Here is a 52,860-nt window from a genome sequence, read left to right as displayed (position 1 = left end):
GTTCGAATAAAATAGGACATTGGCCTTGCTAACCCCGAGGTGACCATATATGTCCTGTTTTCAACCTTTTCCCCAATAGCAGCCGAAACAGGAAAGCTATACAGTAATATTTTTACACATCAACACAAGGAGAAAAAATGGAATTTGAGTGGGATGAAACCAAAAATGCCATCAATATGGCAAAACATAAAATTGACTTTGCGGATGCTCTTCACGTGTTTTTGGATGAGAAGAGGATTGAACGTGAAGATATTCGCCAAGACTACCAAGAATCTCGATATCAAACTATCGGCACGACAAAGCATGGAATTCTGTTTGTAATCTATACAGAGCGAGACCCAAAGGGTACGATTCGCTTAATATCCGCACGTAAAGCCAACTCTCGTGAGAAGAAATCTTACGAGCGAGGTTTAATGAAACCCTATTCAAAAGTGGTGTAAGTTATGACTGTACGGAAAGTTTCACTTGATCAAATTAAGTTTCTGAAAGGGAAGACCAAAATGTCTGAAGTCGACGCTCTGACTGACAAAGACATCAACGAAGCTGTACTTAGTGACCCTGATTCAGTTGTCCCAACTGAAAAAGAACTAGAAGAGTTTGGTAAACCCAAGGAGAGGAAACATGACTAAGAAAGTCAAACTGGAAGACATCCAGTCACTGAGAGGAAATACAAACTGGCACTATCTCAAAACTGCCGAAAAAAGCGCCGAAGTAAGTTCAATGGCGCCGGAAATCAAGCAGCATCAGTTGAATGAGATGAAACCAGTAACCCAAAAATCCATTTATCAAGCATAGTCAGTAGAACTGCCGCCACGCGCGGCAACCCTTGCGATAAGCGTTAATCTCGATTTGCAATAATATAGCGAACGGTTATCTCATCGCTAAATGCCTAACGATAGCCTCTTCTATCATGTCCTGTTCATCGACCGTGAACCCCAACAGTTCCCGCTGCGGATATTGAACCGATATCCGCTCGTTTATTCGCCCTCTTAGTCCGTACTGATGCTCGGTCGCTACGCGGGAAATAAACCCAGTAAAGCCCACACTTGCAGCTTGGGGTGAATACTCAGGCTTTAGGTATTTTTGCCTGGAGAAAAATAGGACAGGCTGAACTCATTTGGGATTAACAGCCAACACTGCAACCTCAGAAAGCGGGAAAGCGGGAAAGCGGGGAGGGAAAGCGGGGACAGCCACATCTTTTTGAGAAAGCGGGGACAGCCACATCTTTTTGTGTTTTTTAGCTTCTTTGACTAGGCTTTAAATTATCCTGATTTTGTCTGTGTGGAGTTTGCTATGACCTCGGCCAGAAGACAGTTAATTGATGCTAACGCCACACCTTTCTATCATGTGATAAATCGCTGTGTCAGAAGGGCTTTTTTATGTGGAGAGGATAAACTCACGGGGCGAAGCTATGAACATAGACGCGGCTGGATTGTAGATAAAATCAAGGCATTATCTGCGATTTTCTGTATTGATATCTGTGCCTATGCCCTCTTTGCGAAATAGACAGGGAATAATCACTATCATCTAATACTCAAAATTAATGTCGATAAGGCCAAATCCTTAAGTCAAAAAGATATTATCAACCGCTGGTGTCAAGTCACTAAGGGCCATGCTGTCGCAACTAAGTATATGAATGGTGATGCTTTAATCGACGGTGAAGTCATGTTACTCGATGGCTTACTTGCCGAGTGGCATGAACGATTAAGTAGTATCAGCTGGTTTATGCGCTGCCTGAATGAAGACATCGCCCGCAAGGCCAATCGTGAAGATGAATGCAAAGGCGCCTTCTGGGAAGGTCGTTTTAAGTCGCAAGCGCTGTTAGATGAGCAAGCATTGCTCGCATGCATGATGTATGTCGATTTAAATCCTATTCGAGCGGGTATTGCCGACTCTTTGCAATCCTCTGATTTTACATCGATTCAGGAGCGAATTAACTCGCTAAATTCGCCCAATAGCGCATTAACAATCTCAGCGATACAAACTGACTCCTCAACCAATCAAACTCACATTCTCCACAAATTCCTAGTCCAATTCGATGGTGCAGCACACCTGAATGAACAAGCGGGCATTCCCTTCCATTTTGCCGATTATCTCGAACTCATTGATTGGACAGGCCGCGCCATTCGCCTTGATAAAAAAGGTTATATTGATAATCAGCGGCCTAAACTCCTTAATGAATTAGGCATTGCTTCCGATGCGTGGCTCACTTCAGCCAAAGAGTTTCGCCGTCAATACAGTGGCATAAGCGGTCGATGGGATAGCATGTGCGAGTTTAAAAAGCAGCACAACAGCGGCAAATGGTGTAAAGGCAAAGCTTTTAGCCAAGCTTTACACCCACAGGTTTAAAGTTGATACAATCTTGTATCATTCAGTAAATGCGACTTCGACTTTCTCTAACTCTTGCTCGGTTTTAAGCTGAAACGCTTGCTGCTTTTTAAGTTTGGCTTCTTCTTCAAGCGCGGCTGTCTTTCTTTAAAGCTGTGTTTCTCGGGTTTAGTCAGAATCACGCTAGTGTTCCACTACGCTCAGTTAAACAAATGAGTTGTGTTGCACATTCATAAAGCTGATTGCTCGGGGTGCTACCATAAGCTCGCTTTAAGCCCGTGAGGTAAAAAGATCTAGTCTAAAACGGCGCATTGAATGTTGAATTGAGATGTTTAGATGAGCTTGGAATTAGGTTAGCCTGCTAGATGAAAAACATGCATCTTTATGATATAGCCGTTATCCTCAGTCACGGTAAAACGGTTAATGCTTAACAGCCCAAAGCGATGATTTTCAATAATCACTAAAGGAGATAACTGTGAATGACTCACTATTAAACGAATTACTCGCAAAGCTAGCACTAAGGTTTGCGGCGAATACGCCGCGTCATCAGGGGATCCATTGGGCCGAGGTTGAAGCCAAAATTCGCCAAAGCGGCACGCAGAATCAAAATACGCTGCATGAGATGGAACTTACTGGCGGTGAGCCTGATGTGGTGGGGGTTGATCCACATACGGGCAAATTTATTTTTGTCGATTGTGCAGCGCAAAGCCCTTTGGGTCGTCGGAGTCTTTGCTACGACGGAGCGGCGCTCGATGCCCGTAAGAACAATAAGCCCGTTGGCAGTGCAATGGAGCTTGCGACGCAAATGGGTGCACAAATGCTGACCGAGGCGCAATATCGTGAGTTACAAACCTTAGGAGAGTTTGATACTAAGACTTCCAGTTGGCTGCAAACACCATTAGAGATCAGAACCTTGGGTGGCGCAATTTTCGGCGATAGACGTTATGGGCAGATTTTTACCTATCACAATGGTGCCGACTCTTATTATGCCGCGCGGGGTTTTCGGACTCGGTTATTAGTGTAGCGAGCGTCGGGCTGCTAGCGCTGGAGGGGGGGAGCGGGTGGGAACTGATCATGTCCAAACCGTCACGGCACTATTTTGTGTCAGCATGGGGCTTGGCTTAAACCGCACTATTTACACAATAGTGTAAGCAAGATTGGTAATACGATTCCACTCTCAGTAAACTTTCGCTCCCACTTCTTAATCTGGTGCTGTGATGACCTTTGCCGAGCCTTCTTCTTTCCCTGAGTCGTTAACCTTTGCCGAGCTTGGGTTAAATTCGGCGTTACTTAAGGCCTTGCCCACAAGGCTTAAACATCCGACTCGGGTACAGCAATTGGCAATTCCGGCCATTCTTGCGGGGCGGGATTTGTTAGCCTTAGCACAAACCGGTAGCGGTAAAACCTTGGCCTTTGGTTTGCCCTTGCTGCAAGCAATCTATCAACAAATTCAGCAACAAACACAGTTGCAGGGCGCTAAGTCTGTGTCGGCCACAAATGCGCTGGCGTTAGTGCTGGTGCCCACGCGGGAATTAGCGCTGCAGGTGACCGAGGCGCTGCAAGCGGTAGCGAGCCAGTTATCGGCTCCGTTGAACATTCAGCTTCTGTGTGGTGGCATCCCCTTGGAAGATCAATTAGCCGAACTCGTAGCCAAGCCGCAGCTGTTAGTGGCAACCCCTGGGCGTTTGCTGGATTTATGCAAGCAGTCCCATATCAGCCTCGATTCGATAAAACATCTTGTGCTGGATGAAGCTGACCGCCTGCTGGAAATGGGGTTTTGGCCCGATGTGCAAAAGCTGCTGGCGTTTATGCCTAAGCTTAAGCAAACCTCGTTGTTTTCTGCCACTTTGCCCGAGGCTTTGGCTGCATTGGCGGGTAAACTATTGGTCAATGATCCGCTACGGGTCGAAGCTCACAAGGTGAATTCAGTAGCCGCCGAAATCGAAGAGCAGCTCTATTTAGTCAACAAGGGCAGTAAAGCGCAGGCACTGATTACGCTATTAAAACAATATCAGTGGCCGCAGGTGCTGGTGTTTATCAGCGCCCGTGATGATGCCGATGCCATCGCTAAACGACTTGCTAAGACGGGGATAAAAGCTGCCGCGCTGCACGGCGAAAAAGATCAAACCGTGCGCAGTCAAACCTTGGCCGACTTTAAAGCCAATCGCATTCAAGTATTAGTGGCGACAGATTTGATGGCGCGCGGCATTCATGTCGATGCCTTGCCTGTGGTCATCAATTTGGATTTGCCTATGAGCGCGCCTGTGTATGTGCACCGCATTGGCCGCACCGCCCGCGCAGGCGAAAAAGGGCTGGCGATTTCCCTCGTGTGTCACGGTGAAATGGCCACTTTAACGGCGATCAAAAACTTAACTGCGCGGGAGTTACCGCTGGCATTATTGGCTGACTTTCCGGTAACGGATAAGCCGCGTGAAAAAATCACTGATGGCGGTGCGGATAATAAGGTTGAGCGTAAGCGGCCACCGCGGGATAAACAGGCGAACCGCCGTAGCATCAATAAGCACAGCGCCAAAGCATTTAAAGGTAAGCGCTGAGCTTGGAGTTATTTAAGCCTTTAGACTGAAGTACAGCTATCACCAAACTAATCACTGAATAAAGTCCATTGGCTGCTATTAACGCTTTCGCTCTGGGTGTAACTTAGTGACTTATTTACATTAAGGGTTTCAGTTATGGCATCGACATTGGCGTTGAGCAAAGCACTTCATAAAGTGGTGAATAACGGTTTAACGACCGAGCACTTTGTGCTTAGGCCATTCCAGCGAGCGGATCTTGAGGCTTTTACCGCCTATCGAGCCGACTCTAAGGTCGCCAAATATCAAAGCTGGACGGATTACCGCTATAGCGATGCAGTCGCGCTGTTCGAGAAGATGGATTATGCACAATTTGGTGCGACAGATACGTGGTTTCAACTGGCGATTGTCACTGCCGCGTTGGGAGCGGCGCCTGCCATGTTAGTTGGCGATCTGGCGCTGCATTTTATCGATGAGCAGCAGGTAGAAATCGGTTTTACGATTGCGCCTGAGCATCAAGGCAAGAATGTCGCTTTTGAGGCGGTCAGTGCATTGCTGGATTACCTCTTTATTGAATTACATCAGCATAGAGTCATTGCTATCACCGATGCACAAAATCTAGCATCCTGCCGCTTACTCGAAAAACTCCACTTTAGGCGCGAAGCCCATTATGTGAAAAACATCTTCTTTAAGGGCGCGTGGGGCGATGAGTATCTCTACGCCTTGTTAAAGGAGGAGTATAAAGCCAAGCAGGACGCGTAATCCCATTTGGCTTCATTTACTCTTTGATTAACTCTTTTTCGAGCGCACCTTAAAACTGGTAGCTCACGCCGACATTCATTGTCGTCCCTAAGCCTTTAGTGTTGTAGCCTTTAAAGGTAAAAGATTGCGAGCGAGCGGAGTAGTAATCTTCATTGAACAGGTTTTCCACACCAAGGGATAAAGTCCAATCATTGATTTGGTAGCTACTGCTCAAATTGACTAGGTTGTAATGTTCAACGGGGCCTTGGCTGCCAACATATGCGCCATCAATGGGCTCGAATCGGTCGCGATCGCCGACATATAAATAGGCCAAACTTATATTGCTGTTATCTGTGGGTTGCCAATCTAAGGTAGCGGTAAATTTAGGTGGAGAGATGATTTGCCCGTCTAAATACTCATCTTTTTCGGTATCTTTACCTTCGACAAAGCTATAGCTCATACCGGTGCTGAGATTGTCTAACCAAGAATAACTGACTTGTGCTTCGTAGCCCCAAATTTCTTGCGGGGCGCGAACTGGAACATAGGCACCTGATACTGGGTCGTATTTGCTGCTGGTGCCGAGTTCTGATTCGCTGAAAAAGGCGGCGAGTTCATAGGAAAAAGCATCAACATAGCCTGAAATACCTATCTCATAGTTATCAATAATGGCTGCCTGTGTTTTGATTAAGGCGATGTCATTGACTGCCGCAGTGCGTAATAACAGACCAAGATCAGAAATGTCGGCCCCTTGGGAATAACTGATAAACGGGCTAGCAAAGCTGCTACCTGTATAACGTAGCCCTAAGTTATAAGTGGTGGCGTTAAAGCCAAGCTCGCCTCCTTTAACATCAATCGATTCGGTACACTGAGTCGCACTCGCACACAGTTTTAATGTGCTGTAATCGTTAACACTTAAATCCACACTATCCTGACGAACTCCCGCCTTAATGACCCAATCATCAAATATCACCCATTTAGTCTGCAGATAGAAAGCAAGGTTGGTCATGTCCATTTCAGGTACCCAAATACGGCCATCCTCAAGAGGCTGACTGCTGATATCCTGCAAAGCATCGACCCCATAAATAAAATTGGTGACTATCTTGTCCCAATCGACCTCGGTATTAAAGTTGGCGCGTAAGCCAATTTTTTCAGACAGAATAATCGATTGCCCACCACTGTATCCTTCCGAGGGATTCGCGAGTGAGGAAGAGAAGAAAAACATGTTATCAATTTTTTGGCCGTAGGCGTCTAACACCATTTGTGTGTTATCTAATAATGCGTCGTCAACATACTTTAAGGTCAGGTTATGGTTGCCCTTAGGTCCCTGTGGTTCGCCGAGTTTTGGTTTGCCCGAGGTATCTTTAATGGCGTAGGTTTTAACGCCCGAATTAATACTGCCAGTGACATCGACTAAGTCTGCATCCTGTTGTGCTTCATAGTAGTTGTAGGTGAATTGCAGTGATCTGGCATCGGTAAACTGATATTGCAATTTGGTAAATAGGTTTTGGGTTTTCGTTTCGGATAATCCATAAACTAGGCCAGGTACATCACCTTCTGCATCACGCTGCAGACCCGTTTCTTCGGTCACGGCATTTAAGACATAACTGAACTTGTCAAGTGAGCCATCCACTCCCGCATTAAAGCGATAGCCAGCGCTGTCTTCAAATTTCACTGTGCTGAATTTGCTCGAGGCACCAAGATCCACATGTGCTTTACTGTCGCCAGGTTTCTTGGTGATGTAGTTGATAATGCCGCCTGCTGCACCATTACCGTAAATCGAGGTTGCGCCTTTAATCACTTCGATACGCTCTATGGCGTTCACATCCACTGAGCGCATATCCAGCGAGCCATTACGCAATGGTGTCGATTGCGGTACACCATCAATCAGTATGAGTGCCTTACGGCCACGTAGCGTTTGCCCTGCATTACTTGAGGTACCCGAAGATGGCGCTAAGCCTGGAACGCGCATTGCTAGAATATTCTGTAGCTCGGAGCTGACCTTGAGGTCTTGGTCGAGCGTGGCGTTATCAATTAAGGTGACAGAGGAGGGGACCTCATCAATACGTTCTACGACGCGACTTCCCGAAATAATCAGGCGCTCAATGGGTGCTGGTGGCGTAACAGCCTTCACTGCCGTGGTGGCAAAGGCCATACCTGAAAATAATGCCGAACCAATTAAGGCATAACGTATTGAAGCTGCACAGGGGGTGAGCGCGAGTCGCATAGCAAATCCTATATAAGTAAAAGCGGAGGTAAAACCTAGCATTGAGTCCAACTAAAGACGGGGATGCCGAGCATAAGACGGACGAATGATAATTATTCTCGAATGATTTTGCAGGTTATTTACATTTGTTAATTTCTGTTTCAACAAATGGTTTTGCCCGTCATAGCGAGCGTAAAGGGGGATTGAGTCACTTTAATGGTGTTGCATCGACTTACGTTTGGCTTATCGGCCCTATCCCAGTAAAATCTCTTCATTAGCTGAGCCCGTGTTGGCTCAAGGATCTTCACGCCCGTCAGGGGATTTAAGGAGTGTCAGATGAAATCAATGCGTTTAGGCTTAGTGGGGATGGCAGTCGTGCTCGGATTATCGGCCTGCGCGACCACGCAATCGCCAACGGGGCGGGGCCAGACCTTGCTCTTTTCAGCGGCGCAGATGCAGCAGATGGGCGATGCTTCCTTTGAAGAGATGAAAAAGCAGCAAAAGGTGAGTAGCGATAAAAAGCTGACGCAATACGTCAATTGTGTCGCCAATCGTATTACCGCAGTGCTGCCGGATCAAACCCAGCGCTGGGATGTGGTGTTATTTGACTCAGAACAAGTGAATGCCTTTGCACTCCCGGGTGGCCACATTGGTGTCTATAGCGGCTTACTTAAGATCGCTAAGGGCCCTGATCAGCTTGCCACTGTGCTCGGTCATGAAGTGGCGCACGTGTTGGCGCAACATGGTAATGAGCAGGTTTCCCGCGGGCAGCTAACGGGCGTTGGTATGCAAATAGCCGATGCGGCGTTGGGGGCGAGTGGTGTGTCGAATCGCGACTTATATATGTCGGCCTTGGGACTCGGTGCTCAGGTTGGGGTGATTCTGCCCTTTGGCCGCGCTCAAGAGAGCGAAGCCGATGTGATGGGCTTAGAGCTGATGGCGAGAGCCGGTTTCGATCCGGCGCAAAGTGTGACCTTATGGCAGAACATGTCGAAGGTGGGCGGCAGTCAGGGGCCGGAATTATTATCGACCCATCCATCGAACAGTAATCGCATCGCTCAGTTGCAACAACTGCAAGGGCAGATGCAGCCACTCTATGCCAACGCTAAAACCCAAGTGAAGAACCAATGTGTGGCGCCGAAATAAGCTGCACGCTGCTTAGTGAAGTGCCACTTGGTTGAGTGTTAGCGGTTGTTTTCTGGCCGATATGCGTCCTTAGCATATTTACGCTTTTGGATAAATACGCAATAAGTGTGTAAAAAAGCCGCCTGAGTTAAATAAGCAGTCAGTTTATCAGCATAGGCCGTGGAACTATGGTAAACTGGCGCGCAAAATTCCACTGATAAATTGAGAGTCGTTAATTATGTCTGATAAATTCAGTACTGTTGAACAGCAAGCAAGCTACGGTGTAGGCCGTCAAATGGGTGAGCAACTGGCCGCTAATTCTTTTGATGGTGTGGATATTCCAGCCGTCCAAGCGGGTTTAGCCGATGCGTTTGCCGGTTTAGAAAGTGCTGTGTCTATGCAAGATCTGCAAGTTGCGTTCACTGAAATTAGCGGTCGTATTCAAGCTGCTCAAGAGCAAGCTGCTGCCGCTGCGTCTGCTGAAGGCGATGCGTTTTTAGCAGAAAATGCTAAGCGTGATGGCGTGACTGTGACTGACTCTGGTCTGCAGTTCGAAGTATTAGTCCAAGGTGACGGTGCTAAACCAACTTACGAAGATACAGTGCGTACTCACTACCATGGTTCTTTCATCAATGGTGATGTGTTCGATAGCTCTGTAGTTCGTGGTCAACCCGCTGAGTTCCCAGTATCTGGCGTTATCGCTGGCTGGACCGAAGCACTGCAACTGATGCCAGTAGGCACTAAGTTGAAATTATTTGTGCCACATCATTTAGCTTACGGTGAGCGTGGCGCGGGGGCTTCTATTCCTCCATACTCAACTTTGGTATTTGAAGTTGAGTTGTTAGACATAGTCTAATGTGATTGAAACGCCTAAGCCTGTCTTAGGCGTTTTCTTATGGAAGACAAAGAAAGACTGAGGAGATTGAAATGAGTGGACAAGTGAGAGTGGCAATCGTCGGTGCTGGTGGTCGTATGGGACGCACTCTTATTGAAGCGGCTTACAATCACGACCATATATTGCTGGGCGCCGCTATCGAGCGCGCTGGCTCTAGTTTAGTGGGCGTGGATGCGGGTGAGCTAGCTGGTGTGGGTAAATTAAAGGTCATGATCATGGATTCGCTGGATTACGCGACCGATGATTTTGATGTCTTGATTGATTTCACTGCGCCAGACGCCAGTATTGTCCATTTAGATTGGTGTGTGCGCCATAAGAAAGCCATGGTGATCGGCACAACCGGTTTCAATCATGCTCAAAAAGAACAGATCAATGCCTTTGCCGAGCAAACCCCTGTGGTGATGGCACCGAATATGTCTGTGGGTGTCAACTTGATGTGGAAATTGCTCGAACTGGCTGCCGAAGTCATGGGTGATTACACCGATATCGAAATTATCGAAGGTCACCACAGACACAAAAAAGATGCGCCGTCGGGCACTGCCCTGAAAATGGGTGAAGTGATCGCTAAGACCTTAGGTCGCGATCTTGAGAAATGTGCCGTGTATGGCCGCGAAGGGATCACGGGTGAACGTGACCGTGAAACTATAGGTTTTGCGACCATTCGTGCCGGTGATTTAGTCGGTGAGCATACGGCTATGTTTGCCGATATCGGTGAACGTTTAGAGATCACCCATAAAGCCTCGAGTCGTATGACCTTTGCTAACGGCGCCATGCGCGCCGCGAGCTGGTTAGTGGAGCAAGAGCCGGGTCTGTATGATATGCAGCAGGTCTTAGGTTTGCATTAATATTAAAAACGCCAGGTTGGCGTTTTTTTTTGCACCCAGATACCAATGGGTGGACGATTTCACGTTTTTCCTGTAAACTCGCTGGAATTTGTCAAAATTTCGTAAATTAGCGGAAATTGGTATCTTAACATAACATAAAAACATTATATTTCAGTGGCTTGGCTCTTTATGGAGGTCGCGTTGACAAAGTCTGCCTTACTCGTACTCGAAGATGGAACCGTATTCACTGGCACAGCAATTGGTGCCGATGGACTCTCTGTTGGTGAAGTTGTTTTTAACACTTCTATGACAGGTTACCAAGAAATTTTAACTGATCCATCCTACTCTCGCCAGATTGTAACTTTAACCTACCCACACATAGGCAACACTGGCACTAATAATGAAGATATTGAATCCAATGGGGTTCACGCCTGTGGTCTTATCATTCGCGATCTTCCACTCATAGCGAGTAGCTTCCGTAATCAACAAAGCTTAAGCGATTATCTCAAAGCAAACAATGTCGTTGGCATAGCAGATATCGATACCCGTAAGTTAACACGTATTCTCCGTGAAAAAGGTGCCCAAGCCGGTTGTATTATGGCGGGTACTGACTTAGATGCAGCCAAAGCGCTCGCCGCCGCCAAAGCCTTCCCCGGTTTGAAAGGCATGGATTTAGCAAAGGAAGTCACCACAGATAAAGCTTATCAATGGCGTCAAGGTAGCTGGCGTTTAGTCGGCGGTTTGCCCGCGGATACGCCAGCAGAAGCGCTTAAATACAAAGTGGTTGCCTACGACTACGGCGTTAAGCAAAACATCCTGCGTATGCTAGTGGACCGTGGTTGTGATGTCACAGTTGTGCCAGCTAAAACCCCTGCATCAGAAGTGTTATCGATGAATCCCGATGGCGTGTTCCTGTCGAACGGCCCAGGCGACCCAGAGCCATGCGATTATGCGATTGAAGCGATTCAACAAATTCTGAAAACCGACACACCGATTTTCGGTATCTGTTTAGGTCACCAGTTACTGGCGCTGGCCTCGGGTGCAAAAACCTTAAAGATGAAATTTGGTCACCACGGTGCCAACCACCCAGTGAGCAATATCGAGCAAGGTAATGTGATGATCACCAGTCAAAACCACGGTTTTGCTGCCGATGAAGCGACCTTACCCGCCAATATTAAGGTGACCCATAAGTCGCTGTTCGATGGTTCACTGCAAGGTATCCATCGTACGGATAAGCCTGCGTTTAGCTTCCAGGGACACCCCGAAGCGAGCCCTGGACCGACCGATGCAGCCCCGCTGTTCGATCACTTTATCGAGCTTATCGAAAACTATCGTCTTGTAACGAAAAGTCAGAACGCCAAGTAATACGCTAGCTAGGAGAAGAGAAGAGCAATGCCAAAACGTACAGATATAAAGAGTATTCTTATCCTAGGCGCCGGTCCGATTGTTATTGGTCAGGCATGTGAGTTTGATTATTCAGGCGCACAGGCGTGTAAAGCGCTGCGTGAAGAAGGCTACCGCGTCATTCTAGTGAACTCTAACCCTGCCACTATTATGACCGACCCTGAAATGGCCGATGCGACTTATATCGAGCCGATTCACTGGGAAGTGGTGCGTAACATTATCGCTAAGGAACGCCCAGACGCGATTCTGCCAACCATGGGCGGCCAAACCGCACTGAACTGTGCCCTAGAGCTTGAAGCTAAGGGCGTGCTGGCGGAATTTAACGTTGAAATGATCGGTGCGACCGCTGACGCGATTGATAAAGCAGAAGACCGTAGCCGTTTCGACAAAGCCATGAAGAGCATTGGCTTAGAGTGTCCACGCGCGGGCATCGCCCACAGCATGGAAGAAGCCTATGGCGTACTCGACCAAGTCGGTTTCCCTTGTATTATCCGTCCATCATTCACTATGGGTGGAACGGGTGGCGGTATCGCCTATAACAAGGAAGAGTTTGAAGAAATCTGTTCCCAAGGTCTCGATTTATCGCCAACCAAAGAACTGCTAATCGATGAGAGCTTAATCGGTTGGAAAGAGTACGAGATGGAAGTGGTCCGTGACCGCAACGACAACTGCATCATAGTCTGTTCTATCGAAAACTTCGATCCCATGGGCGTGCACACCGGCGACTCTATTACCGTTGCGCCAGCACAAACCCTGACCGACAAAGAATACCAATTGATGCGCAACGCCTCTATGGCGGTACTGCGTGAGATTGGCGTTGAAACGGGCGGTTCAAACGTACAGTTTGGTATTAATCCGCAAGATGGCCGTATGGTGATCATCGAGATGAACCCAAGGGTATCGCGCTCATCGGCATTGGCATCGAAGGCAACGGGGTTCCCGATTGCGAAAATCGCCGCTAAGTTAGCGGTCGGTTTTACCCTCGATGAGTTGATGAACGACATCACTGGCGGCCGCACGCCAGCGTCATTCGAGCCTGCTATCGATTACGTTGTGACTAAAGTACCGCGTTTTAACTTTGAAAAGTTCGCCGGTTCTAACGATCGTTTAACCACACAGATGAAATCCGTGGGCGAAGTGATGGCGATTGGACGTACTTTCCAAGAGTCACTGCAAAAAGCCTTGCGTGGTTTAGAAGTAAGCCGCCATGGTTTAGACCCTATCACTGACATGACTAAGCCTGAGGCTATGTCACGTATTCGCCTCGAGCTGAAAGAGCCAGGCTGTGACCGCATTTGGTACATTGCCGATGCGATGCGTGCTGGACTAAGCCTAGATGAGATCTTCCGTCTGACCAATATTGACCCTTGGTTCCTGGTACAAATTGAAGAACTTATCCAGCTCGAAGGCCAAGTGGCCGAAGTGGGTTTGGCGGGCTTAAACGAAGATTTACTGCGTAAGCTCAAGCGTAAAGGCTTTGCCGATGCGCGTCTGGCCGATGTATTAGGCGTGAGCGAAGCCGAAGTGCGTAAGCTGCGTGATAAGTTTGACCTGCACCCTGTCTACAAACGTGTGGATACCTGCGCGGCCGAGTTTGCGACTGATACGGCTTATATGTACTCAACCTATGAGGAAGAGTGCGAAGCCAACCCTTCAAACCGTGACAAAATCATGGTGTTAGGTGGTGGTCCAAACCGTATCGGTCAAGGTATTGAGTTCGATTATTGCTGCGTGCACGCGGCGTTAGCGCTACGTGAAGACGGCTATGAAACCATCATGGTGAACTGTAACCCTGAAACCGTTTCAACCGACTACGACACTTCAGACCGTCTGTACTTCGAGCCAGTCACACTGGAAGATGTACTAGAAATTGTCCGTATCGAAAAGCCAAAGGGTGTTATCGTGCAGTACGGTGGTCAAACTCCGCTGAAACTGGCCCGTGCCCTTGAGGCGGCGGGTGTGCCAATTATTGGTACTAGTCCGGATGCGATTGACCGCGCCGAAGACCGTGAACGTTTCCAACAGGCGATTCAACGCTTAGAGATGAAACAGCCCGAAAACGATACAGTTACGACCGTAGAAGGTGCAGTAATTGCCGCCGAGCGTATCGGTTATCCGTTAGTGGTGCGTCCATCCTACGTATTGGGTGGCCGCGCGATGGAAATCGTGTACGACCAACAGGACTTACTGCGTTACTTTAACGAAGCCGTGAGTGTATCGAACGCTTCGCCAGTACTGCTCGATCGCTTCTTAGATGATGCTATCGAAGTGGATATAGACGCAGTCTGTGATGGTGAAACTGTGGTTATCGGTGCCATTATGGAGCATATCGAGCAGGCGGGTGTGCACTCGGGTGACTCAGGTTGCTCACTGCCACCGTACACCTTAAGCCAAGAAATCCAAGATCGCATGCGCGTTCAAGTCGGCAAATTGGCGATGGAACTGGGTGTTATCGGTCTGATGAACGTACAATTTGCCGTGAAAGATAACGAAATCTACATGATTGAAGTTAACCCACGCGCCGCCCGTACCGTGCCATTCGTGTCGAAAGCGACCGGTGTGCCTTTAGCTAAGATTGCCGCGCGTGTGATGGCGGGTCAAAGCTTGAAGTCGCAAAACTTCACCAAAGAAGTGATCCCACCTTTCTACTCAGTGAAAGAAGTGGTATTGCCCTTTAACAAGTTCCCCGGTGTTGACCCACTGTTGGGCCCAGAAATGCGCTCTACCGGTGAAGTCATGGGCGTGGGCGATACCTTCGCCGAAGCCTATGCCAAGGCGCAGTTAGGTGCCACTTCTGAGGTGCCTAAATCGGGTCGTGCGTTATTGTCTGTGCGTAACAGCGATAAGAAACGCGTTGCCGATTTAGCCGCTAAGCTCATCGAGCTGGGTTACCAAATCGATGCGACCCACGGCACTGCGGTTATCCTCGGTGAAGCGGGTATCAACCCACGTTTAGTGAACAAGGTGCACGAAGGTCGTCCACACATTCTCGATCGCATCAAGAATGGTGAATACACTTATATCGTCAACACCACCGAAGGTCGCCAAGCGATTGAAGATTCTCGTCAATTGCGCCGCGGTGCACTGCGTTACAAGGTTAACTACACCACGACCATGAACGCCGCATTCGCCACCTGTATGGCCCATGCCGCCGATGACCGTACTAACGTGACGTCGGTACAAGAGCTACATCAGCGCGTGCTGGCTAAATAAGTTTTACTGTTAATGCATGTCAATAAAGCCGTATAACCTAGGTTATACGGCTTTATTATTTAGGCTGGTGTTTGTTTTATTGAGTTTTTCAGCTTGTTTTGAGTATGACTTAGCTCATTTTATTTCCCATTTAGGTTGCTTGAAAAACTATGTCTGCTCTAACCGATAGCCTTGCCAAAGTTGATACTTTTATTGCGCCGCCTTGCTTGGGGCAGATACGCGTGCTTTATCAAGATAGCGACATTCTGCTGATTGATAAGCCGAGCGGATTATTGAGTTTGTCGGGGAAGAATCCGCTGAATCTCGACTCAGTGCATTATCGGTTAGTGCAGGATTTCCCGACGGCCACTTTGCTGCATAGGCTCGATTTGGGCACTTCGGGTATCATGCTGGTGGCGCTGAATAAAAGCGTGAATGGCTTGCTGACCAAGCAGTTTCAGGCACGCACGGTCGAGAAGCGTTATACCGCCTTGCTCCACGGGCATGTCGCCGCTGACAGCGGGGTGATTAATTTGTCGATCGCTAAGGATATCGACCATTTTCCATTGCAGAAGATTTGCCATACAACAGGTAAACCTGCGATCAGCGAATATCGAGTGTTGGAGCGGTTAACTGAACCTTTTGCCACGCGGGTCGAGTTTACTCCGGTTTCTGGCCGCACCCATCAACTGCGGATCCACAGCCAGCAATTGGGCCACTCGATTCTGGGATGCGATCTCTATGGTGGCGTGGGTGAGAGCACGGCTGATAAAGCTGATGCAGCTGATCCAGACATGACTAAGAGAGTGAGTAACCGCAGATTAATGCTACATGCGACCCGTCTAGCCTTCGAGCATCCGATCACGGGTGAGCGTATCGATTGGATTTGCGACTGTCCTTTCTAAGTGCGGTCAGTCTTTACCCTTAGTTGGTTCGACCGATACGTTCGGTCTGCATTGGCGGCGCATCGTTGGGGAGCCAAGTATGGTAAATCGCTTTGAAAGTACCATCCGCTTTTATCGCTTCTAGGGCACTTTTCCACTGCTCGATCACTTCATTGGGCGTGCCTTGCGAGAAGGCAATGTACAGATGATTAGCGCTGATCGTGAACAGGGACTCGACCTCATCAATACTGGCGCCCGCACCCGACAAAATACTCGGCGCGGTGAGATTGGCATTACACCAGAGGTCTATGCGGTGTTTCATCAGCTGTTTTGCACTCAATAGCGGAGTCGATGAGGCGGCAATATTGCTAAAGCCATGTTCAATGAGTAATTGTTCCTCCACTGAGGCACGATAGACGCCAATGGCCTTCGCCCTTTTAGCATCATCTAGGGTAGTGATTTTGATGCCGCTATTTTTTAAGGCATAGAAATTAGTCGTGCCGACGGCAACGGGTCCTATCATAGTAAACATCTGCTCCCTTTCTGCCGTGCGCGTCATAGTAAACAACACAGTACTAGGTTGCTCGGTCAGCATTTTCCAGCCCCTAGCCCAAGGTACGACCCTGATAGGATCTTGATTTTTGATGCGCTGTTGAATTTCTTCTACGACCTGCACAGCTAAACCAGCGGGTTTACCATCGATGGAAAAACTGATCGGTGACCATTCTTCGGTATAGATGTTTAGCGGCTGTGCGCCTAGGGGAAATGCGCTGCAGAGAAAAATAGCGAGCAAAGTATCTGTGACAAATTTCATTAATAACCCTAAAAATTAGAATGTTACAATTGAGTCTCACAGCTTGCTCTCATGCTATTAAAGATGAGATGCCTTCGGCTATCAAGTAGAACTTCGGTTTATTTTTGTAAATTGAAATTATGGATTGGGTTTGTCCCCAGCAAAGAGCACGGGTATTGTGTTCTTCGGTGGGGAACCGTGGTTTAGATACAGCAGTGGTTTAGAATTTGAACACTGTGGACTTTATACCCGATACACATCACGCATAAGATTATCTAGGCAATGGACAACGCGCATACTGGCGTCTTCCATGAGGTGCAGTTGTTTCACCATCTCAGGCAGATGACCTTTTTGCCTTGCATTGAGCGCCGCTTTACCCGCTTCGTGTACCGCCTTATGTGGTGTATCTAAGGCCTTGAAGTTACTCAAATGCTGATAATGCTCAGCCCCAAATCCGTTGAAATACCAATGCCCTAAGCGGCACTCTGTATGTGAGTTTACATCGTGGTTATGTTTCGGTTTTTCAATCAGTTGATATACGTTGCTCTTCCAAACCGCATGGTCGAGTTTAGTGGTATTTAAGAAAGAGGCGGTGGCAGCGTTATGGATAACCTGCTGCATTTGCTTTGAGCGCTGTAATACATCTTCAACCACTTGGCCGATTTGGGTGGATGATGAGGCGACATCCATGGCACTGCTCTGATTATTATGAACAATCTCTTTAATACTGGTTGCTTGAGCGACGATTTGCTTTACCAATTTTTCAATTTGACTGCTGGCTTCATGGGCTTTACTCGCCAGTTGGCGCACTTCATCGGCGACCACGGCAAAGCCCCGTCCCGCTTCGCCCGCACGGGCGGCTTCGATGGCGGCATTCAGTGCTAGAAGGTTCGTTTGCTCTGAAATGCCTTGAATTGCCGCGACAAACTGGTTGATCGATGAGGTTGTCGTATCTAGTTCGGTCACGGCCTTCATGCTGCTCATGGCCTGTTCATTAATATAGGTCGCCCTATTGCCTAAGCTCACGATGGCGACACGGGTCTGATCGAAAATTTTATCGAGTTCGGACAGTGAATCTTGTTCGGCGGTGAGCAATTCGGCACTGTTAGCTAGACCATCGCGCACCGCATGTAACATCTCTCCACCTTGGTTTTGGCAGGCAATCACTTCATTAAAAAGATCGGTATTTTGGCGCGATTGCTGCTGCATGGTTTCGTTTTCACGCACCATAGCTTTAAGTTCATCAATTTCGATTTGATATCTACGCTGCTGCTCGGCGAGTTGCTGCTTGAGTATGTTATTTTCCGTTTTGAGCTTGGAATTAAACCACATAAAAACCTCTAAACCTTTGTTAGTATCGTTATGGCTACTGCTTGTTGAATGGCTGTGGATTTACGAATGTTAAGGATAGGTAAAAATTAATCTTGCTACTGAAATATTACCCTATCCCTGGGGTTTATTCTTATATATTTTGTGGTTATTAGCCGATTGAGTGGGAAGCACAGCTAAGGCATTAGGCCGTGCTCCCCATTTTGATATCTAAGGCATAGGTAAATCGAGCACCAGTGTTGCAATGCTAAAGTAAACCAGCACACCTATGATATCGGCGATGGAGGTGATGAGTGGTGCACTCGCCGCCGCAGGATCCATCTTTAACTTGCTCAGCAGGAAGGGCAGAGACATACCAATCAAGCTGCCAATGATCACCACGATTTGCATAGTGAGCGCGACAACCAGTGCGATTTCAGGGCCGCCACGCCAAAATCCTAGCAAGGACACTGCCGCCGCCATGCTGGCACCTAATAATCCGGCGACAAATAACTCTCGCCCTAGCATAGATAACCAGTCCTTGAGTACCACTTCTCCGGTGGCCAAACCGCGTACCATTAAGGTCGCCGATTGTGAGCCCGCATTACCGCCGCTATCAATAAGTAGCGGTAGGAAGAAGACCAAGGACACATAACTGGCGATGGTATCTTCGAAAAACGCGATACCCGCTCCAGAGAAGATATTGCCAAAGACTAAAATCACCAGCCAGACCACGCGCTTACGGTAGAGTAAGCCTATGCTGGCGGTCTTAAGGTTATGGTCGATATTGCCTATGGCCGCGGTTTTTGTGAACTCAAGATCCGCCTGTGAGCTGGCGATATCCATAGCATCATCATAGGTGACGATACCGACAAGCTGGCCTTTGCCATTGACTACGGGCAGCGCCATCAAGTCGTAATGGGCGATCATCTGCACCGCCTCTTCGCGAAAGGCATTGGCATCGAGGGCGACGGGATCGGGTTTCATAAAATCGACCACTCGCTCGTGGGGCTGCGCCAGTAATAGCTGCCTTAAAGACACAGTTCCTATTAAGCGGCCTAACATGTCCACCACATAGGTTTGATAAATGGTTTCCTTATCGGCGGCCTCTGTGCGTAGGGTATCGATGGCTTCTGCCGCAGTATGGCGGCTATTGAGCAAGGTGTAATCCGAGGTCATGACAGCGCCAACCTTCGCCTTATCATAGGCGGCGAGGGTGCGCATATCTTCCCGTTTGGCCAAGGCGAGCGCAGGTAAAATGGCCGCTTGCTGGGTTTCATCGAGCAGATTATAAAGGTCGGCACGTTCATCGGCCGCCATATGCACCAGTAGCGCTGAAAGCGTGGTTTTATCTAGCTGCTGAACTAAGCTCGCCTGCAATTCGTCGGTCAGGTAGCGGAACAGATTGGCGCAAACCTTAGGCGAGGCCAGTTGCAACAATAGGACTTGCTGAGCTTGGTTAAAGACGTTAAATACGGCTGCAATATCGGCAGGATGGCGCTTTTCGGCTAATTCAGCCATGGCGCTGGCACTGCGTTGCTCGATAATCATTCGCAGGTTATGGATGATTTTTTTGGTGTTGTTTGTGCTGTTATTCATGTTCATAGCTCATTCTCTCAACGATCTAGTGACCAAAGTAAAAGGTGATGTCTGCGCCAAGTTGCAGCGCGTTGCCACGAAGGGCATTGCCTAGGTTCAATTCGAGCTGTAGCTGTCGTTGCGGCGTGTGTTGATAGGCGAACTGATAGGCAGTCTCGCTCAACTCTTTTTGATAAAGCTCGGCTATCAGGCGATGCTGACTACTGAGTTCATAGGCCGCCGCGATACCCGCAAGTAATTGGGTCGATTGAGTAAACCCATGGGTGAAACCTAGGTTGGCATACAGGCTGACATCGGAATCGCCTAAGGTTTTGCCCACAATGCCGAAGGCTTCGGTGGCAAACCCGTTGCTTATCTCGAGGTTTTTCTGCACATTGATCACCACTGCGCTGTGCCAATCATCCTGCTGCTCTGAATCCGAACCTGAACCCGAGTGGGAGTTTAAGTTGAGCGGTAGCTTGATACCGACTTCAGCCTGCTCTTCACGAATATCGTTATTGGCATTAGACACTAATCCTAAATGCCATTCCCATTGATTGCGGCTGCAAGTGGTGGCCGCGTTTAATTGTGGGCGAGCATGATCCGATCTAGGTTGTTGCCAGCCCATTTCTAATTCACAGCGATCCGCGAGGGCGGGATCATCCACTTCGAGATGGGATGCCGCCGCACTCATGCTGTAGTACAAGCTGATACTTGCACAGGATAGAGACCGCAAAATTGCTGTGTTGTTTATGTAAGCCATATTTAGGCTCCTCAGATGTAAACCCTTAGGTGTTAATCCATAGGGAAAACGAAGTCCACTGAGGCAAAAAACGTGCTTTGAGATGCAAAAAATACCCATAACTGAACCCCAGCGAATATGCTGGAATGGCGAAAGCGCAGCCATAGGCTCAGGCTTTATGGTTTGTATTTGATATTTGGGGGAGGCGGAGTGAAGAATGGTTCACGCTACTACCCTGCTTAGCAGGTAGCAGCAAAAAATTGCGGGCTAGTGCTAGGCGTTAAATCCTGTCTTTTGGACAGGGCGTCTACTGTCGCTTATGTGTGTGCCCACAGTGGGTCTCCGCAATGATTAAAAGTCGCCATCATTTTAATGGGCAAAAAGTGAAAGTCAACCGCACAAGTCGTTACCTATGTTTTTGTTTGGATTTATATTTTAAATAAAAGTTAGCTCTTGAGTTATGTTGGAGTTAGTGTGAATTTATTACGACTGTTGATGAGTTTTTGTGCACGCAAAGGTTGTCGGTATGTTTTTTAAACTGAGCTTTGCTGATAAGCCATAGGGAGCATAAACATCCACCGCCGCATTCAGATTTGGAGGTATTAAGCTGTGACATATGATATCAATGCCCTAGGGCCAATGACGACAACTGTTCCCCATACTAGGGTGGGCAATATTAAGATCGCCAGTATCAATCTATTTAACTTTATTGAGCCGCCTTTGGCCTACTACGATTTTGAAAACATCTATAGCCATGGTCAGTGGCAGAAAAAGTGCCAATGGCTGAGTGAGTTTCTCGGCCATCGTCAGCCCGATATTGTCGGATTTCAAGAAGTGTTTAGTCCTGAGCCGCTGAAACGTATCGTCAGCGAGCAAGGGTTAGTACATTTTGCTATCGTCGATGCGCCTACCCTTATCAGTGATTACATTTATCGTAGCCCTGTGGTCGCACTGGCTTCCCGTTATCCCATAGTAGAAATCAGCAGTGTCGAACCTGATGCGCGCTTAGTGGCGGCGATGGGATTATCGAGTGAATTTGCCTTTAGCCGTAAGGTGCTGCGCGCAACCATTGAGGTGCCGCAAATAGGTTTGTGCGATCACTATGTGGTGCACTTTAAATCAAAACGCGCGGGATTAGCCATCGAGCCTAAGCTATCTGAACCTAAACTATTTGAACATCAGCCATTTGAAAATCAGCCCCTTGCTTTAGATAACTCGGCGCCCGCAGCGAGCATAAAACTGCATTCAGAAACCCAATTACTCACAGAGCAAGCTTTGGGGCGCTGGGCATCCACCATGCAGCGCGGCGCAGAAGCAGCGTTATTATTCAATGGCATATTGGTGCGCAGGCAAGCATCTAAACATCCCGTTATTGTGATGGGTGACTTTAATGACAGCCTGACGATGGGCGCCTTAGATGCGCTAACGATTCAGGGTGAGAGCCTTCACAGTAATGACATTAAAGCCGCGGGCCTTGGGCATTTATCGGATGTGGCGTTAGCTGCGGTGTTTGCTCAGTATCAGCTTAAGGATGCCTATGAGTTATTTATGGAAGCGAACTTGAGGGACAGTTTGACGGGCAATACCGCTTACCATAGGGAGCACAGAGCGGCGACCCATTACTATGGCCCTAAAGGTTCTGTGCTGGATTATATTTTGCTTTCGAGTGAGTTCGATGCGAGCCATGGCCGCAGCTTAGCCCAAGTGGTGGATTATCAAACCTGCGACAGGCACTTGGTCAGACCCGAATATGAGCGCGATGCCTACAGCACTGACCATGCGCCTGTGATTGTTGAGCTAGCGCTACGTAGCTAAGTTTTATGCTTCAGTTAAGCGAGCTAAATCAAGCAACATAAACTCACTCAAGCGGACTCGATCGTACTTTAAATCACATTAGCGTTCACTCACATAAACCCCGTTGAGATTAAGCGATATCGCGGATAAGCCCCATTTGAAACCAAGCTTGCAGTGCCTGCAGCACTTGCATCGGCGCCTGCGCGTCGCTAAAAAATGCCAACATCATTTCGCATTGCTCGGCAAAGGTGGCACCGCCGATAAATCCTAGCAGCAAGGCGAGTTGATATTCTGACAGGGAAATAAACTCAGTTAATCGGCTTTCGCCGCGCCAAAGTAACCAAGCTCGTTTACCTTGATAATCGGGACTGGGCGGTGATGCTTGCTGTTTTAATGCTTGCCAAGTTTCCACTGCATTACTGTTGCATTGAAATAGCTGTACGCTGGGATGAAAGCGCAGTTGACAACCCGGCCATTGCTCGGCAGGCAGTGCTTGCAGGCGCGCAAAAGTGGCGCGTTCGGTATCAAAAGCATCGAAGGCATTTAATAAACTCCGCTCGAAGCGGGCAATATCGGCAATGATCGGATACTGACTAAAAAATGCATCTTGGGTTAAATAGTCGGGCAGGGCATCGGCAAAACTGCGCAGTGAGGTAAACGCCGATGGCTGACTGGCAATATAACCTTTGGCCATGCGTTCAAAGAGTTCATCACCCAGATAGATGCCCAGCATTTCGTGGTCGGTTTCGAGGGTTTCGGTTAAACGAATGCGATAGGCATTGGCATAAATCTGCATCCGGATATCGGCATTGATGCCGCCTTGCTCGGCAATCTTATCTTTGAAGGTTTGCGTGGTTTGCGCAAGTGTGGGCGGCGTATCGACCGCCGCACTCGCCAGCAGATAATCCATAAATGCGTGTTGCAGTTGCTGAAGTTGGCTCATACGATAACCTTTCCTTCCTGCATGTTCTTTCTACCTTTGGCGGCGTTGAGTGGATGTGTCTCACCTAAGGTATCGCGGGCGATATTTCTGGCAATGGCAAGTTCGGCTTCGAGGGCGGAAAACGCGGGGATATTGGCGTCGCGTTCTATCATAGTGCTGATGCCGCCAAAACGTTTCAGTGCAGCGCGGTAGAGATCCCACACGCTGCTCGGTACATCATGGTCGTGGGTGTCTATCACATAGTCGCCATAGTCGCTGTGTCCGGCGAGGTGGAATTGCTGCACCCGTTTGGGATTGATTTTATTCAAGTAGTCCAACGGATTGAAATTATGATTGCGGGCACTGACGTAAATATTATTGATATCTAACAAGATTAAACAGTCAGCGGTCTCGGCAACGGCATTAACGAACTCCCATTCGTCCATGCTGGAATCTTGGTATGACAAATAGCTAGACACGTTTTCCATCAAAATGCGGCGACCTAAAAAGTCTTGGACGGTTTTAATCCGTTGCGCTACATGTTTAACGGTTTCTTCGGTATAGGGTAGAGGCAGGAGATCGTGGCTGTTCACCCCGTGAATTGAGGTCCAGCAGATATGGTCAGAAATCCATTGGGGCTGCACATCGTTGGCGAGCTGTTTTAAGGCTTTAAGGTAATCCATATTGAGCGGATCGGTACTGCCAATCGACAGGGAAACGCCGTGCATGACTAAGGGATAACGCTCGCCAATTTCCTTGAGGTAATAGCGGGGTTTACCGCCGGCGACCATGTAATTTTCCGAGAGCACTTCAAACCAATCGATATCGGGCTCGGTATTGAGCACGGCATCGAAATGCTGCGTCCTAAGACCTAAGCCAAAACCTAATGGTGCTTGGGTGATGACATCTTGCGCCACAATGACTCCTTATCCTTAAGTTTTCTATTGTCTGGGGGAAAAGGGTGATAAACGTGACCAGCATTAAACTGGTCACGATTTTTAATCGGCATATTGGGGTTTAAGCGCCTGTTTTGCCGCCGATATCACCGCAGGATTTTGCCGGTGCTGCGACAAAACCACTGCCTTTACAGCTGGCGTGGCCCGCACAAGCGTTGTCGGCGGTTTTACAATCGTTATGGCCTTTGCAGGTGTTAACGCCATAGCAGTGAACTAGCTCGGCGTTAGCAATTTTGCCCACCCAATCATCGGCGACTTTACCGCCGACATCACCACAGCTTTTTGATGGCATAGCCACAAAACCACTGCCTTTGCAGCTGGCGTGTCCGGCGCAGGCGTTATCGGCGGTTTTGCAATCGTTATGGCCTTTACAGGTATTCACACCATAACAATGCACGAGATCGGTACTGTCGGCACCAGCCATAGGTTCGGCGGCATTGGCATAACCCGCCATGCTTGCCATCGCCATCGCGAGTGCGGCGCCAGTCAGTGCAGTTTGTGTTTTCTTATTCATGATCTATTCCTTTTGAGTGTGACTGCTAATGAGTAATCTTGATTTGGTTGCTTTGATAACGACTGCTATAAATCGACGACTTATAAAGCATTGACTAATAAACACAGGAATAAGCCTAGTTGTTATCGAGCAATTCGCTTGAATATCTTGTGCGCTGGCTAAACGAGCCCTTCGAATGCGCTGTGCTTTTTCCTGTTGCGTTAATGAGACCCGCACTCAGGCCAATATCTTTCAACTTAAGTTAAAATGATGTTGTAAAAATCGAGGCCAGCGCGATGTAGCGAGCCGGGGAATTGCCTAATTGATGGAAAAATGGCGTCTCTTGCGCAGGTTTAGTGGCGTAAATAAGGTATGATCGGTAACCCGTGGATGATGACGAATAAGTGCTGCGGTGCGTTCGGTACTCGCACTCGAGTGACATTGGGTATATCATCCGTTTCCCATTTTTAGACTGCCGCCTTTTAACGGCGGCACTATTTTACAGGCAGACTATTTTACAGGCAGACTATGGCTATCAGAATCAAACTTAAACCCGGCCGCGAGAAGTCGCTCGAGCGTCGCCATCCTTGGGTATTTTCCAATGCGATTCATAACATTAAGGGAAAACCTGAAGCGGGTGAGACAGTCGATGTGGTTGCCCATGATGGTCATTGGTTAGGTCGTGGTGCTTGGTCGCCAGAATCGCAAATCCAAGTGCGGATTTGGACCTTCGATCGCGAAGAAGAAATCGATCGCGCGTTTTTTGCCAGACGTTTACAACGGGCGCAAATCGGCCGTAACGATCTGATCCGCGAGCAAGGTTTAACGGGTTATCGTTTAGTGGCCGCCGAGTCCGATGGTTTACCTGGGATCACAATCGATAAATACGCCAATGTGTTGGTGTGTCAGTTACTGAGCACTGGTGCGGATTTATGGCGCAATACCTTAGTCGAGCTATTGGCCGAGCAATATCCTGATTGCGCTATCTATGAGCGCTCCGATGTGGATTCCCGCAAGAAAGAAGGCCTTTTGCCTGTGACGGGTTTACTGCACGGCACTCTGCCTGAAATGCCGGTGATTATCGAAGAAAACGGCATCAAGATCGCCGTCGATGTGATTAAGGGCCATAAGACAGGTTTCTATCTCGATCAACGGGATAACCGCGCCATCGCCGCCCGATTTGTGAAGGATAAGTCGGTACTGAACTGTTTCTGCTACACAGGCACCTTTGGTCTGTACGCCGCGAAAGCTGGCGCGGCCAGTATCGAAAACGTCGATGTGTCTTCTTTAGCCTTAGCGACGGCGCGCCAAAACATGCAAGTGAACGGTTTGAGTGATGACAATGTGCATTACAACGAAGCCGATGTGTTCAAGTTGCTGCGCCAATACCGTGATGAAGGCAAGACCTTCGACGTGATTGTGCTCGATCCGCCTAAGTTTGCCGATAACAAGGCGCAGTTAAATGGCGCCTGCCGTGGTTATAAAGACATCAATATGATTGCATTGCAGTTATTGAATCCGGGCGGGGTGTTATTGACCTTCTCTTGCTCGGGATTAATGCCTGCGGATCTGTTCCAAAAAATCGTGGCCGATGCGGCGCTGGATGCGAAACGCGAAATTCAGTTTATCGAACGCTTAAGCCAAGCGAGCGATCACCCAATCGGTAGCGCCTTCCCTGAAGGATTCTACTTAAAAGGTTTAGTCGCAAGAGCTTGGTAAGCCAAGCGAGTTGTTTTTATTCGCTTGGTTCTGCTTTAGTCCGCTTTAGTCTCAAAAGAATTGCACCATAAAAAATGCCAGCCCTTGAATAAAGTGGCTGGCATTTTTATCGCGTATTTTTACCGTGTTTTTACATCTGCAGCCTTGTGACTGCGATGGGAGTGTTAACGCTTAACTTATTCGGCTTTAAAGGTTTTCACGCCATCAGGGGTGCCAACGAGTAACACATCTGCGCCGCGTTTAGCGAACAGACCGTTAGTGACAACGCCGACTATCTCATTGATCTGACTTTCTAATTCTTTTGGATTAAGGATCTTAAGATTGTACACATCGAGGATCACGTTGCCGTTATCTGTCACTACGCCTTCACGGTACACGGGATCGCCACCCAGCTTAACGAGTTGACGCGCCACATAGGAGCGCGCCATAGGAATGACTTCAACGGGCAGTGGAAATTCCCCTAGGATGTCGACTTGCTTAGTGTTGTCGACGATGCAAACAAACTTTTCAGCCACAGCCGCGACAATTTTCTCACGGGTTAGTGCTGCGCCGCCGCCTTTGATCATGTCCATATGGCCGTTGATTTCATCGGCACCGTCCACATAGACAGATAAACGATCGACGCTGTTTAAGTCATAAACGGGAATACCCAGCGCCTTCATTTTCTGAGTTGATGCCTCAGAGCTAGAGACGGCGCCTTCGATATCGGCTTTCATGGTCGCCAGTGCATCAATAAAGTGATTCACAGTCGAACCTGTACCGACACCGACAATACTGTCTCTTTCAACGTACTTAAGTGCGGCCCAGCCGGCGGCTTTTTTCATTTCATCTTGAGTCATGTTGATATCCTGTTAAGGCAAATGAGTAAAAAATTCTGGGCTTAGTATACTCTTTTCCGATAAATAATGTGGCGCAATTCCGTCTTAGCTGTGATCTAGATTGCAGGCTGGTCAATATCAGTCAGCGGCTCCAATAACCTAAGCAACTGAAGTAGTTAAGTTGGAAAGCATTTCACTGTACGCATTCAATCTAACTAAGTTACTATGGCAAAAGCAGAATGGTTTATAGATGATTTGTAGAGGGATTTAGCATGGCTGGCGCAAGTTTATTGACTTTACTCGATGATATTGCATCCATTTTGGATGATGTTGCGGTAATGAGTAAGGTGGCGGCGAAGAAGACTGCTGGGGTGTTAGGTGACGATTTAGCCCTCAATGCTCAGCAAGTGACGGGGGTGAATGCTGACCGTGAATTACCCGTCATTTGGGCCGTGGCCTTAGGTTCATTCCGTAATAAATGCATTTTAGTGCCAGCGGCGATGTTGATCAGTGCGTTTATTCCCTGGGCCGTGACGCCACTATTAATGTTTGGTGGTCTGTTTTTATGTTACGAAGGGTTTGAAAAACTGCACCACAGCTATCGCCATAGAAAAGATCAACCACATGAGAGTCACCAAATTCAGCAGCCAGAAATCACCGACTGGGTTGCCTTTGAGGCCGAAAAAATCAAGGGGGCGATCCGCACCGATTTTGTATTATCGGCGGAAATTATTGCGATTACCTTAGGGATAGTGGCGGACAAATCCCTGTCGACACAGTTTCTCACCTTAGCCGCTATCGGCATAGTGATGACCATAGGCGTGTATGGTTTAGTCGCCGCCATTGTGAAGATGGACGATGCTGGGTTGTATTTAAGCCAGCGCCAAGGTCAATCAGCCCTAACGCAATTTAACCGTAAACTCGGATTTGGCCTATTAAGCGCCGCGCCCCTATTGATGAGAAGCTTAACCATTATCGGCACCGCGGCCATGTTTATGGTGGGCGGCGGGATTTTAACCCATGGCCTGCATATAGTTAGCGAGCAAATTCACCATGCGGAACAAGCCGTTGAGGCGATGAGTTTTGTTGGACCTGTGCTTGCCGTGCTGACACCCAGTGTGCTCAATGGCCTATTTGGCATTATTGCTGGCGCCGTTGCCCTTGCCGTGATGACAGGAATACAGAAACTGCGCAGTTAGCCGGACATATCGACAATCGAGGATTGACTGAACAAGGAAGGGCGATATGAAGTTAATGAAGTACTGTATCTCCCCGAGTAAGTTGGCTTGGTTACGCAAAGAGTTGGGAACAGATGCCAACTGACTGATCGCGGCAATGGATGCTGCGGGTACGGCTTATCTCGATAACCTCAATGCCGTGACCGAGCTACAAGTGGAAGATGTGGTCGTAGCCGATGTTGAAAGCACTTGCAAGACTAAGACTCTGCAGCCAGCGCAGCGTCAGTTGGCGTATTTGTGGTTACAACAGCGGATTGCCTTAGCGACCCGTACCGATGAGACTGAACTGGCGGCATTGACAGCCTTTGAATTGCAACCGCTTCACATCGAGGTGGTTCAACCATCTGAATTATATTCTGTTTTGGCGCGATTACAGACTGAGCGAGTCTTAGGTTTTGATACTGAAACCCGTGCTAGCTTTGAGCGCGGTGTGCATCATCCCTTGAGCCTTATCCAAATCGCTACGGCGGACGCTTGCTATCTATTTCAACATGCCATTCTAGGTGAGCAATTTGCGCAGGTAAAAACCTTGTTAGAAGATGAAAGCATACTCAAAGTCGGAGTCGGCTTACGCGGTGATATGCGGGCGCTTAAGCGGCAATGGGATATTCATGTGGCCTCAACATTAGATTTAAACTGGGCACTGGCACAACTTGGGGCCGATAAGGAGATGGGGACGCGCCAGTTAGTTGCGGCGCTTTTGGGTGTTCGTATCGACAAATCTCAGAAACTCACCCTATCGAATTGGCAGCAGGTGCCTTTATCTGATGCTCAAATCCATTATGCCGCCGCCGATGCCTTGGCGGCACTCAAGTGTTTCAATGCGTTAATCAGCAAGCTGACCCCCTTTTATCATGCATCGAGTGCCACAAAAGCCGCGCCGTTAATCCCTTTGAGTCTCATGGTGCCATTGGCTGAATATTTTAAGGATGTCGAATGAAGTGCAGAACCCAAGATGACGTAGCAGCTAAAATCGCGCCCTTATACTTAGATGCGAGTGTCAGATGCGAACGTGCAGGGCACTAGCACTTTAGGCTTGATTTACCCTGTGCTTGGCATCTTGCTTCTGTTAAGTGTTGTCACTCTTGGGGTTAATGCTTGGGCATAGACAGCGGTATTGCCAGTAGTCGAAAATAAAGGAGAACACTATGTTAGATGCTATTTGTGAACTCGACACCGAGGATCATTTAACTGCGAGAACGACTTATAGTGTTTTTAAGTTTCAACAGTTGCCAGATGAAGATATCGAGCGTTTGCGGCAATGGTTAATTTGCCCCGCGTGCGGCGGTAAAGCGTATTTCCGTAAAGCTTCAAAGGATGGCAAAGCCGCTTGTTTCGGCTCCAGATATCACCAAGCCGATTGCATTGAATTTAAACCTTCGGCGCAGAAATCCCGTGAAGAACAAGATGCCATCGAAGTGCAGCAACAGCTGGTGGATGCCGATGCGTTAATGATTGATTTTAGCCGCAAACCCCGCCGCCATTCTCCCGCAAACAAAGCGTCAAGCGCGCCATCTGCAAATAAAACAGCGCCAACGCTTAAGTCATCTGCTATATCTCAGTCGTCACCAGTACCTGTTGCACCGTCAATGGATGGTCAAGTGCAAGAGTCGAAAACAGACTATCAAGTTAGCACTGCTACGCACACAACCGATAAACGGGTGCCAAGCCAGGGGCTCGAAAAGTTACTGCACAGTTTATTGCGTGGAACCGATCTGGCGAAATCAGATCTCTGGGTATACACAGACAGTGAGCGCAAATACCGTTGGCGGGCGAAGAATTTGTTCGTCAACTTCGCCGATGCCGACCCGCTCGATAACAAACCCCATATGTATTGGGGCACTATCTCCCACACAGACTCGACGATGAGCTGGCTTAATCCCGCCGACAGTAAAGATATCGGCATTCCTATCGATGGGATAAAACAGCCATTATTGGCGCAATTTGAAATAGAAGATAAACGGGATCTTGAAGGTGCGGGATTGATTTTATTTGGTAAATGTTTTTGGAATAAAGAAAGGACCCGCAAAATTATTCAGCTATGGAATAACGATTTACAGCGGATTTTTATCTCAAAGCTAGAGGATTAGCTTTGGGGAAAGAAACTAAAATGGGGGAGAAAAGGGGCGATTCCCGACGCACAAAAGCGTCTCAGCAAAAGTCCCTATCTATTTTATTACTTATAACGCTGATTAACGCGCTTACTTGCCGCAGCACTTCTTGAATTTTTGACCGCTACCACAGGCACAAGGCTCGTTACGATTTGGTTTTTTCTCGAACGTTGTAGTTTTAGGTTTATTCAATAAACCTTCTAATTCAAGGATATCTTCAGCAACGTCGGCATTGACTTCGATATTAGCGAACAGTTGATGCTCGGCAACAATCGCCTCTACTTCGAGTTTACGCGCTTCGCTATTCACTACGAGTTCCAGCGGTGAGGCTTCGGTGCCCGGCTTAGTCACGCGCTTAGTGTTGTAACCATAACTTTCATGTTTTGGCTTAGGCGTGCGGCGGCCTTTAAAGAAAAATTTGTCTGACATTTTGGTTCCGTCGAGCAGTGTATGAAATTGACGATGCTTATACTATAAAACGCCGATTTTATAAATCGAACTCAGATATTTTTTCGATAACTGCGTTTATAGAGCGGTTCTTTTGGGCTAGGTAATTGGCGATAACACTCTTGAAGGCTTGAAGGCTTGAAGGCTTGAAGGTAGTGGAAAAGCTTTATTCCCCGAAGGCTCTACAACTTGATGGGTTCTTGATGGATTTTAGTGGCGCGTTTTTCAGCATTATGCTTTCAAAATCAACATGCATAGTAAAACTTGTTTGAAAAATCCTCAGTTAATAGAGTTTGTCATAAAAAGTCCTTTACCTTTGGGAGTGCTTTTAGCATAATGCCCCACGTCAACAGGGGTGTAGTTCCAATTGGTAGAACAGCGGTCTCCAAAACCGATGGTTGCGGGTTCGAGTCCTGCCACCCCTGCCAAATAAAACAACGGCTTGCATAGAAATATGCGAGCCGTTTTATTTTCTGCCATTTAGCCTCAATATATTCTGCACGCTCTTAATATCCATTCGCGGTTATCATTTTCTCTTACAAACTGTCGTATACCCCTTGTAACATTTAAGCTCTGCGGCTTAGGTAAAGCCAAAAATAGCGGTGTTGAACTCGATGTAGCCGCCGAGTTGACGGAAGCTTTACAAGCAAAATTATCCTATGCCTATCTGAATACCCGTACCGCCAACGACAGCTTAAACCCCGACTGGGGCATGCTTATCCCTGCGGGAAGTCCACTGGTGAATGTGCCCAAACATACCGCGAGTATGATTTTGAAGCGGGATTTGAATGCATTTTCTATCGATGGACATTTAGGACTGAGCTGGCGGTATGTGGATTCGCGCCTCGGTGATTCTGCCGATCCGAGTTTCCAATTACCGTCGTATCAGTTGCTTGGGCTGTTTATGAATACTCACTTGAGCGACAACTTCATCCTTGGGATAAATTTGGATAACTTATTGGATGAGCACTATATCGCCAGCAGTTATTCGGCGCTTTGGGCTGTGCCCGGTGAGCCTAGAAGCATTAAAGTGGGCCTAAGTTATGAGTTCTAGCCCTATGAATTACCAAGGGAAAACCCTAGCACCGAGTATTCGCAGTGCGCGCATTCAAAGTATCGATATGATGCGCGGTCTGGTGATGCTCATTATGCTGCTCGACCATGTGCGGGAACGCTTTTTCCTGCATATGCAGGTGAGCGATCCTATGGATTTAAGTTCGACCTCTTGGGCGCTGTTTTTAAGCCGTTTTGCCGCGCATTTTTGTGCGCCAGTATTTGTGTTTTTAACGGGCATTTCTGCATGGCTTTATGCTCACCCTCGTCAGGGGAAACCCCGTTCTGCCCGCGCATTTTTGCTTAAATGTGGTGTGTTTTTAATCGCGCTGGAAATCTTAGTGATTAACGTCTCTTGGATGGGGAGTTATCACACCCTCTGGCTGCAGGTGATTTGGGTGATTGGACTTTGCATGTTAACCCTAGTGATGTCGCTTTAAAGAAAAAGTCGCCAAGCGGTTATGCTTGGCGACTTTTTGTTTGGCTTGTGCAGCAATACGGTTAGTGAATTATTCCGTTAATAAGCTACGCAACATCCAGGCATTTTTCTCATGGATTTGAATGCGTTGGGTGAGCAGATCCGCTGTTGCTTCATCATTAGCTTGACCCACCAGTGGATACAGGGCTCTGGCATTACGGATCACTAACTCTTGATCGTTTAACAATTCACGGATCATGGTTTCGGCTTTGGTGACGCCCTGATCTTCTTTAATCTCGGTCAGTGCGGCATAGGCCGAATATGACCCTAGCGCTCTGGCGCCTAATGCACGTACTCGCTCTGCGATAAGGTCTACCGCAAGGGCAAGTTCGGTATACTGTTGTTCAAATAGCAAATGTAGGCTAGTAAACATGGGGCCGGTAACGTTCCAGTGAAAGCTGTGGGTCTTAAGATACAGACTGTAGCTGTCGGCCAAGAGTTGGTTGAGGCCTGCGGCGATTTCTTCTCTGTTGGCTTGATTGATACCTATGTTTATCATGGCGTTCTCCTGCTATTGTCTCATTGAATGTGTTCAGTCTAATCTTCTGATATTAAATGTAAAATGAGTAAATTAGATTTTATACATCTATAAATTCGATTGAACTTTCCTGCGTTAAACGTCGTAATGGCGCTGCTATTAATCGGCTTCTTCTCAACTGCATTAGCCGCGTTGCAGTAACAATGCCTAGGTAGAACTGCTATCCTAGCGACATATTGTGAGTCGATACTTGAATTGAATAAAACTGACCCTAATGAATAAATTAGCCTATTTAACCGCCATGAATGTGACAACTTGGCGAGTGCGCGACACTAAGGTGAAACCTTATTTAGTGATTTGGGATGAAAACGGTGAGTTACCCGAGGCTGAGCCACTTATTGACGCTGTGCTAACGCTTATCGACGTAAAACGTGAAGAATGCGATTTCGATTGTGAACCCCATAAGGGTAAGCAAATTGTTTGGGATTTACGCCGCCATAAAGTCAGGCCACGCACCGCTTGGTTAGTGTCGGAGCCGCTTGCCGCTTTACTCGCGGACAGTGGGGCAAAACGCGCCCTGTGGGCGCAGATTTGGCAGTGGCGTGAGCAGCAGCCCCAAGCATCAAACGACCTTTAAAAACTGGATCTGGAAACCCCGTGTGAATACTCAATACCCTAAAAATATGACAGAGCAATTACAGTTAGTTTGTCTCGAGCCCAGTGATCTTAGCCAAATGGTCAGCATTGAAGGCAAGGCACACTCCCACCCTATGAGCGAGGGCAATCTTGCCGATTGTTTCGGTCGCTTATATCGGGTACTCGGATTAAAGACTGAGGCTAATACTCTGCTGGGATTTGCGATCATTCAGCAGATTGTCGATGAGGTGACCCTGATTGATATCTGTATCGATCCTGCGCAGCAGGGCCATGGCTATGGGCGGTTATTGTTAAAAGAGGTGATTGATGTTGCAAAATCTTCGGGCGCTGTGGTGGTCATGCTCGAAGTGCGGGAATCAAATGCCACGGCGCGTCATCTATACCAACAGGCTGGGTTTACGGAATCCGGTCGCCGTAGGGGATACTATTCTTTGGGTGAGGGTAAGGGTAAGGAAGATGCACTCTTAATGGATTTACCCCTCGTTTGATGGGTGTAAACCTAGCAGCTTGATGGTTTATCTATTTCAGCCATAAAAAAACAGCGCTAATGCGCTGTTTTTATTTTAAAAGCCAATAATGACTTATTTAACTTCTTTACCTTGGGCTTGCAGATCCGCATGGTAGCTTGAGCGCACTAATGGGCCACAGGCTGCATGGGTAAAACCTAACTCATCGGCTAAGGCTTTAAGTTCGGCAAACTCGGCGGGTGGCACATAACGTTCAACCGGCAAGTGGAACTTAGACGGTTGTAGGTATTGGCCTAAGGTCAGCATTTCAACCTTGTGCTCACGTAGATCCCGCAGCACTTGGGCGATTTCTTCGTTGGTTTCACCTAAGCCCATCATCAGGCCAGATTTAGTGGGCACATTGGGATGACGTTCTTTAAAGCGTTTGAGCAGATCGAGCGACCATTGGTAATTCGCACCTGGACGCGCCTTACGATAATGCATTGGCGCCGTTTCTAAGTTGTGGTTGAACACATCGGGCGGCTCAGTCGATAAAATATCTAAGGCAGCATCGATACGACCACGGAAATCAGGCACTAAGGTTTCGATCTTGATATCTGGATTAAGTTTACGAATTTCGCGGATACAATCGGCAAAATGCTGGGCGCCACCATCACGTAAATCGTCACGATCTACCGAAGTAATGACCACGTATTTCAGCTTCATATCGCGGATCGTTTGCGCCAATTTAACCGGCTCTTCGGCGTCGGGCTTAAGCGGACGACCATGGGCGACATCACAGAATGGGCAACGACGGGTACAAATTGCACCCAAAATCATAAAGGTTGCCGTACCGTGGTTAAAGCATTCGGCGAGGTTAGGGCAGGAGGCTTCTTCGCATACAGAATGCAGACCATTAGAGCGCAGCGCCTGTTTAATCTCTAAAATGCGTTGATTCGATGCGGGCAACTTTACCCGTAACCAATCGGGTTTGCGCAGCATAGTATCGCGCTCGGAGGGCACTATCTTGACCGGAATACGCGACACCTTATCGGCATCTCTTAATTTTACTCCGGGTTGTAAACGTTCAGGCCTATTCATGACGCTGCTAATCCTTGATGATGAACTAGATGTTGGTAGCCCAATAGTTGGCTAAAGGTAATAGTGAGTTGCTCGCCAGCTTCCATCACGGTTTGTGGGCCGCTAAGCTCCTTACATTGCACCATTTCAAGGCCAGCATAACCGCAGGGGTTAATGCGGCGGAAAGGGGCGAGATCCATATCGACATTAAGCGCTAAGCCGTGGAATGAACAGCCTTTTCGAATACGTAATCCTAGTGAGGCGATTTTGCGTTCATTGACATATACGCCCGGTGCATCGGCCTTAGCGTATGCTTGGATATCATATTTAGCGAGCATATCGATAATGCTTTGCTCTATATGCGTCACAAGCTGGCGTACACCGAGTTTACTACGTTTGATATCGAGAAGAGGATAAACCACCAGTTGTCCTGGACCGTGGTAGGTGACTTGTCCACCACGATCCACTTGGATAACGGGAATGTCACCGGCATTCAAGATATGTTCGCTCTTGCCTGCTTGGCCTTGGGTAAACACGGGAGGGTGTTCTACGATCCACAGCTCATCTGGGCTGTCGCCGTTACGGGTGTCAGTGTATTGTTGCATCGCATGCCAAACTGACTCGTAATCTTGCTGACCTAGATGCCGAATATGCAAAGTCGTTTCTTGCAAGGGCAACCTCTCCCCTTAAAATTGAGTGGCGGCATTATAACCATAAATGTAAGACAGATCACATTTGATGATCTCGAAGAATACTTATAGTACGCGACGTACTCCTTCGACGGCGGCAAGTTCTGTGTACAGGATTTCGATATGGTCTTTACTGGTCACAGTGACGCGAATCGTGATCGAGTAGTAGCTCCCTTTGCTAGAGGTCTTTGTGGTGGGGGAATAGTCACCCGGTGCGTGCTTTTGAACGACGGCAACCACTCTATCGGTTAGGGCTTCATGGGCATCTCCGACGACTTTAAAGGGGAATGCACAGGGGAAATCCATCAGTTCATCAAATTTAGTGTTCAACATAATCAGTGCTCGTAACTATCTTAATGGGATCTATATGGTGGCAATTATACCCGATATCAAGGGATATACCCAAACCGCCTAAAGAGGCAACACTCGCATCTTTAGCTGTGCCCTCAAAACATTAAGGCCACCTGTCGGTGGCCTTAATGTTTTTGTTTAATATCGTTAGCTAAACCAACCCGCAAACAGTTGTTTAAAGTAGTCCACTAATTTGCTAAACCAACTTCCTTCGTTAACTTCTTGTAGGGTCACTAGGGGATATTGGGCAATATCTTTACCGTCGAGTTGGAAGAATAAACGCCCGACAGTTTCACCTTTCTTCAAAGGCGCATCTAATGGCTTAGTCAGTTCAAAGTTAGCTTTTAGGTCCTTAGCACGGCCGCGGCTGATGGTAATAGGTGTGTCGGTTGCCACGCCTAAATCGACTGTGCTCTTGTCACCGTACCAAATTTGCTGGGTGACGAAGCTATCACCCGCCTTGTAGGGCGTAACCGTTTCAAAGAAACGGAAACCATAGGTCAGCAGTTTTTTACTTTCGGCCTTACGGGCGGATTCACTTTGAGTGCCCATCACCACTGAAATTAAACGCATGCCATCTTTGGTGGCCGATGCGACTAAGTTGTAACCTGCACCTGAGGTGTGACCGGTTTTAATACCGTCGACATTCATGCTGTTATCCCACAATAAACCGTTGCGGTTATATTGTTTGATGCCATTGAAGGTATAGAATTTTTCGCTGTAGACTCGGTATTCTTCTGGGACGTCGCGAATTAACGCGGCGCCTAATAATGCCATATCATAGGCGGTAGATTTGTGGTTTTCAGAATCTAGACCGTGGGAGTTTTCGAAGTAGCTGTCACGCATGCCCAATTGCTTAGACCATGAGTTCATCATGTCAACGAAGGCATCTTCAGTACCAGCAATATGTTCGGCCATAGCCACACAGGCATCGTTGCCCGATTGAATGATAATGCCGCGGTTTAGGTCGGACACCTTAACGGTTTTGCCCACTTCGATAAACATCTTAGAAGAGTCAGAGAAGTTCTTAGACCAAGCGTTTTTACTGATGGTGACATCATCATCGGGGGAAACATTGCCAGCTTTAATTTCTTGACCGATAACATAACTGGTCATCATTTTAGTCAAGCTCGCGGGATTTAGGCTTTCATAGGCATTGCTTTCGGCAATAATTTGGCCTGAATTATAATCCATCAAGACGTAAGCCTTGGCGGCAACTGTCGGTGCATCGGGGGTAACAATCGGCTGCGCAGCATAAACAGGGAGAGAGGCACTAGAGATTAGCAGCAATGTTTTAATGGGACTTTTGACAAAATTCATCATTAACTTGGCACGTCTTTTTGGTTGTATTGAATGGAAAGGGCTAAATAGCTTCGAAAGTATACCACCCTTCGACAGGGGATTTCAGTGAAGGTTCCTTCATCCGCGGTATTTTTCAGCTAAATCGATATATTAGGGTTGTGAGTGCTCACTACTCTAACACCATATAGCCCTCAGGATAGCCGTCTTGCTTGACTTTGTTAAGCAATCTATCGGCAAGTTCAGGTTGACCTATGGGGCCGAGTTGCAGCCTATACATATTGTTTGCCGCTTGTACACGGCTCTGAACTTGGTATTTCTGCTCAAGTTCCTTTGCCATTTTCTTCAGCTTTAGCTGATCTTTTGATGCCACTAACTGAATATAATGGTTGCCAGAATCTTGGGCACTAGCCACGGCGCTATTGGTGGCGGCAAGGCTGCCGACATAGATCACATCGAGCTTTATGCGTGCCGTCCCCGTGCCTAACATACCCAGTTTATAGGCGGCGGCGTAGGAGACATCGAGAATGCGGTCCGAGTGGAATGGGCCACGATCATTGATGCGAATGATCACCTGCTTGTTATTATCTAAGTTGGTGATTTTGGCATAGCTAGGTAAGGGCAAAGTTTTGTGTGCCCCTGACATCGAATACATATCATAGGGCTCACCGTTGGAGGTCTCATAGCCGTGAAACTTTTCGCCATACCATGAGGCGCGGCCCGTTTCGGTAAAACCTTGATCGGTATTCATCACACTGTAAGACTCTCCATAAACCGTATAGGGTTTATTGCCGCGACGACTGTAGGGCTCATATTTAGGGGTCGCGTTTGGCACATGTTCCACATTGGGTGGATTGAGTGGCATCTTATCGTTTCTAAGCGAATACCGACCCTTGTTTGGATCCATATTCTTTTTGCTGGCGGCAGTGTTATTGCTACTCGAACAGGCTGCTAGTGTGAAACTGAGCGCAATAATAGCCAGTAGTAAAATATTATTTTTTAGTGGCATGCTGTTCTTTTAGTTGTTGGCTAAATTGATAAACGGCCATTGAATACAAAGGGCTACGATTATAACGGGTGATCACATAAAAGTTATTTAAGCCAAGCCAGTAATCACTGTGATCCGCTTGTTCAAGCTCAATGAGCATCGCCTTTTGCGATACATCTAAATCCCCCGCATCGGCCAGAGATAGGCTCGGCGATAAAATATCGGCCACTCGATAGTTGAGTTTTTCACCCGCCCACACTTTGGCTTTGGGGGTGGTTTGGCTGTTATTGGCTAAAGGCAGGGCGACCGGCGTATTGGCTTGCCAACCGTGTTTGTGGAAATAGTTGGCGACACTGCCAATGGCATCTTCTGGGCTTTGTAATAGATCGCGATTGCCGCTGTTATCGAAATCGACGGCGTAGTGGCGGTAACTTGAGGGGATAAACTGCCCATAGCCCATAGCGCCAGCATAGGAACCCTTGAGGCTATCAATGTCTAAGTGTTCTTCTTTGACTAATGTCATCAACTCGCCAAATTCCTTGCGGAAAAAGGTGGCTCTCGGTTCGTAATAAAACCCTAAGGTATAGAGCGCATCAATCACAGGATAATTGCCTGTGTATTGGCCGTAGAAGGTTTCAATCCCAATAATGGCGACAATAATCTGTGGGTCGACTTGGTATTTAGCCGCCGCCTTGGCGATGGTGGCCTCGTGTTTGTTCCAGAAGGCGAGCCCGGCTGCGAGGCGTTTCTCGGTTAAGAAAATCGGGTAATACACATGCCAAGGTTTGGCTTCCCAAGGGCGGGTGATGGCATCTATTACCGCTTGATTGTATTTCGCTTTTGCGAGGAAGGTATCGATTTCAGATCTGGTAAAGCCTTGTGCTAACTGAGTTTTAATAAACTCAGCCTTCAAGGCTTCGGGTAATACGGGCGTTGGAGTCTCTGCTACCACAGCCGCACTGGTGGGTGGTGTAGCCTTTACGGGCTCGTTTGCCGTAGAGCAGGCAACCAGGTATGAACTGAGGCAAAGCACTGCCAATGGAGCCAAATAAGCTCGAAGAATAGGCATTAAAAAGTCCCTAAAAATTATCTATCTACAAAACGTCTATGGGTATGAATGCTCATTAGAATGCCAAACCCTGTCATCAATGTCAGCATGGAAGTGCCGCCATAGCTCACTAGGGGCAAAGGTACGCCCACTACGGGCAGAATACCTGAAACCATGCCTATATTCACAAAAACATACACGAAGAAAGTCAATGTGATGCTACCGGCTAATAACCGAGCAAAGCTGGTTTGTGCCCGCGAGGCAATGACTAAGCCACGGCCAATAATATAGAGGTACATGATGAGTAGCAAAATACTACCGATCAAGCCAAATTCTTCCCCGATCACCGCAAAGATAAAATCTGTGTGACGCTCGGGGATAAATTCAAGCTGTGACTGAGTACCATCGAGCCAGCCTTTGCCCCAAAGCCCACCCGAGCCGATGGCAATTTTTGACTGAATAATATGATAACCCGCACCTAGGGGATCTTGCTCAGGATCGAGTAAGGTTAATACGCGCGTTCTTTGGTAATCGTGCATCAAGAAGTACCAAAGGATAGGCAAAAACGCCAATACCGCGGCAACAAATCCGCCAACAATGGCCCAGCTCATCCCCGATAAAAACAGCACGAATATTCCCGATGCGGCGACCAGAATCGATGTGCCAAGATCGGGTTGTTTGGCGATAAGAAGAGTCGGCACCAGCAAGATCACCGCAGCACCCGCTAAATAGCGTTTCTTAGGCGGCAGAGGGAACTTACTGATATACCAGGCCATAGTGATCGGGAAGGCGAGTTTAATCAGCTCCGAAGGTTGAAACTCCATAAAGCCTAAATTCAACCAACGCTGCGCGCCTTTATTGATTTCACCGAAAAAGTGTACCCCAAGCAGCAAGACAATCCCAGCAAGGTAAATCGGTAGGGCCCAGCGTTTTAGCGCTTCGGGATTGATTTGCGCCATGGTAAACATGATGCCCAGTGACAACAGCATACGAAACAGCTGGCGCTCCATCATGCCAAGATCTTCACCACTGGCGGAATAGATCACAAAGAGTCCAAAACCCATTACGGCGAAGAGGCCGAGTAAGAGCGGCAGATCTATGTGCAGGCGCTGCCAGATATTTTGACGTTGATGGGCACTCATGGCATAGGTTTCCAAGTGTCTCTAAGCATATATTCATCGAGCATAGCGCGGGCGACAGGGCCAGCGTTAGCGCCACCCCAGCCGGCGTTTTCCATGACGACGGCGAGGACAATCTTAGGTTCTTCGAAGGGGGCGTAGGCCACCACTAGGGCGTTGTCACGGAAATGTTCGGCAATTTTATTGGCATCGTACTTAGTATTTTCTGCTACGCCAATGACCTGCGCCGTACCGGTTTTCATCGCGGCGGTGTAACTGGCGTCGGTGAAGCGGGATTTATGCGCAGTCTGGCGCATGGCTTCGTTGATAATATTCCAATTGCGCGAATTTTTAAGCTCAATAGGGGGTAACTCGTTAATTGGCGAGTCAATCTTAGCCGTATTGTCCTTGATTGACTTAAGCAGATGCGGCGGAAAGCGGTGTCCCTTATTCGCTAAAATCGCGGTGGCATTAGCCAATTGCAGTGGGGTCGCCGTCCAGTAACCCTGACCGATACCCACAGAAATCGTATCGCCAATATACCAAGCCTGATTGTACTTTAAGCGTTTCCAGTCTTTAGAGGGCATGTTGCCCGCCGATTCCTCAAAGATATCTATGCCGGTATTTTGCCCAAAACCAAACTGCTCCATAAAACGGGCTATAGGGTCAACACCTATCTTATAAGCTAATTCATAGAAATAGGTATCACAGGACTCGACAATCGCACTGTAGACGTTGACCCAGCCGTGTCCCCAACGCCTCCAGTCACGGTACTTTCGCTCCACTCCTGGGATCTGCCAAAAACCGGGGTCCCAAACGCGAGTATGTTCGGTCACGGCTTTTTCATCCAGACCAAGCAGGGCCATAATGGGTTTGACCGTCGATGCGGGGGCGTATTGGCCTTGGGTGGCCCTGTTGATCAACGGGCGTGATTTATCATTAAGTAAATTGCTGTAATCTTTACTATTAATTCCTTGAACGAATTGGTTTGGATCATAACTTGGGCTAGACACTAAAGCTAAAATGCCGCCATCCCTTGGATCTATGGCGACGATTGAACCTTTATGACCTTGGAGCAACTCCACGGCCTTTTGTTGTAATTGGAGATCGAGCGTTAAGTAAATATCCTGTCCGGGTTCGGGCGGAACAATGCGTAAGGTGCGGATTGTACGGCCGCGGTTGTTCACTTCCTCTTCGAGGTGACCCGGCGTGCCATGTAGTAAAGATTCATAAAACTTTTCAATGCCTTGCTTACCGATATCTTTAGTCGCGGCATAGTTTTTCCACTGATCGCTGCGCTCTAGTTGGGCGCGATCTCGAGTATTAATTTTTCCGACATAGCCTAGTACATGGGTGAGCTGGCTCTCGTAGGGATAATTACGCTTAAGACCCGCCTCGACGCTAATCCCCGGAAAACGATGTTGGTTCACGCTGAAAATGGCGACCTGCTCTTCGGTCAGTTGATTCTTCAGGGTGAGCGGCTTAAAGCGGCGATGAAATTTGAGCGCTTCGGTGAAGGTTTCACGTTCATCAACACTTATCTCAATTAACTGACCGAGTTCGTCCAAGGTCTCGGACATGTTGGTTATTTTTTCAGGGATCAGCTCGAGGGAATAAAAAGGTTGATTTTCAGCTAAGAGTACACCGTTTCTGTCGTAAATGAGACCACGACTAGGGGCGATAGGAACGACGCGAATGCGGTTTTCATTAGAGCGAGTTGCATAATCTTTATAGGATTCAACCTGTAGGTGATAAAGGTTGGTCACCAACACGCTCAGGAGGGCGACAACACAAAAAAAAGTGAACAGCGCACGGCGCTTAAACAGTGACGCCTCGGCGGCGTGATCATGCATTGTTATCCGCTTTTTTGGCGACACTTAGGCTATCTCCAGCTGATCCCATCCGGGTGGTTGACACTCGTTAACATCAAGATCCCGCTATTCTCTGTGATAAGGGTGATTGGTGTTCACACTCCACGCGCGGTATAAGCTTTCGGCAACTACGATCCGCACCAGAGGATGGGGCAGGGTCAATGCCGATAGGCACCAACTTTGGCGTGCCGCTTCTTTACAGGCGGGTGCTAAACCCTCTGGGCCACCAACCAATAGACTCACATCTCGGCCATCGAGTTGCCACTTGCTTAGGGCTGTTGCTAACTCTGGGGTTGTCCAGTTTTTACCGGGAAGATCTAAGCTAACAATATGATTGCCTTTGGGAATGGCCGCCAACATTTGCTCGCCTTCCTTTTGCAGGATCCGGACTATGTCGGCATTTTTCCCCCGCTTTCCTGCGGGTATTTCGATAAGCTCCAGCGCCATATCACGGGGAAAGCGGCGCTGGTATTCTTCGAAACCACGGGTAACCCAATCGGGCATCCGTGTTCCTACTGCGATGAGTTGCAACTTCATCAGGCTTGTTTTTCTGACCAGAGCTTTTCAAGCTGGTAGAAGTCGCGGGTTTGATCTTGCATAACGTGCAGGATCACGTTGCCCATATCTACCAGCACCCACTCGCTGCTATCACGGCCTTCTACCCCTATAGGTGGGATGCCCGCGGCTTTAGCTTCAACGACTAGGTTTTCGGCGATAGCTTTAACATGAGTCTTTGATGTGCCTGAACAAATCACCATATAGTCAGTAATGTTAGACTGCTTGCTAACATCGATAACTACCACATCTCTGGCTTTTAAGTCGTCGATCTTGTCGACTACGAACTGCTTTAATTCGGCGCTCTGCACGCTGATGTACCTCAATAATTTTAAATAGCGCGGTAGTATATCAGTGTTGGGCCATGGAATACATTGGATCGACGATCGAGTTTACTATATCTGGGCTAATATTGAATCAAGATAAGTAAAGTTGTTGTTTTTTAATGTAATTTAATGTTATCGGCATAAGAGCGTCCTGGGGGATTTCCCCCTGAGTTAACTGTGAACGTATCTGGGTTGAAGAGATATCCTGCGCGGTGATATCGACGGTAAAAATACGCCCAAGGATAGGTGTTTGCGGTAGTGCTGTCTTTTTAAAGGTATCGATGGCTTCGTGGCGTTCGCTAAGCACCTGCTGCATTGGATGTCCGCTGGCTAATTGCCAACCGGGGCGCTGACAGACTACAAGGTTTGAGTATTCAAATAGTTGCTGCCATTTATGCCAGCTTTGCAGATGCATAAAAGAGTCCATGCCCATAATAAAAAACAGTTCATCATGGGGATAGTGTTTACGCAGTTGTTTTAGGGTCACGACGGTATAGGAAGGCGTATTTCGCTTCGCTTCGATATCACAAAGCTCAAAGCCATCGAGTTTAGTACAGACATCCGCCACCATATTTAGACGTTGCGCCGTGGTGGAGTGTGGTTGCTGTTTATGGGGCGGAATATGGTTAGGCATCAGCAGGATTTTATCTAAACCCAGCGTCTGTTTCACTTCCATTGCAGGACGAATATGACCGTAATGTATGGGGTCGAAGGTACCGCCTAAAATACCAATGCGCATAGCTACTCTTCGATTACTCTAAGGTTATATGGGCCAACTGCCGATGGGCTTTGGGATCGAATAACAGGCATAGATGGCTTAGTCCTGTCCAATCTTCCCTGCCGTGCTGTTTTAAATTCAGTTCAAGCTTGGAGGCAAAGGCTAACATATGCTCAATCTGTTCGAGTGTCAGTCGCTGCAGTGCCGCTTGGTAGAGGGGTTTACGCTTATCCCAAATACGGTGTTTACTCCAAAGAGCATTTAACGCCGCGCCTTGTGCCTGTTCACTCTTTAACATGAGCAGGAGGTGCAGCTCCTTAAAGAGCGCCCAAAGCAGGATGGGCAGTGCAGTGCCTTCGCCATTAAGTTGCCCCAGCATATGTTGGGCACTTTGTTGGTGATTGGTCAGTAGGGCATCGGTGAGTTGATATACGGTAAAGCGGGACTGATCTTCAAAGTAATGGCTTAACTCATCGGCACTGACGGGGCGAGTTGGGCTGAGGAGTTGCAATAGCTGCATGGCTTGATCGGCGGCCAATAAATTCCCTTCATAGAGGGAATACAGCATAGCGCGGGCATCACTTTGCAGATTGAGCTTAAAATGCTTGATACGTGAGTCGAGCCAGCGCATAAACTGATCGCCCTCGGGGGTGGTGCAGGGCAGATACATGCCATGGGCATCTAAGGTCTTAAACCATTTGCTGTTGGTTTGCTCGCTAGCAAGCTTTGGGCCCTCGATAATCAACAGCATATCGGGATTGGGTGTTTGCAATAGTGCTTGCAGCGTAGTTGAACCGTCCGCACCGGGTTTAGCGTTAGGTAGGTTTAGCTCTATGATACGCTTGCTGGAAAACAGGCTCATGGCCTGCCATTCCTGGGTTAAGTCGCTCCAGTTAAAGCCCGTTTCTTGGATAAGCTGGATGCGTTCATCGAAGCCATGGTGTTTAGCAAATTGGCGGATCTGATCCTTAGTCGTTTCGATTAACCAAGGATCATCACCAAAAATCAGATAACAGGGCAATAGCTGGTTAAGGTGGCGGGAGAGTTGATCGGGATAGACTCTCATTGAATGATGTCCGGCATTAATCGTTGCCCCACATTAATTCACCTCAGTGCTGGCCATCGCCTGCAGAATACGATCGGCAGCCTGGATACGCATTTCCTTAGTGAGCAATTCCATTTCACGACTCTTTGCCAGCGCGGTACGGGGATCGTCTAAGTAGTCGCGGCGGATTTCAACCTTGAAAGGCTGCGCCTCTTTGCCCGGTAGTGCCACGGCGAATTCGACTAAATAAATCAGTTCATACTCGGCGACGTTACCCGTGGGATACAAAGACAAGGTCGAACGCTCTAGTGAGTCGGTGATTAGCCTTAGCACAGGTACGTCATTGGCCGCATCGACAATCTTGACATTGTTCAAACGTAACCGCTCACGCACTAGGCGAGTGAGTTCGCTATATTCATCCGAACTGCTCAAGCTTAACTGGTTAAGCGCAGCGGGGATTTGATAGCTACGTTGGAGCTTAAAACCGCAACCGGCGCTGGTCATAATGACCAGCGCCATGATTGCGAAAGCTAAGCGTTTAATTAGCATAAGTTTTCGCGGTTTCCTATTCATCTAATGACCAGCATTAGTTGGCAACTATGCTGAGCAGTTTACCTGGGACATAGATAACTTTACGCACTGTCACGCCATCTAAGTACTTGATGACTTGCTCATCCGCCATACCCAGCGCTTCGACGGAGGCTTGATCCGCATTGGCTGCCACTGTGATTTTGGCACGGACTTTACCGTTCACTTGTACCACAATCAGTTTGCTGTCTTCCACTAGGGCTGAGTCATCGACAACGGGCCATTGGCTATCTTCGATGCTGCTCGCATTACCTAACTCATTCCACAGACTAAAGCTCACATGTGGAATGATTGGGTACAGTAAACGCACCACCGCAGATAAGGCTTCGCCGATAATGGCTCTGTCTTGGCCTGTGGTTTGTGGCGCTTTTTGCAGATGGTTCATCAGTTCCATCACGGCGGCAACGGCTGTGTTGAACATCTGACGACGGCCGATATCATCGGTCACCTTAGCAATAGTCTTGTGGACTTCACGGCGCAGCGCTTTTTGATCGCCAGTTAACTTGCTGACATCTAAGGCTTCGCTATTGTCTTGGGCGATATACTCGCTTGCAAGCTTCCACAGACGTTTGATAAAGCGGTGCGCGCCTTCAACGCCAGACTCCTGCCATTCCAGGGTTAATTCTGGTGGGGATGCGAACATCATAAATAGGCGAACTGTGTCGGCGCCGTATTTCTCAACCATGACTTGAGGGTCGATACCGTTGTTTTTCGACTTAGACATCTTGCTCATGCCGGTATAAACCAGCTCGTTGCCGTCTTTGTCGATAGCCTTAGTTATGCGGCCCTTGTCGTCTTTTTCTGTGGTTGCTACATCTAACGGCGACACCCATACGCGGGCACCTTTATCGTTGGTGTAGTAGAAGGCATCGGCTAAAACCATGCCCTGAGTCAGTAACTGTTTTGCTGGCTCATTGGTGTTGACTAGACCCGCATCACGCAGCAATTTGTGGAAGAAGCGGAAATATAACAAATGCATACAGGCGTGTTCGATACCGCCAATATACTGATCCACGGGTAGCCAGTAGTTGGCTTTAGCGGGATCTAACATTTCATCGGCCTGCGGGCTGCAGTAACGGGCGTAATACCAAGAGGATTCCATAAAGGTATCGAAGGTATCGGTTTCACGCAGTGCATCTTGACCGTTGACTTGGGTTTTCGCCCATTCTTTATCGGCCTTGATGGGGCTTTGAATCCCGTCCATCACTACATCTTCTGGCAGTAATACGGGCAGTTGGTCTTCAGGCGTTGGGATCACAGAGCCGTCGGCTAAGGTCACCATAGGAATTGGCGCGCCCCAGTAACGCTGACGTGAAACACCCCAATCGCGCAGACGGTAGTTGACTTGGCGCTTGCCTTTACCTTCGGCGACTAACTTGTTAGCGATGGCATTGAAGGCGGCGTCAAAGTCTAAACCGTCGAACTCACCGGAGTTAAATAGTATGCCTTTCTCGGTATAAGCGGCTTCACTGATGTCGACTTCGCCATCAACTGGCTTGATCACAGCTTCAATCGCTAGACCGTATTTCTTGGCAAATTCGAAGTCACGTTGATCGTGGCCAGGAACCGACATCACAGCGCCGGTGCCATAGTTCATCAGTACAAAGTTAGCGGCCCAAATAGGCACTTGCTTGCCAGTGATAGGATGAATAGCGAAAAGCCCAGTGGCCACGCCGCGTTTTTCCATGGTCGCAAGTTCGGCTTCCGAGGTGGTGCTGTTTTTGCACTCATCGATAAAGGCGGCAAGCTCAGGATTAGATTGCGCGGCGATTTCAGCCAAGGGATGACCCGCGGCAATCGCCACATAGGTCACGCCCATTAAGGTATCTGGACGGGTGGTATAGATATCGAAGGTTTTATCGCTACCTGCGACGCCGAAGGTCATTTCTACACCTTCGCTGCGACCAATCCAGTTGCGCTGCATGGTCTTAACCTGCTCAGGCCAGCCATCTAAGGTATCGATATCGTTTAATAATTCTTCTGCATAGGCGGTGATTTTAATAAACCACTGTGGGATTTCTTTTTGTTCCACAGGGGTATCACAGCGCCAGCAGCAACCGTCTTGAACTTGCTCGTTCGCCAGTACGGTTTCATCGTTTGGACACCAGTTGACCGAGGCCGTCTTCTTGTAGACTAGGCCTTTCTCGTACAACTTAGTGAAGAACCATTGTTCCCAGCGATAATATTCTGGGGTGCAAGTGGCGATTTCACGGCTCCAATCGTAACCAAAACCCAGCAATTTCAGCTGGTTCTTCATGTACTCTATGTTTTCATAGGTCCATGGTGCAGGCGCGGTTTTGTTGTTAATCGCGGCATTTTCAGCGGGTAGACCAAATGAGTCCCAACCTATGGGTTGCAGCACGTTTTTGCCCTGAAGACGCTGGAAGCGTGCAACTACATCACCTATGGTATAGTTGCGGACGTGTCCCATATGGAGTCGGCCCGAAGGGTACGGAAACATTGAAAGGCAATAAAACTTTTCTTTGTTTGCATCTTCAGTGACTTCAAAGGTTTTGTTGTCATGCCAGTGCTTTTGCACTAAGGCTTCAATTTCTGAGGGATTATATTGCTCTTGCATCACGCTATTTCCGGCAGTGCCGCCTATTATTTGATCTAACGCCATATCGGCGCGAATAAGATCTGCATAGAATAAACTAGAAGCGATGCATTAAAAAGGTTCCTATGAAGGAGTATTGGTTATGAATGAGAGAAGTAACGCGCTACTAGGACTGTATCAAGCCTTAATTACCGAGGTGAAATCCCAATTTGCAGAAGATAACACTATGACTGCAAAGAATTTATTTAAGTCAGTCACTCAAGGTAAGGAGTATTTGCGTCTTAAAGAACAGGCCAAAGAAGATGAACTCGCGTTAGTGGAACAATTTTTAAAGCGTGATATAGCGAGTTTTTTGCGTGAGCAAAATGCCGATAGTTTAAGTCATAGCCCTAGTGTTATTGCCATGGAAAATACCCTGTGGCACTGGCTGAGTGAAATAACCGACCGTAGCCAAGTGGAGTGGCATGAGTTGACTCAAGACTTTAAACATCATGGCTATTACCAGAGTGGTGATATTGTCAGCCAGGGCATTATGGTTTGCACCAATTGTGGCCATGAAATGAGTATTGAGTTTCCTGGGATTGTTCCCGATTGTCCTGAGTGCGATCACGAAGAGTTTACCCGTGAACCGCTGACGCCCTAAGCGTGAACTTTGAACCCCCAAACGACGCCTAGGCGTCGTTTGTTTTAGGGGCGAAAATAGAGGGAAGGGCGTTGGTCATTATGGGCTAGTTGCGACAATAATTCAGAATTTGACCATGAAAAGGCGCGGCTAAAAATGCCGTATTGATGGGTTTATGTTGGGAATGGTCAAAACCAAGCGAGACCATTTTTTTACTAAATTTGGCGTGATTTCCGCGGCCAGGATCGACCAGCACAACATCGCAACTTGGATTGGCATGTTGCTCAATGAATTGAGAAAGCAAGTCGGCATGTTCTTGTTCATAGAGCAGATCGCTACCGATAATCAAATCGAACATACCTAATTCCGATGCCGCATCCGCCCAACCCGTTCGTACAAAGGGGATGGCACGGCCTTTATTGAGCGCCACATTTTGCGCAAGAAAGCCACCGGTTTCAGGGTGATAGTCAGTTGCCGTAATATCAGCACATCTGTGATTAAGCACTAGGCTGGCAAGACCAATTCCACAGCCAACCTCTAAAATACGTTTATTGTTAATATCGTAGTCAAGCATATGGTGGGAGAGCACCTGCCCGGATGGCCAGACTATGCCAAATAATGGCCAAGTGGCAGAGGAAATACCGAGCTTTTCCGCCTCGCCGTTAATATCTTGAAATTCTTGATTATCTCTAAGGGTGCGAACATGGATGTCAATCGCCCCAAACTCGTGGGTTTGATAGCGGATACGCAGGGGAGCCATAGGTTTGCCTTGGTATGAAATACGAGGCAGTCAAGCAAGGCCACGTCTAATGGAGCACTTTACCGTGAAATGAGTACAGGGCCTAATCTATTTTGTCGGTATTCATTTTGTAGGCATTGGCCGCGTCAACAGCCTTGGAGAGTGAGATCATACTGTGGTGGTGTGTTGGCATCCGTTGCCTGGGTATAACGGAAATAACATTGATCGTCATTGACTAAGGTGTTGCTATTAAGATCATATCCAATGTAAGTGATATCAATACCTTGATATTGGATCACTAATTTTTCGTCCGATGTGATCCACTTTTCCACATCGGTATTATCGAGGTATCCCCATTTTAGGCGGGTGTCGACTGTGCCATCGCCGTCAAGATCGATGTCGATAATATCATCACGCCCAGCGACCACTTGGCTTTGCAGGCTGGGCATTTGGGTTTTTGAGTAGGTGAGCGTATTAGCGGTTTTCACACTGGCTTGTAATTGCTGTAGGGTTTTCTCCCGAGCTTCTTTGCTTAAGCCGATAAATTTAGGCGCGGCAATCACAGCCAAGATCCCAAGCACAATCATCACCACGACCAGTTCAATCAAGGTAAAGCCAGCCATATCTTGTTTATTGAATGGGTAATGCATAGTCTAAATCCTATTGCGCTTTAACACGTCTGCCAAAGCCGAGTAATACCAGTAAACCACAGAGCAGTAGCAGGGGTGTTTGGCCTAATTTTGCGAACCATGTTTGGCCTGTCACCAGCGGAATGGTTGCGCTTAGGACGCCCGTTTCAAACTGCGGTAATGATGCGGTGATATTGCCCTTTTCATCTACTACGGCGGTAACACCGTTGTTGGTCGCGCGCACTAAAGGACGGCCCAATTCAATGGAGCGCATTTGGGCCATTTCCATATGTTGCAATGGCCCATTTGAGGTGCCAAACCAGGCATCGTTTGACACTGTGAGCAGCATATCGGTATCTAGGTCGACACTGTCCCTGAGTTGCTCTGGGAACGCTATTTCATAGCAAATTGCCGGCGCGATTTTATGTCCAAGCGCGCTCAAATTCGGCTGTTGGTATTCGCCTCTGGCAAAGGATGACATGGGCAGATTGAAGAACGGCGCAATCGGGCGCAGTAGCGCCTCGAAGGGCACAAACTCACCAATCGGCAACAGGTGATGTTTCTTAAACTGGTTGCTGCCATCGCCCTCATAGTCAGGCGCTTCCTGCTGTTTCTGGTTGTGATTACCCAACACAATCAATGAATTATAAAAATCATTGTTTTGATGGCTAATAATGCCAGTAATGATTGAGGTATGGTTTAGATTGGCGACTTTATTGGCATTATCTAAAAAGTCCTGCACCATAGACTCGGGTGCTGGGACGGCGGCCTCTGGCCAAATAATGATGTCGGCATCTAAGTGTTCGCGGGATAAGTCCATGTATTTTAAGAGTGTTGGCCACAGAGCTTCGGGCTCCCACTTCATGCTTTGGGGAATATTGCCCTGCACCAGTGCCACTTTGACGCTTTCACCCGTTGGATGAATATCGGAAAATTTAGGTACAACCCAGGCACTCAGCACCGTGATTGGCAGCAAAATCAGCAAGCTTTTATAGCGTTTAGCAAAACAGAGCGCTAAGGCACCCGCGATCATCGCGATTAAGAAACTTAATCCTAAGGCACCTATGATACTGGCAAGGGATTTTAGCGGTCCTTGGGTTTGCGAATAACCGGCCCATAACCAGGGGAAGCCCGTCATCACCCAACCACGAGCCCATTCGGTTAAGGTCCACAGGGCGGGGAATAGGGCGAGATTACGCCAAAGACCGACCTTAGTTTCACCATCACAGCGGCGGGTGTTCGTTAGCCAAGCCAGCACTAAACCAGCCAGTGCGGGATATAAGGCTAAATACAGGGCTAATAAGGCCATCAAGCCAATCGAGGCGGCAAGGGGCAGGCCACCAAAGGTGTCCATACTCACGTGTACCCAACTGATCCCGACGGCAAAACAACCAAAACCAAAGCTTAACCAATAGTAAAAGCTCGCCTTAGTCGAGAGGGGATGGCTCTGCCAAAGGGCCAGCGCCATAGCGATAGGATAGATAATCCAGATGGAATAAGGGGCGAATGAAAGTGCTGTACTGGCGCCAAGAGCCAGTGCCAGTACGAGCCTCAAAGCGCGAGAGCGGGACTTTTGTTGGGCAAAAGCCCGAATGTTATTTAGCACGAGTGATTATTCTATGTCTTCGCCAATATTAGGATCGGGGAGTTTAACCCTGAGTTGGATCAAACGCCTTGTATCGGCGCTAATCACTTTGAACTCTATGCCTTCAATCAGAATACTTTCATTGCGTTCCGGCAGATGGCCGAAGGCGTGGGAGACTAACCCACCGACGGTATCAAACTCTTCATCGCTGAAATCAGTATTGAACTCTTCGTTAAAGTCTTCAATTGGCGTTAAAGCCTTAACCATATAAACCGTGTTGCCGACTTTGCGAATTTCGGTTTCTTCGGCGCTATCGTGGTCGAATTCGTCTTCAATTTCACCAACGATTTCTTCCAAAATATCTTCGATGGTTACAAGACCAGACACACCGCCGTACTCATCGACAACAATCGCCATATGGTAGCGTTGTGAACGGAATTCTTTGAGCAATACATCGACACGCTTGCTTTCTGGCACAACGACGGCGGGACGGATCACGCGACCGAGGGAAAAGGGCTCATCACTGTTGGAGAAACCGTAGGGGATCAAATCCTTAGCGAGCAATATGCCTTCGATATGATCTTTGTCTTCATTCACGACGGGGAAGCGGGAATGGCCCGAGCCAATCACAGTGGCAAGGAGTTCTTCAACGGTATTGTCGATTTGAATCGCAACAATTTGAGCTCTTGGGATCATAATGTCCCGAACACGCATATCAGATACTTCTAATACACCCTTGATCATTTCGCGGGTGTCTTCAGTGATCAGATCGCGCTGCTCTGCACCATCAATCACATCGACTAAATCTTCGCGATTTTGAGGCTCGCCCTGAAATAACTGACTTACTCTATCTAACCAGCTTTTCTTATGGGCGTTCGTACTCGGGGGGATATC

At 48.0% G+C, this 52,860-nt stretch carries 48 protein-coding genes, 1 tRNA gene and 6 pseudogenes (1 of these 55 cut by a window edge); 24 read left to right on the top strand and 31 right to left on the bottom strand.

What is annotated here, in order from left to right; all coding sequences use genetic code 11:
• Nucleotides 1–137 precede the first annotated feature (137 nt).
• Genes COW15_RS19595 through COW15_RS19585 form a run of 3 tightly spaced genes read left to right on the top strand, consistent with a single transcriptional unit; the run spans nucleotide 138 to nucleotide 795 of the window.
• Entirely contained in the window at nucleotides 138–440 is a 303-nt protein-coding gene (locus COW15_RS19595; protein WP_293635241.1) for a BrnT family toxin, read from the top strand.
• 60 nt (nucleotides 441–500) lie between these two features.
• Nucleotides 501–629 carry a hypothetical protein gene (locus tag COW15_RS19590; protein ID WP_293635239.1) on the top strand — a complete coding sequence of 43 codons (129 nt, stop codon included), beginning with the start codon at nucleotides 501–503 and terminating at the stop codon, nucleotides 627–629.
• Nucleotides 622–795, top strand: coding sequence for a hypothetical protein (locus tag COW15_RS19585; protein WP_293635237.1), 174 nt, complete (start codon nucleotides 622–624; stop codon nucleotides 793–795). Before COW15_RS19590 ends, COW15_RS19585 begins: the two co-directional genes overlap by 8 nt.
• 75 nt (nucleotides 796–870) lie before the next feature.
• Here the strand turns inward: COW15_RS19585 and COW15_RS19580 are convergent.
• A pseudogene (locus tag COW15_RS19580) lies at nucleotides 871–1,074 on the bottom strand (phage virion morphogenesis protein); the annotation flags it as partial.
• Nucleotides 1,075–1,293: 219 nt separating this feature from the next.
• Between COW15_RS19580 and COW15_RS19575 the strand changes: the two are divergent.
• Nucleotides 1,294–2,349, top strand: a pseudogene (locus tag COW15_RS19575) (alpha-amylase family glycosyl hydrolase).
• Between the two features lie 18 nt (nucleotides 2,350–2,367).
• Here the strand turns inward: COW15_RS19575 and COW15_RS20785 are convergent.
• A pseudogene (locus tag COW15_RS20785) lies at nucleotides 2,368–2,504 on the bottom strand (DNA polymerase III subunit epsilon); the annotation flags it as partial.
• A 299-nt stretch (nucleotides 2,505–2,803) separates the two neighbouring features.
• Between COW15_RS20785 and COW15_RS19570 the strand changes: the two are divergent.
• From COW15_RS19570 to COW15_RS19560, 3 genes are all read left to right on the top strand, one after another.
• Entirely contained in the window at nucleotides 2,804–3,352 is a 549-nt protein-coding gene (locus COW15_RS19570; protein ID WP_293635235.1) for a DUF4256 domain-containing protein, read from the top strand.
• Between the two features lie 193 nt (nucleotides 3,353–3,545).
• Nucleotides 3,546–4,883, top strand: a complete 1,338-nt coding sequence (locus COW15_RS19565; RefSeq protein ID WP_293635233.1) for a DEAD/DEAH box helicase — start codon at nucleotides 3,546–3,548, stop codon at nucleotides 4,881–4,883.
• 135 nt (nucleotides 4,884–5,018) lie between these two features.
• Entirely contained in the window at nucleotides 5,019–5,621 is a 603-nt protein-coding gene (locus COW15_RS19560; RefSeq protein WP_293635231.1) for a GNAT family protein, read from the top strand.
• 49 nt (nucleotides 5,622–5,670) lie between these two features.
• Here the strand turns inward: COW15_RS19560 and COW15_RS19555 are convergent, their stop codons facing one another.
• Entirely contained in the window at nucleotides 5,671–7,824 is a 2,154-nt protein-coding gene (locus COW15_RS19555) for a TonB-dependent receptor (RefSeq protein WP_293635229.1), read from the bottom strand.
• Between the two features lie 315 nt (nucleotides 7,825–8,139).
• Between COW15_RS19555 and COW15_RS19550 the strand changes: the two genes are divergently transcribed.
• The 6 genes from COW15_RS19550 (at nucleotide 8,140) to COW15_RS19525 (ending at nucleotide 16,148) form a co-directional block, all read left to right on the top strand.
• On the top strand, nucleotides 8,140–8,949 hold the full coding sequence (locus COW15_RS19550; protein ID WP_293635227.1) for a M48 family metallopeptidase: 810 nt from the start codon (nucleotides 8,140–8,142) through the stop codon (nucleotides 8,947–8,949).
• Nucleotides 8,950–9,166: 217 nt separating this feature from the next.
• Nucleotides 9,167–9,784, top strand: coding sequence for an FKBP-type peptidyl-prolyl cis-trans isomerase (locus COW15_RS19545; protein WP_293635225.1), 618 nt, complete (start codon nucleotides 9,167–9,169; stop codon nucleotides 9,782–9,784).
• A gap of 71 nt (nucleotides 9,785–9,855) precedes the next feature.
• Complete coding sequence (gene dapB, locus COW15_RS19540) at nucleotides 9,856–10,668, top strand: 4-hydroxy-tetrahydrodipicolinate reductase (RefSeq protein ID WP_293635223.1); 813 nt, start codon at nucleotides 9,856–9,858, stop codon at nucleotides 10,666–10,668.
• A gap of 168 nt (nucleotides 10,669–10,836) precedes the next feature.
• Complete coding sequence (carA, locus tag COW15_RS19535) at nucleotides 10,837–12,012, top strand: glutamine-hydrolyzing carbamoyl-phosphate synthase small subunit (protein WP_293635221.1); 1,176 nt, start codon at nucleotides 10,837–10,839, stop codon at nucleotides 12,010–12,012.
• Between the two features lie 27 nt (nucleotides 12,013–12,039).
• The gene (carB, locus tag COW15_RS19530; RefSeq protein ID WP_293635219.1) at nucleotides 12,040–15,264 is read left to right on the top strand and encodes a carbamoyl-phosphate synthase large subunit; all 3,225 of its coding nucleotides are present in this window, start codon (nucleotides 12,040–12,042) and stop codon (nucleotides 15,262–15,264) included.
• 149 nt (nucleotides 15,265–15,413) lie between these two features.
• Nucleotides 15,414–16,148 carry an RluA family pseudouridine synthase gene (locus COW15_RS19525; protein WP_293635217.1) on the top strand — a complete coding sequence of 245 codons (735 nt, stop codon included), beginning with the start codon at nucleotides 15,414–15,416 and terminating at the stop codon, nucleotides 16,146–16,148.
• 19 nt (nucleotides 16,149–16,167) lie between these two features.
• Here COW15_RS19525 and COW15_RS19520 read toward each other — a convergent pair whose 3' ends face one another.
• The 4 genes from COW15_RS19520 to COW15_RS19505 all read right to left on the bottom strand — a co-directional run bounded on the left by COW15_RS19520 (nucleotide 16,168) and on the right by COW15_RS19505 (nucleotide 20,569).
• A complete protein-coding gene (locus COW15_RS19520; protein ID WP_293635215.1) occupies nucleotides 16,168–16,941 on the bottom strand; it encodes an ABC transporter substrate-binding protein in 774 nt (257 codons plus the stop codon).
• A gap of 222 nt (nucleotides 16,942–17,163) precedes the next feature.
• Nucleotides 17,164–18,252 carry a methyl-accepting chemotaxis protein gene (locus COW15_RS19515; protein ID WP_293635213.1) on the bottom strand — a complete coding sequence of 363 codons (1,089 nt, stop codon included), beginning with the start codon at nucleotides 18,250–18,252 and terminating at the stop codon, nucleotides 17,164–17,166.
• 207 nt (nucleotides 18,253–18,459) lie between these two features.
• Nucleotides 18,460–19,833: a magnesium transporter gene (gene mgtE, locus COW15_RS19510; protein WP_293635211.1), complete on the bottom strand. Its 1,374-nt coding sequence runs from the start codon at nucleotides 19,831–19,833 to the stop codon at nucleotides 18,460–18,462.
• A 19-nt stretch (nucleotides 19,834–19,852) separates the two neighbouring features.
• The gene (locus tag COW15_RS19505; RefSeq protein ID WP_293635209.1) at nucleotides 19,853–20,569 is read right to left on the bottom strand and encodes a hypothetical protein; all 717 of its coding nucleotides are present in this window, start codon (nucleotides 20,567–20,569) and stop codon (nucleotides 19,853–19,855) included.
• 618 nt (nucleotides 20,570–21,187) lie between these two features.
• Here COW15_RS19505 and COW15_RS19500 point away from each other — a divergent pair.
• Nucleotides 21,188–22,363: an endonuclease/exonuclease/phosphatase family protein gene (locus COW15_RS19500; RefSeq protein WP_293635249.1), complete on the top strand. Its 1,176-nt coding sequence runs from the start codon at nucleotides 21,188–21,190 to the stop codon at nucleotides 22,361–22,363.
• A 109-nt stretch (nucleotides 22,364–22,472) separates the two neighbouring features.
• Here COW15_RS19500 and COW15_RS19495 read toward each other — a convergent pair whose 3' ends face one another.
• The 3 genes from COW15_RS19495 to COW15_RS19485 all read right to left on the bottom strand — a co-directional run bounded on the left by COW15_RS19495 (nucleotide 22,473) and on the right by COW15_RS19485 (nucleotide 24,734).
• Complete coding sequence (locus tag COW15_RS19495; RefSeq protein ID WP_293635207.1) at nucleotides 22,473–23,285, bottom strand: DNA-binding domain-containing protein; 813 nt, start codon at nucleotides 23,283–23,285, stop codon at nucleotides 22,473–22,475.
• Nucleotides 23,282–24,181, bottom strand: a complete 900-nt coding sequence (locus COW15_RS19490; protein WP_293635205.1) for a DUF692 domain-containing protein — start codon at nucleotides 24,179–24,181, stop codon at nucleotides 23,282–23,284. Before COW15_RS19490 ends, COW15_RS19495 begins: the two co-directional genes overlap by 4 nt.
• A 100-nt stretch (nucleotides 24,182–24,281) precedes the next feature.
• The gene (locus COW15_RS19485; protein WP_293635203.1) at nucleotides 24,282–24,734 is read right to left on the bottom strand and encodes a hypothetical protein; all 453 of its coding nucleotides are present in this window, start codon (nucleotides 24,732–24,734) and stop codon (nucleotides 24,282–24,284) included.
• A gap of 507 nt (nucleotides 24,735–25,241) precedes the next feature.
• Here COW15_RS19485 and COW15_RS19480 point away from each other — a divergent pair.
• On the top strand, nucleotides 25,242–26,432 hold the full coding sequence (locus COW15_RS19480; RefSeq protein ID WP_293635201.1) for a class I SAM-dependent methyltransferase: 1,191 nt from the start codon (nucleotides 25,242–25,244) through the stop codon (nucleotides 26,430–26,432).
• Between the two features lie 176 nt (nucleotides 26,433–26,608).
• On the opposite strand, the gene rpiA is transcribed toward COW15_RS19480, so the two are convergent.
• The gene (gene rpiA, locus COW15_RS19475; RefSeq protein ID WP_293635199.1) at nucleotides 26,609–27,271 is read right to left on the bottom strand and encodes a ribose-5-phosphate isomerase RpiA; all 663 of its coding nucleotides are present in this window, start codon (nucleotides 27,269–27,271) and stop codon (nucleotides 26,609–26,611) included.
• Between the two features lie 251 nt (nucleotides 27,272–27,522).
• Between rpiA and COW15_RS19470 the strand changes: the two genes are divergently transcribed.
• From COW15_RS19470 to COW15_RS19460, 3 genes and pseudogenes are all read left to right on the top strand, one after another.
• Nucleotides 27,523–28,449, top strand: a complete 927-nt coding sequence (locus COW15_RS19470) for a DUF808 domain-containing protein (RefSeq protein WP_293635197.1) — start codon at nucleotides 27,523–27,525, stop codon at nucleotides 28,447–28,449.
• A gap of 46 nt (nucleotides 28,450–28,495) precedes the next feature.
• A pseudogene (locus COW15_RS19465) lies at nucleotides 28,496–29,428 on the top strand (3'-5' exonuclease).
• 208 nt (nucleotides 29,429–29,636) lie between these two features.
• Nucleotides 29,637–30,578, top strand: a complete 942-nt coding sequence (locus COW15_RS19460) for a hypothetical protein (RefSeq protein WP_293635195.1) — start codon at nucleotides 29,637–29,639, stop codon at nucleotides 30,576–30,578.
• A gap of 111 nt (nucleotides 30,579–30,689) precedes the next feature.
• Here the strand turns inward: COW15_RS19460 and COW15_RS19455 are convergent, their stop codons facing one another.
• Nucleotides 30,690–31,028 (bottom strand): PBPRA1643 family SWIM/SEC-C metal-binding motif protein, encoded by a 339-nt coding sequence (locus COW15_RS19455; RefSeq protein WP_293635193.1) that lies wholly within the window; start codon nucleotides 31,026–31,028, stop codon nucleotides 30,690–30,692.
• A gap of 369 nt (nucleotides 31,029–31,397) precedes the next feature.
• Here COW15_RS19455 and COW15_RS19450 point away from each other — a divergent pair.
• The 3 genes and pseudogenes from COW15_RS19450 to COW15_RS19440 all read left to right on the top strand — a co-directional run.
• Nucleotides 31,398–31,474 (top strand) — tRNA-Trp (locus tag COW15_RS19450).
• Nucleotides 31,475–31,626: 152 nt separating this feature from the next.
• Nucleotides 31,627–32,100: pseudogene (locus COW15_RS19445) on the top strand (TonB-dependent receptor); the annotation flags it as partial.
• Nucleotides 32,090–32,524 (top strand): annotated as a pseudogene (locus COW15_RS19440) (heparan-alpha-glucosaminide N-acetyltransferase domain-containing protein); the annotation flags it as partial. The pseudogenes COW15_RS19445 and COW15_RS19440, both read left to right, overlap by 11 nt.
• A gap of 84 nt (nucleotides 32,525–32,608) precedes the next feature.
• On the opposite strand, the gene dpsA reads toward COW15_RS19440, so the two are convergent.
• The gene (gene dpsA / locus COW15_RS19435; RefSeq protein WP_293635191.1) at nucleotides 32,609–33,076 is read right to left on the bottom strand and encodes a DNA starvation/stationary phase protection protein DpsA; all 468 of its coding nucleotides are present in this window, start codon (nucleotides 33,074–33,076) and stop codon (nucleotides 32,609–32,611) included.
• Between the two features lie 253 nt (nucleotides 33,077–33,329).
• On the opposite strand from dpsA, the gene COW15_RS19430 reads away from it, so the two are divergent.
• Entirely contained in the window at nucleotides 33,330–33,692 is a 363-nt protein-coding gene (locus tag COW15_RS19430; RefSeq protein WP_293635189.1) for a hypothetical protein, read from the top strand.
• Between the two features lie 46 nt (nucleotides 33,693–33,738).
• On the top strand, nucleotides 33,739–34,200 hold the full coding sequence (gene rimI, locus COW15_RS19425; protein ID WP_293635247.1) for a ribosomal protein S18-alanine N-acetyltransferase: 462 nt from the start codon (nucleotides 33,739–33,741) through the stop codon (nucleotides 34,198–34,200).
• A 93-nt stretch (nucleotides 34,201–34,293) separates the two neighbouring features.
• On the opposite strand, the gene lipA is transcribed toward rimI, so the two are convergent.
• The 14 genes from lipA to leuS form a co-directional block, all read right to left on the bottom strand.
• A complete protein-coding gene (gene lipA / locus COW15_RS19420; protein WP_293635187.1) occupies nucleotides 34,294–35,259 on the bottom strand; it encodes a lipoyl synthase in 966 nt (321 codons plus the stop codon).
• Entirely contained in the window at nucleotides 35,256–35,909 is a 654-nt protein-coding gene (gene lipB / locus COW15_RS19415; RefSeq protein WP_293635185.1) for a lipoyl(octanoyl) transferase LipB, read from the bottom strand. Before lipB ends, lipA begins: the two co-directional genes overlap by 4 nt.
• An 84-nt stretch (nucleotides 35,910–35,993) precedes the next feature.
• Complete coding sequence (gene ybeD / locus COW15_RS19410; RefSeq protein ID WP_007645956.1) at nucleotides 35,994–36,260, bottom strand: DUF493 family protein YbeD; 267 nt, start codon at nucleotides 36,258–36,260, stop codon at nucleotides 35,994–35,996.
• Nucleotides 36,261–36,425: 165 nt separating this feature from the next.
• Complete coding sequence (locus COW15_RS19405) at nucleotides 36,426–37,601, bottom strand: serine hydrolase (RefSeq protein WP_293635179.1); 1,176 nt, start codon at nucleotides 37,599–37,601, stop codon at nucleotides 36,426–36,428.
• 148 nt (nucleotides 37,602–37,749) lie between these two features.
• Nucleotides 37,750–38,586, bottom strand: a complete 837-nt coding sequence (locus tag COW15_RS19400) for a septal ring lytic transglycosylase RlpA family protein (RefSeq protein ID WP_293635177.1) — start codon at nucleotides 38,584–38,586, stop codon at nucleotides 37,750–37,752.
• Nucleotides 38,570–39,634, bottom strand: a complete 1,065-nt coding sequence (mltB, locus tag COW15_RS19395) for a lytic murein transglycosylase B (RefSeq protein ID WP_293635175.1) — start codon at nucleotides 39,632–39,634, stop codon at nucleotides 38,570–38,572. Before mltB ends, COW15_RS19400 begins: the two co-directional genes overlap by 17 nt.
• A gap of 17 nt (nucleotides 39,635–39,651) precedes the next feature.
• Nucleotides 39,652–40,755 carry a rod shape-determining protein RodA gene (gene rodA / locus COW15_RS19390; RefSeq protein WP_293635173.1) on the bottom strand — a complete coding sequence of 368 codons (1,104 nt, stop codon included), beginning with the start codon at nucleotides 40,753–40,755 and terminating at the stop codon, nucleotides 39,652–39,654.
• Complete coding sequence (mrdA, locus tag COW15_RS19385) at nucleotides 40,752–42,608, bottom strand: penicillin-binding protein 2 (RefSeq protein WP_293635171.1); 1,857 nt, start codon at nucleotides 42,606–42,608, stop codon at nucleotides 40,752–40,754. The genes rodA and mrdA overlap by 4 nt, the downstream gene beginning before the upstream one ends.
• 60 nt (nucleotides 42,609–42,668) lie before the next feature.
• A complete protein-coding gene (gene rlmH, locus COW15_RS19380; RefSeq protein ID WP_293635169.1) occupies nucleotides 42,669–43,139 on the bottom strand; it encodes a 23S rRNA (pseudouridine(1915)-N(3))-methyltransferase RlmH in 471 nt (156 codons plus the stop codon).
• The gene (gene rsfS, locus COW15_RS19375; RefSeq protein ID WP_007645966.1) at nucleotides 43,139–43,468 is read right to left on the bottom strand and encodes a ribosome silencing factor; all 330 of its coding nucleotides are present in this window, start codon (nucleotides 43,466–43,468) and stop codon (nucleotides 43,139–43,141) included. Before rsfS ends, rlmH begins: the two co-directional genes overlap by 1 nt.
• A gap of 106 nt (nucleotides 43,469–43,574) precedes the next feature.
• A complete protein-coding gene (gene nadD, locus COW15_RS19370) occupies nucleotides 43,575–44,222 on the bottom strand; it encodes a nicotinate-nucleotide adenylyltransferase (RefSeq protein ID WP_293635167.1) in 648 nt (215 codons plus the stop codon).
• Between the two features lie 13 nt (nucleotides 44,223–44,235).
• Nucleotides 44,236–45,267: a DNA polymerase III subunit delta gene (gene holA, locus COW15_RS19365; protein WP_293635165.1), complete on the bottom strand. Its 1,032-nt coding sequence runs from the start codon at nucleotides 45,265–45,267 to the stop codon at nucleotides 44,236–44,238.
• A gap of 33 nt (nucleotides 45,268–45,300) precedes the next feature.
• Nucleotides 45,301–45,795, bottom strand: a complete 495-nt coding sequence (gene lptE / locus COW15_RS19360) for an LPS assembly lipoprotein LptE (RefSeq protein ID WP_293635163.1) — start codon at nucleotides 45,793–45,795, stop codon at nucleotides 45,301–45,303.
• Between the two features lie 37 nt (nucleotides 45,796–45,832).
• Nucleotides 45,833–48,412: a leucine--tRNA ligase gene (gene leuS / locus COW15_RS19355; RefSeq protein ID WP_293635245.1), complete on the bottom strand. Its 2,580-nt coding sequence runs from the start codon at nucleotides 48,410–48,412 to the stop codon at nucleotides 45,833–45,835.
• A gap of 121 nt (nucleotides 48,413–48,533) precedes the next feature.
• On the opposite strand from leuS, the gene COW15_RS19350 reads away from it, so the two are divergent.
• Nucleotides 48,534–49,034, top strand: coding sequence for a zinc ribbon-containing protein (locus COW15_RS19350; RefSeq protein ID WP_293635161.1), 501 nt, complete (start codon nucleotides 48,534–48,536; stop codon nucleotides 49,032–49,034).
• Between the two features lie 85 nt (nucleotides 49,035–49,119).
• Here the strand turns inward: COW15_RS19350 and COW15_RS19345 are convergent, their stop codons facing one another.
• The 4 genes from COW15_RS19345 to corC all read right to left on the bottom strand — a co-directional run.
• Nucleotides 49,120–49,773 (bottom strand): methyltransferase domain-containing protein, encoded by a 654-nt coding sequence (locus COW15_RS19345; RefSeq protein WP_293635159.1) that lies wholly within the window; start codon nucleotides 49,771–49,773, stop codon nucleotides 49,120–49,122.
• 125 nt (nucleotides 49,774–49,898) lie between these two features.
• Complete coding sequence (locus COW15_RS19340) at nucleotides 49,899–50,402, bottom strand: type II secretion system protein (protein ID WP_293635157.1); 504 nt, start codon at nucleotides 50,400–50,402, stop codon at nucleotides 49,899–49,901.
• Between the two features lie 10 nt (nucleotides 50,403–50,412).
• The gene (gene lnt, locus COW15_RS19335; protein WP_293635155.1) at nucleotides 50,413–51,987 is read right to left on the bottom strand and encodes an apolipoprotein N-acyltransferase; all 1,575 of its coding nucleotides are present in this window, start codon (nucleotides 51,985–51,987) and stop codon (nucleotides 50,413–50,415) included.
• 6 nt (nucleotides 51,988–51,993) lie between these two features.
• Nucleotides 51,994–52,860, bottom strand: partial view of a CNNM family magnesium/cobalt transport protein CorC gene (corC, locus tag COW15_RS19330; protein ID WP_293635153.1) — the 3' portion only. 9 nt of this gene lie beyond the right edge of the window; the window shows 867 of its 876 coding nt (coding positions 10–876); its start codon lies off the right edge, out of view — the gene reads right to left on this strand; it ends in the stop codon at nucleotides 51,994–51,996.

Origin of the sequence: Shewanella sp. CG12_big_fil_rev_8_21_14_0_65_47_15 (genome assembly GCF_002783505.1) — a bacterium.
Lineage (GTDB): Bacteria > Pseudomonadota > Gammaproteobacteria > Enterobacterales > Shewanellaceae > Shewanella.
The sequence above is the reverse complement of the archived record's forward strand: the minus strand, read 5'-3'. Positions and strand labels throughout refer to the sequence as shown.

Bases quoted from the DNA above. Each gene is read 5' to 3' on its own strand.
- COW15_RS19595 (WP_293635241.1), top strand. From the start codon at position 138: ATGGAATTTGAGTGGGATGAAACCAAAAATGCCATCAATATGGCAAAA.
- COW15_RS19590 (WP_293635239.1), top strand. From the start codon at position 501: ATGTCTGAAGTCGACGCTCTGACTGACAAAGACATCAACGAAGCTGTA.
- COW15_RS19585 (WP_293635237.1), top strand. From the start codon at position 622: ATGACTAAGAAAGTCAAACTGGAAGACATCCAGTCACTGAGAGGAAAT.
- COW15_RS19565 (WP_293635233.1), top strand. From the start codon at position 3,546: ATGACCTTTGCCGAGCCTTCTTCTTTCCCTGAGTCGTTAACCTTTGCC.
- COW15_RS19560 (WP_293635231.1), top strand. From the start codon at position 5,019: ATGGCATCGACATTGGCGTTGAGCAAAGCACTTCATAAAGTGGTGAAT.
- COW15_RS19555 (WP_293635229.1), bottom strand. From the start codon at position 7,824: ATGCGACTCGCGCTCACCCCCTGTGCAGCTTCAATACGTTATGCCTTA.
- COW15_RS19550 (WP_293635227.1), top strand. From the start codon at position 8,140: ATGAAATCAATGCGTTTAGGCTTAGTGGGGATGGCAGTCGTGCTCGGA.
- COW15_RS19545 (WP_293635225.1), top strand. From the start codon at position 9,167: ATGTCTGATAAATTCAGTACTGTTGAACAGCAAGCAAGCTACGGTGTA.
- dapB (WP_293635223.1), top strand. From the start codon at position 9,856: ATGAGTGGACAAGTGAGAGTGGCAATCGTCGGTGCTGGTGGTCGTATG.
- carA (WP_293635221.1), top strand. From the start codon at position 10,837: ATGGAGGTCGCGTTGACAAAGTCTGCCTTACTCGTACTCGAAGATGGA.
- carB (WP_293635219.1), top strand. From the start codon at position 12,040: ATGCCAAAACGTACAGATATAAAGAGTATTCTTATCCTAGGCGCCGGT.
- COW15_RS19525 (WP_293635217.1), top strand. From the start codon at position 15,414: ATGTCTGCTCTAACCGATAGCCTTGCCAAAGTTGATACTTTTATTGCG.
- COW15_RS19520 (WP_293635215.1), bottom strand. From the start codon at position 16,941: ATGAAATTTGTCACAGATACTTTGCTCGCTATTTTTCTCTGCAGCGCA.
- COW15_RS19515 (WP_293635213.1), bottom strand. From the start codon at position 18,252: ATGTGGTTTAATTCCAAGCTCAAAACGGAAAATAACATACTCAAGCAG.
- mgtE (WP_293635211.1), bottom strand. From the start codon at position 19,833: ATGAACATGAATAACAGCACAAACAACACCAAAAAAATCATCCATAAC.
- COW15_RS19505 (WP_293635209.1), bottom strand. From the start codon at position 20,569: ATGGCTTACATAAACAACACAGCAATTTTGCGGTCTCTATCCTGTGCA.
- COW15_RS19500 (WP_293635249.1), top strand. From the start codon at position 21,188: ATGACGACAACTGTTCCCCATACTAGGGTGGGCAATATTAAGATCGCC.
- COW15_RS19495 (WP_293635207.1), bottom strand. From the start codon at position 23,285: ATGAGCCAACTTCAGCAACTGCAACACGCATTTATGGATTATCTGCTG.
- COW15_RS19485 (WP_293635203.1), bottom strand. From the start codon at position 24,734: ATGAATAAGAAAACACAAACTGCACTGACTGGCGCCGCACTCGCGATG.
- COW15_RS19480 (WP_293635201.1), top strand. From the start codon at position 25,242: ATGGCTATCAGAATCAAACTTAAACCCGGCCGCGAGAAGTCGCTCGAG.
- rpiA (WP_293635199.1), bottom strand. From the start codon at position 27,271: ATGACTCAAGATGAAATGAAAAAAGCCGCCGGCTGGGCCGCACTTAAG.
- COW15_RS19470 (WP_293635197.1), top strand. From the start codon at position 27,523: ATGGCTGGCGCAAGTTTATTGACTTTACTCGATGATATTGCATCCATT.
- COW15_RS19460 (WP_293635195.1), top strand. From the start codon at position 29,637: ATGTTAGATGCTATTTGTGAACTCGACACCGAGGATCATTTAACTGCG.
- COW15_RS19455 (WP_293635193.1), bottom strand. From the start codon at position 31,028: ATGTCAGACAAATTTTTCTTTAAAGGCCGCCGCACGCCTAAGCCAAAA.
- dpsA (WP_293635191.1), bottom strand. From the start codon at position 33,076: ATGATAAACATAGGTATCAATCAAGCCAACAGAGAAGAAATCGCCGCA.
- COW15_RS19430 (WP_293635189.1), top strand. From the start codon at position 33,330: ATGAATAAATTAGCCTATTTAACCGCCATGAATGTGACAACTTGGCGA.
- rimI (WP_293635247.1), top strand. From the start codon at position 33,739: ATGACAGAGCAATTACAGTTAGTTTGTCTCGAGCCCAGTGATCTTAGC.
- lipA (WP_293635187.1), bottom strand. From the start codon at position 35,259: ATGAATAGGCCTGAACGTTTACAACCCGGAGTAAAATTAAGAGATGCC.
- ybeD (WP_007645956.1), bottom strand. From the start codon at position 36,260: ATGTTGAACACTAAATTTGATGAACTGATGGATTTCCCCTGTGCATTC.
- COW15_RS19405 (WP_293635179.1), bottom strand. From the start codon at position 37,601: ATGATGAATTTTGTCAAAAGTCCCATTAAAACATTGCTGCTAATCTCT.
- COW15_RS19400 (WP_293635177.1), bottom strand. From the start codon at position 38,586: ATGCCACTAAAAAATAATATTTTACTACTGGCTATTATTGCGCTCAGT.
- mltB (WP_293635175.1), bottom strand. From the start codon at position 39,634: ATGCCTATTCTTCGAGCTTATTTGGCTCCATTGGCAGTGCTTTGCCTC.
- rodA (WP_293635173.1), bottom strand. From the start codon at position 40,755: ATGAGTGCCCATCAACGTCAAAATATCTGGCAGCGCCTGCACATAGAT.
- rlmH (WP_293635169.1), bottom strand. From the start codon at position 43,139: ATGAAGTTGCAACTCATCGCAGTAGGAACACGGATGCCCGATTGGGTT.
- nadD (WP_293635167.1), bottom strand. From the start codon at position 44,222: ATGCGCATTGGTATTTTAGGCGGTACCTTCGACCCCATACATTACGGT.
- holA (WP_293635165.1), bottom strand. From the start codon at position 45,267: ATGAGAGTCTATCCCGATCAACTCTCCCGCCACCTTAACCAGCTATTG.
- lptE (WP_293635163.1), bottom strand. From the start codon at position 45,795: ATGCTAATTAAACGCTTAGCTTTCGCAATCATGGCGCTGGTCATTATG.
- leuS (WP_293635245.1), bottom strand. From the start codon at position 48,412: ATGCAAGAGCAATATAATCCCTCAGAAATTGAAGCCTTAGTGCAAAAG.
- COW15_RS19350 (WP_293635161.1), top strand. From the start codon at position 48,534: ATGAATGAGAGAAGTAACGCGCTACTAGGACTGTATCAAGCCTTAATT.
- COW15_RS19345 (WP_293635159.1), bottom strand. From the start codon at position 49,773: ATGGCTCCCCTGCGTATCCGCTATCAAACCCACGAGTTTGGGGCGATT.
- COW15_RS19340 (WP_293635157.1), bottom strand. From the start codon at position 50,402: ATGCATTACCCATTCAATAAACAAGATATGGCTGGCTTTACCTTGATT.